The organism is Chryseobacterium sp. 22458 (assembly GCF_052044975.1).
GTDB lineage: Bacteria > Bacteroidota > Bacteroidia > Flavobacteriales > Weeksellaceae > Chryseobacterium.
Genome location: NZ_JBQEOA010000002.1, coordinates 288,358 through 346,028, shown reverse-complemented (window position 1 = coordinate 346,028; position 57,671 = coordinate 288,358). Strand labels below are relative to the sequence as shown.

The following is a 57,671-nucleotide window of genomic DNA, read 5'->3' as shown; positions in this document are numbered from 1 at the left end:
TCCTTCTTCTGCGGTGCTTATTACAGTATGCAGCGGTTACTGAAAACAAGAATGTATAGTGATACGCTTTCATGGATTCACTTCTGGTCATGGCAGTTGATGATCATCACCGTGGTGATTACCTTCCTGATGGGAATCAATACTTCTAAAGAATACGCCGAACATGAGTGGCCTATTGATATTTTAATTACGTTCTCATGGGTCATCTTCGGAATCAATATGTTCGGAACAATTGCCAAAAGAAGAGTAAGACATTTATACGTAGCCATCTGGTTCTATATGGCCACATGGATTGCTGTAGCAATGCTTCACATCTTCAACAATCTGGAAGTTCCGTTATCTTTCACAAGCTGGAAATCTTATTCTGTATATTCAGGTGTAAAAGATGCATTGGTACAATGGTGGTATGGGCATAATGCGGTAGCATTCGTACTAACCACTCCTGTATTAGGTCTGATGTATTACTTTATGCCAAAAGCAGCTCAGCGACCGGTATTCTCATACAAATTATCCATTATTCACTTCTGGTCGCTGATCTTTGTATACCTGTGGGCCGGGCCTCACCACCTGCAATATACAGCATTACCGGCATGGGCTCAGGCTGTGGGAACAGGATTCTCTATTATGCTGATCGCTCCGTCATGGGGAGGAATGCTGAACGGTCTTCTTACCTTGAGAGGAGCATGGGATAAAGTAAGAGAAAATCCTATCCTTAAATTCTTTGTAGTGGCTGTTACCTGCTATGGTATGGCAACTTTTGAAGGGCCTTTATTAGCAACAAAATCATTAAATAAAATCGGGCATTATACCGACTGGGTGATCGGTCACGTACACCTGGGGGCTCTTGGATGGAATGGCTTTATGGCATTCGGAGTGGTATATTATCTGGTTCCGATTATGTGGAGAACGCCGCTCTGGTCTAAAAAAATGGCCAACTGGCACTTTTGGCTGGGAACATTAGGAATCATTTTCTATGCAGTTCCGATGTATATCTCAGGATTCACACAGGGATTGATGTGGAAACAATTTAACCCGGACGGAACTTTATTATGGAAAAACTGGTTAGATACTGTAACGGCAATTATTCCCTACTTTAAAATGAGGTTCTTAGGTGGAGTACTTTACCTGTCCGGAGCCATCTTAATGGTGATCAATGTCATCAGAACAGTTAAAGCAGGTTCCTTCCAGAAAGAAGTTCCTGCGGAAGCTCCTGCATTAGCCAATATCGGAACCGGAAGAAAGGAAGGAGAAGGAGTGCACTTATGGCTGGAAAGAACGCCTACCCTACTTGCTGTCTTAGCTTTTATTACTGTAGCGATCGGTGGACTTGTGGAAATCATTCCAACCTTATCACTGAAGCAAAGTGTTCCTTCCATTACCGCAGTAAAACCATACACACCTCTGGAACTTGAAGGAAGAGATCTTTACATCCGTGAAGGCTGCAACTCATGTCACTCACAGATGATCAGGCCGTTCCGTGATGAGGTATTAAGATTTGAAGGTAAAAACGGACAATATTCGAAAGCCGGAGAATTTGTATATGACAGACCATTCCTTTGGGGATCTAAAAGAACCGGTCCGGATCTTCACAGAGAAGGAGGCAGAAACCCGGATTCATGGCACTTCAAACATATGTACAACCCAAGGATTACTTCCGCAGGTTCTATCATGCCACGTTTTCCATGGCTGATTACCAACAAACTGGACCGTACGCAAATGGTGGATAAAATGAAGCTGATGAAAAACTCTTTTGATGTACCGTATACAAAAGCTCAGATCGATTCAGCGAATCAATGGGCAGACAATCAGTCGAAAGCAATTGTACAGAGAATTTATGCAGAAGCTACTGATGTAAAAGATCAGATGACGAAAGAAAAAACAGCAAAAGGAACAGCTTATATCCCATTGGAACAAAGAGAAATTGTAGCAATGATCGCCTACCTTCAGAGATTAGGTACGGACATCAAAACTACACAGATTCAAACTGCAAGCGTAGAGTAATTATTAAAATTGTATTGTCATGAAAACGAGAACCCCAATTTCAATATATATCGCAACAACGATAGGCTTAACGATCATGGCCTTTGAAATGTTCGCCAGCGATTCAGGTTACTTTTCATCACCATTTTTCTGGGCGCTGATCCTGATTGCCATCATCCTTCTTCTTATCATGAACTCTATAGGAGATCTGATTGAAAATGAAAGCTTCAGCCGTCTCCCTGAAGATGAAAAACAAAAATACCTGATAGAAAAAAGCGTTCCTTACTATCAGAAACTATGGAACTCTGCCTTCAAAAAGCAGTCTGTGACCGAAGAAAAAGATATTCTTATTGACCATGGTTTCGATGGTATTACAGAGCTTGATAATTCTCTTCCGAAATGGTGGATTGGCCTGTTCTGGTTCGGATGTATATTCTGCGTGGTGTACCTGACTGCTTTTGCCTTTACGGACTATGCCCACCCGGATGCTGAGTACACCAAAGAAGCAAAGACTATGTTAGCTTCCATCGAAGAATATGAAAAAAATGCACCTCAGATCGATCTGGAAACCGCAAAATACAGCGCAGATCATATTGCAGAAGGCCAGGAACTTTTCAAAACCAACTGTGTAACCTGCCATGGAGACGGCGGAAAAGGAGGTATCGGTCCTAACCTTACTGACACCCACTGGATCAATATCAAAGAGAAAAGTCTGTTTAAAAATGTATTCTGGATGCTTGAAAACGGCTCTCCCAACAACCCTACGATGAGACCTTTCATCAAAGAAGGAACCATTACGGGAAGGGATGCTGAAAAAATTGCAGCCTATATCTACCATATCAATCAGGAAACAGCTCCTATCACTCCGGCTCAAGGTGGTGCCACACCACAGGGAGAAGAAGTAAAATGGGAAAACGGAAACGAATAAAAATTTTTATCTCAATATACAAACCATGCCATGCCCCCTTTACAACAACACTAACATTTGAATTTTCATTTTTGCTAACTAACCTTTTCAACATTAAAAAATGATATAAAGGGGGCATTTTAAAGCATAAAAATCCGCACCTTGGCTCGTCTTACTCAACTATTCACTTGACAACTACAAACTAAAAATTCCATAATAAGGCAGCCAAGGCAGGATTTTTGCATTCGCTAAGGGTACCACAACAAAGAATGAATAAATTAGTATTATTATCTTTGTTACAAACCCATTCCATTTGAAACTAAGAATCAACAAAAGAAAACTTTTAAGGCGTATTGCAATAACCTTTATTTCAATATTGGTTCTTCTTACCCTGTTGATATTAAGCTTACGGCTTCCCGTCGTTCAGAACTTCATCAAAGACCGGCTTATTGTCTATCTTGAAAAAAAGATCAAGACTCCGGTAAGCCTTGAAAGGGTTTACATTGGCTTTCCCAACAGCCTTGTGATGGAAAATCTTTACCTCAAAGGACAGGATGTAGATACTCTTTTAGCGGTTAAAAAGCTGGACGTAGGTTTACATATGCTGAAACTGATCAACTCCACGGCAGATATTACATCTGTAGATCTGGAAGGTGCAAGAGCCAATGTAGTTCGAAAACCGGATGGCAAGTTTAATTTTGACTATATCATCGATGCTTTTGCTACCAGCGATAAAGAAGAAAGCCCTTCCAAGCCTTTCATTATTTCCCTTGATAAAATTAATTTAAAAGATATAGAAGTCACGTTCAACGACCAGCAATCGAAGAATGATATTAAGCTCTATTTCAAATCTTTTGATACAAGAGTAAAAAAATTCGATCTCAACAAAAATACTTATGCCGTCAATGATATTAATCTGGATGGATTGCAATTAAAGTTAAAGCAGGGTATCGTAGAGGAAGTTTCTAAGAAGGTTGAGAAAAAAGTAGATTCTCTCAATGAAAAGAAACCAATGAATATCGGGTTAAGAGGTATCAAGCTTACTAACTTTGATATTGATTATGGGGATGACAATACCAAAACTTTTGCCAAGGTTTTATTTAAGGAATTAAGTACAAAGGTCAATAAACTTGATCTTGAAAACAATGCTTACCATATTGCCAATGTCTTCCTTTCCGGGGCAGATATCAATGCCAATCTTTATCTTCCTGCCCAGAATGCGAATCCGAAAAAGACCAATGAACCTGAAGTTTCAAAAGCTTCAGACCAGGACAAAGCGATGAAACTGCTTTTAGGAAAACTCGTTCTGAATGATGTAAAGGCAACTTACAACAATACCGCTATTGCTCCTACCCAACAAGGCATGGACTTCAACCACCTGAATTTCTCAAAAATGAATGTGGAAGTGAGAAGTTTCAAAATGGAAAACAACACTTTTGCAGGAACGGTGAATTCTGCAGAGATCCGGGAAGCAAGAGGTCTGGATATTCAGAAGTTCAATACAGATTTTGTCTATGCAGAAAAAGAGGCTTACCTCAAAGACCTTTATCTTCAGACTCCAAAAACTTTACTGCGTAACGAAGTTATTTTAAATTACAACTCCATTGATCAGCTGAGCTCAAATCTCGGAGCAGTAAAGATTTCAGCCAATATTAAAGATTCCAAAATCGGTTTTTCTGATATTCTGAATCTGGTACCTACTTTAAGAAATACAGTTCCGTTCAACAAATATCCGAATGCCATTCTCAATGTTAATGCCAATGTAAAAGGCAGTGTAAATGATCTGCTCATTCAGGATCTGAAAGTATCAGGCCTGGATCAGCTGAGAGTTCTTGCTTCAGGAAAGGTTAAAAATGCGATGAATCCAGATCAGCTGTATTATGATTTGAGAATCGGGGAATTTTCTTCTGAGGCTAAGACCATCTTTAACCTTGTTCCGAAAAATACAATCCCATCCAATATTTCACTTCCTTCCCACTTCAGCATTAAAGGAAATGTCAGGGGAACTACCAAAGTAGTGAATGCTGACCTCAACCTCTACTCCACTCTGGGTAATGCAGCCGTTATTGCCAACGTTGATATGCGCAGAAAAAATCATGAATTATATGATGTGAAAGCCAATCTTCAGGGGGTACAGGTAGGAAAAATCATTCAGAATAAAGATATTGGTCCGGTTACGGCACAGATTGCGGCAAAAGGAGAAAGTTTTGACTTTAAAAATGCCAACGCAGACTTAAAAGGACATGTTGCTTCTGCCGTGTATAAAGGTTACCGCTATCAGAATATGAATTTAACAGGTAAGATCAACAAGGGTGCTTACCATGTGGTTTTGGATTCAAAAGATCCGAATGCCAGCTTACTGCTTACCGCATCAGGGGTGTATAATGAAAAGAATCCGACGGTAAAGGTGAACGGTGAGGTAATAAAACTGGATGTCAACAAGCTTGGCTTCTATGAAAAACCGATGATCATTGCCGGAAAAATAGATGGTGATTTTACAAGCCTTGATCCGAATAACCTGAACGGATATTTAAACCTGGAGAATTTTGCATTTTCTGATACCAAAGAGGTTTATCCGGTACAGGAAGTTAATTTGAAAGCTTCATCCACAGCAGATTCTACCCAGATTATTTTGAATTCTCAGGTTGCAGATCTGGAATTGAAAGGAAAATATAAACTTACCCAGATTTTTGGAGCTTTAACGCAGACTATCAACCAGTATTATCAGTTCCAGAAACCGGATAAGAGCCAGAAAATTGATCCGGGACAGCATTTTGCCTTTACGGCGAAGATTAAAAATGATGATATTATCCGAAAATTTGTTCCTGATCTGAAAAGCTTTGAAACCATTAATTTGACAGGAAACTATGATGCGGATTCGCAGAAAATTGAAATCGACGGTCAGATTCCGCAGCTGCTCTATGGTGAAAATACGATTGAAAAAGGAGTTTTAAAAGTAACCAATGAAAACCAGGCATTGCAGTACAGCCTGAATGTAGCTTCTTTAAAAAGTTCAAGCTTTTCAATCAGCAAGATCGATATCAACGGAGATGTGTCAGATAATACGATCAACTACAATGTCACGACCAGGGATGAAAAAGATGCTACCCGCTTCCTTATTGCAGGAAGTGCAAAATCATTGAATGATATTACGGAAGTTTCTTTAAATCCAAATGGATTAAAACTTAATTACAATGACTGGAAGGTTGCGGAAAACAATAAGATCCAGATCAGCAGCAAAGGAATTTTCGCCGATAATTTTATTCTGTCCAATGCAGGAAGTGAGATTTCCATTCAATCTGAGAATGAAAGCCCAAGTAGCCCTTTGAACGTTTCGCTGAAAGATTTTAAAATTGAAACCATTACTGAACTCATTAAAAAGGATACTGTACTTGCAAGAGGTACCATCAACGGAACAGCTCAGCTAAGGGATTTGATGAAGGATATGACCTTTACTTCGGACCTGAACATTTCGGATCTGATTGTATACGGAAGCCCGGTGGGAAATCTTGCTGTGAAGGTCAACAATTCTTCACCTAAAATTTTAAATGCTGACATTGCCCTTTCCGGAAATAATAATGATGTGAAAATCCTTGGAGATTACAATACTTCTTCAAATACATTCGACCTGAATATGGCCATCAATCAGCTGCAGATGAAGAGCATTCAAGGGTTTTCAATGAATGCGATTACCAATACGGAAGGTTATCTCTCCGGGAATCTGAAGATTACGGGAACTTCTGATAAACCGAATATTTTAGGAAAAGTAAAATTCAATGATGCCGGACTGGAAATTGCCAAAACAGGAAGTGATTTCAGAAAGCTTAATGATGAAATTGATTTTACCAGCCGTGGTATTGAATTTAATAAGTTTAAAATTAACGATAAAGACGGCAATGCCCTTGTTGTAGACGGGGAGGTTCTTACCCAGACCTACAGAGACTTTGCGTTTAATCTGAATGTAAATGCCAAAGACTTCAAAGTTGTCAATTCGGAGAAATCCAATGATGCCATGATGTATGGTATTCTGGCTATTGATGCCGGTCTTCGTATCCGTGGAAATCTGGATTTACCAAAAGTAGACGGAAGACTGAGTGTTGCCGACAATACGGATTTCACATTTGTACTTCCACAGTCTACGCCATCGTTACAGGAAAGAGACGGCATTGTGGAATTCATCGATCAGGATCAGGTTGTTTTAAATAAAACCGTAAAAGCAGACTCTCTTAATGCACAAAGCCGCATCAAAGGGATGGATGTAAGTGTCAATATTGAAGTAAGCAAAGAAGCTAAGCTGTCACTGATCATCGATAAAGCCAATGGAGATTTTGTACAGCTTCAGGGAGAAGCGGAACTGACGGGAGGAATAGACCCTTCAGGAAAAACAACTCTGGTAGGAGTTTATGAAGTAGAAAAAGGAAGTTATGATCTTACAGTAAGCTTCCTGAAACGTAAATTTGATATCCAGAAAGGAAGTACAATCACCTGGACCGGAGAACCTACCATGGCCATAATGGATATTACCGCCGTGTATAAAACCGAAGCTCCTCCTATTGATCTTGTAGAACAGCAGGTCGGCGGGCAGAGTGCATCCGAAATGAATCAGTATAAGCAGAGAATACCTTTTAATACTTTATTGAAAATGAAAGGTGAACTTTTAAAACCTCAGCTTAGTTTTGATATCACCACAGAGGAAAAGAATAATTCTATTTCTACGAATGTAAAGGATGTTATTGATCAGAAGCTTGCTCAGCTCAGAACTCAAGAATCTGAAATGAATAAGCAGGTATTTGCTTTACTTCTTCTGAACCGTTTTATCGGAGAGAATCCTTTTGAAAGCGGTGCCGGAATGTCTGCAGAAACAATGGCAAGACAGAGTGTAAGTAAGATCCTTTCCCAACAGCTGAACAATCTTGCTTCAGGACTGATCAAAGGGGTTGACCTTAATTTCGGTCTTGATTCTTCGGAAGATTATTCTACCGGACAGAAAAATACCCGAACAGACCTGAATGTGGATATTAGTAAAAAACTATTGAATGATCGTCTGAAAGTAACGGTAGGAAGTAATTTCGGACTGGAAGGCCAGGCCCGCCAGAATGAAAATATGACAAATATTGCCGGTAATGTCTCTGTAGATTACAGTCTTTCCAACGACGGAAGATATATGCTGCGTGCTTACCGTAAAGATGAATATCAGGTAGCTCTTCAGGGGCAGATCATCGAAACCGGAGTTGGGTTTATCATCACGCTGGATTATGACAAGTTCCGGGAGATTTTCCAGAAGTCTAAAGAGAAAAAGCCTAAAAAGAATCAAAATAACCAAGTGGTAGAATTTAAATAATGAGTAATACATTTCATACCTATTGTAAATATCTGTTGGTTTCCGGATTGGCTTCGGCAGTAGTTTCCTGCAGCAATACCAGGTTTTTGAAAGAAGGCCAGATGCTGTATACAGGTGCTGAGGTAAAAATCGAAAACGACACTATTTCAAAAAAAGAAAAAAAGGATCTTCAGACCGCACTGGAAGACAACCTTACTCCCAAACCCAATTCTACATTTTTGGGGATGCGTCCCAAGCTGTATTTTTATAATATAGCCAAAGAGCCTAAAAAAGATAAAGGCTTTAATTACTGGCTTAAATATAAAATGGGTGAGAAACCTGTATTGCTGGGAGATGTAGACCGTGAGTTCAATAGAGAAATCATTGAAAATTATTCTGAAAACAAGGGATACTTCAACGCACGGGCTACCTACGATACGGTTTCAAAAAATAAAAAAGCCCAGGTTATCTATACGGTAAGACCTGGTGCAAGATATCTGATTGACGGGGTAAAATTCCAGAAAGATTCTACGCTTGTGAATCAGGAGATTCAGAATTTAACGAATAAAACTCTTCTAAAAGACGGAAAACCATTTGATCTGGATGTGATCAAAGCAGAGAGAGAAAGAATAGATAATGGTTTAAAGGAAAGAGGTTTTTACTATTTTCACCCGGATAATATTATTGTACAGGCAGATAGCACAGTAAGCAAAAACCATAAGGTAGAGCTTAATGTAAAACTTAAAGACAACACCCCTGATCTGGCGACTCAGCAATTCAGTATTGATAAGGTGATTGTTTTTCCCAATTATAATATCCAGGATGTAAAAGACGGAAAGTACAGTATTCCGATGGACAAGGATTCTCTTTCCAAATATGCTTTTGATGACATCTATGTAATTGATCCTCAGCATAAGTTTAAACCGAAAATCTTCGACAGGGCTTTATATTTCAAAAAAGGGGATCTTTATAACCGTTCCAACCACAATCTTACCCTGAACCGATTAATCAATCTTGGCGTTTTCAAGTTTGTGAAAAATGAATTTATTACTTCTGATTCTTTAAGCCATAAGTTTGATGCTTATTATTTACTAACACCCAGACAGATCCAGTCTTTACGTCTTGAAGCTTTGGGAAGAACAAACTCCGCCAACTATGCAGGTAGTGAACTTAATCTGAACTGGACCCACCGGAATTTCTTCAGAGGGGCAGAACAATTCAAAGCAGCCATCTTCGGAGCTTTTGATTTCCAGATGGGAGGAGCACAGGATGCCAACAACATTTTCCGTGCGGGAGCGAATGCGCAGCTTTCCATTCCGAGAATTGTAGCGCCTTTCCGTTTTCATTCTTCCAGTGAATTTGTGCCAAGAACAAATATCACCTTGGGATATGAGTTCCAGAACAGGACGAAATATTACACCCTTAATAATTTTACCGCTTCTTTCGGATATTTATGGAAAGAAAATGCGAGAAAGGAGCATGATCTGAAAGTGATTGATATTACATTGGTCTCTCCGGCAAATGTTACAGAAGAATACCAAATTAAGTCTGCTAACAATCCCGCTATGCGACGAATTGTTGATAAACAGCTAATTTTCGGACCTACCTATTCTTATACCTATACCAATACAATGCTTCCTAAAAGAAATACTATTTATTATAAAGGAACGCTTGATCTGGCAGGAAATATCACAGGTCTGGTTACCGGAGCAGATGTAAAAAAAGATAAAGAAAAGAAAATATTCGGCATTCCTTTCAGTCAATATGTAAAGATTGAAAATGATTTCAGGTTCTATCATAAGTTCACTGAAAAATCTTCACTGGCTACGAGATTCATTGGTGGAATTGCTTATCCTTATGGAAACTCAGAATTCATTCCTTTCTCCAAGCAGTTTTTCTCAGGAGGAAGTAACAGTATCAGAGCATTCCGTGCAAGAACACTGGGACCGGGAAGTTTTGATCCGAGAACTCTAGAGCCGGGTACTTACTTTGACCAATCCGGAGATATCAAACTTGAATTAAATGCTGAGTACAGAGCCAATCTTTATAAATTTTTGAATGCTGCCGTTTTTGTAGATGCCGGAAATATCTGGCTGCTTCACGATGATGATAAAAGACCTGGCGCTAAGTTTTCAAAGGATTTTTTAAACGAAATTGCTGTAGGTGCAGGAGTTGGTCTGAGACTTGATTTTTCTATCCTGATCTTAAGACTGGATCTGGCTATGCCATTAAGAGTTCCTTATTACGAAAAAGGAAACCGATGGGCATTTGATAAAATTAACTTTGGAGATTCTAACTGGAGAAAAGACAATCTGGTTCTTAATATTGCCATCGGATATCCATTTTAATATAATTTGATATGATTCATAATGTTAAATTTTTCTGGGAGGTTCTGAAAGATACATTTACAGAATGGAACAGCTCTTCCGCATCAAAAGATTCAGCGAGCCTGGCCTATTATGCTATTTTTTCCATTCCGGGATTATTGATCATTATCATCTGGGTGCTTGGAAACTTCTTTGGTGAAGAAGCGATCCGGGGACAGATCAGTACCCAGATCAGCGGTATCATGGGGCCTGATGTAGCCAAAAGTATTGAAGGAATGCTGGCAGGCGCACTGATTGACAAAAAAAATATTTTTATGAAGGCTATAGGAGTAGGTGCCCTTGTTTTCGGTTCCACTACTCTTTTCTTTCAACTGCAGCATTCTTTGAATGCACTCTGGGATGTAGAAGCTGCTCCGAAGAAAGCTTTGGTCAAGTTTTTATTAGACAGGGCCAATTCCCTTGGGATGATTCTCATTTTGGGTTTCTTACTGATGATCACGATGGTTTTATCTTCGCTTATCAGTCTTTTCAATAAGATTATTACCCAGTATTTTGGATTTGAAACCTATATGCTTGTTGAATTGGTCAACTTCTCCATCGGATTCGGGCTTGTCATGCTTTTATTTGCACTGATGTTTAAAGTATTGCCTGATATACAAATTACCTGGAAGTCTGTTTGGCGGGGTGCTTTTTTAACAACGGTACTATTTACACTGGGAAAATTTTTATTGAGTCTTTATTTCAATCAGGTAAAACCTACTTCAGCTTTCGGGGCAGCCGGAACTGTGATTCTGATTATGATGTGGATCAATTATTCCTGTATGCTGATCTTTTTCGGAGCCAAATTTACAAAAGTGTATACCTACAAAAAAGGCTATGAAGTTATTCTCTCTAAACACGCAAGATGGACTCCCGCTAAGCTGTATGCCGATAGTCTGAAACAGATGGCTGGCAAAAAAGAAAATGAAACTCCCGAAGTGCGGGATTCAAAACCAATGTAAAACATCCGGTTTATTGAATAAAAAAGCCTTTTGAAAATTTTCAAAAGGCTTTATTTTTTACATTCTGTTTACAGTTCCTATTCCCAGCAGTTCCAACGATTTTTTGATCGTTTTCGCTGTAAGATCTGAAATATTTAAACGGAATTGTTTTACATTTTCATCTTCCTGATTCAGAATCGGGTTATTCTGATAGAATGAGTTGTATGATTTCACAAGGTCATATACATAATTGGCCACTAAAGCAGGGCTTAAAGTTTCTGCAGATTTTGCGACTACCGTTTTAAAGTTAGCCAGTTGCATGATCAGTTCTTTCTCGGATTGGTTTAATTCAATATCAGCTGTTTCTGTCTGCAAAGTACCCGCTTTGGATAATAATGACTGGATACGTGCATAAGTATATTGAATAAACGGACCTGTATTACCGTTGAAATCGATACTTTCCGCCGGATTGAAAAGCATTTTTTTCTTAGGATCCACTTTCAGCATGAAATATTTCAATGCTCCCAATCCTACCGTTTCATAAGATGCCTCTTTATCTTCTTCCGAAAGCGTTTCAAGTTTTCCAAGTTCCTGAGCTTTAGATTTTGCAGTTTCGTACATTTCCTGCATCAGATCGTCAGCATCTACCACAGTTCCTTCACGGGATTTCATTTTACCTTCAGGAAGTTCTACCATTCCGTAAGAAAGGTGATACAACTGATCTGCCCATTGGTATCCTAATTTTTTCAATATCTTGAATAAAACCTGGAAGTGATAATCCTGCTCATTTCCTACTGTATAGATCAGCTTCTGAATATTATTCTGCTTAAAACGCTCAACCGCTGTTCCCAAATCCTGGGTCATATAAACAGAAGTACCGTCTGAACGTAACAGTAATTTTTGATCAAGACCTTCGTCCGTCAGATCACACCAAACAGAACCGTCTTCTTTCTGGTACAATACTCCTTTATCCAGCCCTTCCTGAATAAGGTCTTTTCCTAAAATATAGGTATTGCTTTCATACTGAACCTGATCAAAGTCAACACCCAGTCTCTTATATGTTTCATTGAATCCTTTGTATACCCAGGCATTCATTTCACTCCAAAGATTTCTTACGGTTTCGTCACCATTTTCCCAGTCAACAAGCATTTTCTGGGCTTCTTTCATTATTTCAGTAGAAGGTTTGCAGATTTCTTTCAGGTTAGATATTTCAGCTTCAAGCTTACCTTCAACCTCTAAAACATCTTTGAAAATGGCCAGAAAGCTAACGGTCTGTTTCTTGATCAGTTCAACCTCATTTTCCTCTACAGCCTTTAATACTAAACCAGGTATTTTGGATAAAAACAGGTCATTATCCAAAGCATCCTTCAATTGAGTTTCAAACTGAGGATGAAGATTCGAAATTTCGCTATAATCCAGACCATCAAGTAATTCTCTTTTTTGTATTTCAAGAGGATTAATTTTATTATTTAAGTTGAAGACTTCATCCTTCTTATTAGTATCAAAGGTTTCAAAACTATTCTTTCTAAAATCTTCGTAAATAATATTTACCTGTCGTTTTAATTCCTTATCAAACTCTACATAGTAGTTTCCGACAAATTTATCTCCTTTTGTCTGGGTAGTTTCAGGGGTTTCTCCGTTTCCGAATTTTTCCCACGCCAGCATCGACTTACAGATATGAATCCCTCTATCGTTGATGATCTGTGTTTTGATCACATCATAACCAGCTTCTTTCAGGATCTGTGCTACAGAAAATCCTAATAGGTTATTTCTGATGTGTCCCAGGTGAAGAGGTTTATTCGTATTGGGTGAAGAATACTCTACCATTACCGTAGCATTCTTCTTTTCTATTGTTGAAAATTCTTTGCTTACTGATCTGAAGTTATCTGTAAACAATTGGTTTTTAACTTTAACGTTAAGGAAACCTTTTACTACATTAAAGCTTTCGAAAAGTTCGGTTTGCTCCGTTAAAGCTTCTCCCAATTCAACCCCGATACTTTCAGGATTTTTCTTCAATTGCTTCACCAATGGGAAAGTGACAATCGTAAAGTCACCTTCAAATTCCGTTTTATTTTCCTGAACTTCCAGTTTGATGTCTTTTAGCTGATATACATTTAAAATAACCTCTGAAAGTTTCTGTTCTATAATATCTTTAATATTCATGCTTCTAAGTTCTCTTTTAATATTCATCACCGAAACATTCCTATGATCTGTTTCTGTTCAAAATCTGAGTTACAAATATACGGAAATAAAAAAACCACCCGAAGGCGGTTTTTATGTTTAAGAATTGTCTTTTTTCAAATTCTTTAAAACTCTGTTAAGGACATCCGTTTGAATAACATGTTTTTTTAACAGGGTCCCAGCATCCTCCTGAGCCAACACACCATTCCGGTGCAGAACCACCCTGAATCTTTTTCAGATCTTGTGTTGACATTTTTTTCAGATTTTTCATATTAATTTTTTTGTTGTGATTTTAAATATAATAAGACCTGCCAAAGGCAATTTTTTATTCTTTAATGTACACTAAAACAGCATCGTCATTACCGGCTATTCCGTCTACATTTTTAGTAGCATCAGCAATTTTAAGTTCAGTAGAAGAAAAATCATCCACACTTTTTTGTAAGGTTTTGCTGGCGCCTGCTTCAGTATATGTAAGGGTTAATTTACCGTACATTCTATCATAAACCCATTTTCCTGAATAGCCTTCAGGCTTTACACAGTTTCCTGTGGCAGCATCAGTATCATATCTATCATAAACCCCGGAAAAATCAGCATTAATATGTATCTGCCCTTTCTTTTCACAAGTGGATACCGGATAGCTTTTCCCTTTAAACTCATATCGGGAAGGTTTCCATGTACCATTAATACTCACCTCATCTACTTTAGTATTACTTCTATCATCATCGCTACTGCAAGAAACAATCCCCATTATAACAATAAGCCCTATCAAAAATTTCATATTATATTTTTTATATTTTTAAAATAAAGATATTCCTGTATTGCTACAGGAATACCATTCATTATTATTTTTTCTAAGATACGTCAAATTAATTTACGTCCCAGAAAACTCTTGTTGATACTTTATCACCACCGATTTTAACAGCAGCTTTTTCAACATAAGTTTTGTTAAGTAAGTATTCCTGATCAGAATATTTCATTCTTACCGGAACAGATTCTACCGCAGAATCCTCAGGGTTATCAAATACCGGGTAATTTAGTCTTCTTGCAAAGTTCCATGCCTGGAATCCTTTATTAAACATTGCTACCCAAGCCTGGAAACCGATAGATTTTCTCCAGTTTGCAGCATCATAAGGGTTTGCTGCGATAAATGCAACCGCTGCTGCAGGAGCAATACCATATTCTGTCATAGAAGCAGTGATAGCTTCTCCATACAGACCTGCTGCTGATCCTCCAACGCTAAAGCCACGTGCCGCCGCTTCAGCTCTTAAGAATGAGATTTCTGAATGATCTAACAAAAATCCCTGAGCATTCTCTGAGAAAAGCATATAATCGCTATCTTCTCCCATATCAGGAACTCCGTTAATATCAATTTTTGGAGAAGTCATGTGCGAATAGTTCACAAATGAGTTTCCTTTTCCATAAACACCTCCTTTATAAAATCCTGTGTTAGGTTTATATTTTCCAGTAGTTTTGTCGAATTCTCTTTCTGCTTTTACAAACCATCTCGCTCTTCTAGGATCTGAAGTAGAGTTCATATAGTTGATTAACATCTCTGAAGGAACAAGGTCATTTCTACCAGACTGTACATCTTCCTGATATACAGGGTTAGCAAATAATCCTGATGGGAAAGACGCCAAACCAAAGTTATCTTCTTTACCTTCGAATAAACCTGCAGCATAAGCAGCTTCAGCAGTAGTTTTAGCCAGTGCCGGATCAGCATCTGCCATGGTTACTGCCAATTTGAATTTCAAAGAGTTCCCCATTTTTCTCCACTTAGACATGTTTCCTTTATAAAACAAATCATCAGCATAACCGGATTCTGTAGTATTGATCATTGCAACAGCAGCATCAATTCTTTTGATCAGATCCAGATAGATTGTTTTGGCATCATCATAAGGAATTTCAGAAGCTCCAGGATTTCCCGGTACTGCTTTTAAAGTTCCAAAATAAGGAACATCCCCATAGGTATCTACAAGGTTTGCCCATGTGTATACGCTGATCAGTTCAATGATAGCAATGTTGTTATTTTTCTTAGCTGCACTTACTCCTTCACCCTCCAGGAATTGTTTAGCATCTCTAAGTGCTGATAAAACCCCTGCAGAATGTACCGTAGCAGATCTGGAAGCCATCATTACATTATAATGGTTTCTTGGGATAGGTCTTGTTACCATATCATAGTTTGATTCATCTACATAAGTAGTTTGTGCCCATTGCTGAGTAAAGAATCTTGAGATGTTATTATTAACGTTTGGTGTTAGCATCTGTGATATTAACGCCTGCTCCGCACTTGCTACCAGTAATCCTGAAGGAACTACTGACGGGTGTTTCGGATCCTCATTCAAAGACGTGATGTCACTTTCACAAGAATTGGTGACTACCGTTAAAGAAATTAGACTTAATATTAAAAATATCTTTTTCATGTTTGTTTTAGAATTTTAGTGTTACATTGATACCGATGTCACGTGTTGTTGGCAATACCCCGATAGAGTTTCCTTTTGAAGCCAATCCGTTTCCAGTTCCTGCTTCAGGATCTGCGTAAGGTAAATTTTTGTGGATAATCCAAAGGTTTCTTCCAACTAAAGAAATTTTTGCTTCCTGTATAGAAGTATTGGCAAGAATTGATTTTGGAAGGCTGTATCCGATACTTGCCTCTCTTAGTTTCACATAAGAAGCATCATACACGAATCTGCTGTTTGGCATTCTTCTGTATCCGTCTACGTTACCAAAAAATTCCGGTGAACTTGTAGGAGTGGTATTAACCTGTCCGTTTGGATTTACTCCCGGATGGATTACCCCTGCAGTTCTGTCATTACCTATAGCGGTTTCTTCATATAAACCGGTAGCAAGACCATAGTACATATCTGTTGAGAATACATCTCCTCCATGTTTAATATCAATCAGGAAGCTTAAAGAAATTCCTTTATAGTTAAAGCTGTTTCTGATCCCTCCGATCCAGTCCGGAGTAATATTACCGATCACCTGATTTGGGTTTCTTAAGTATCTACCGTTAGCAGGGTCTATTACACGTTCTCCGTTGGCATTATATACGTAGTCTGATCCTACTAAAGCACCAAATGCTTCACCTACTCTTGCATTCAAAGAAACACCTCCCTGGTATTGTGCCAATAGATAGTTCTGAGAATCACCGTATAGGGAGATTACTTCGTTTTCGTTTTTAGACCAGTTTACATCAATATCCCAGCTAAAGTTAGAAGTTTTAAATGGTGTACCGTTTAACTGAATTTCAATACCTTTATTGTTAATCTGTCCTGCATTTACAAGGAATGTTCTATATCCTGTAGCAGAAGTTACCGGAAGGTTAATGATCTGGTCAAGTGTACGTGTTTTATAAACAGCAATATCAAAACCTAATCTGTTTTTAAGGAATTGAGCTTCCATACCAAATTCCAGTTCTTTCGATCTCTGTGGTTTAAGATCCGGATTTGCTAAGAAATAAGACTGGTTTACCAATCCTGTACTTCCGAACCCTCCTCTTACTCTGTATGTGTTATTTAACTGATAGTTAACTGTTGATGAACCTACTTCCGCATAGTTTGCTCTTACTTTCCAGAAGCTTAACCAGTTTTGTTTCCATAATTCAGAAAGAATCAAGGATCCTGTTGCTGAATAGTAATCGTAGGTATTATTAGCTTTCGGAAGGTTTGAACTTCTGTCTACTCTGTAAGTACCGTCTACGAATAATAAGTTTTTATATCCAAAAGATGCTGTAGCATATAAACTCGATGTAAGCCATTTTGCATAATTTTCATCCGGTGGAATGATCGGGCTGGCAGAGTTTGAAATAGCGAATAATCCTGGAGTTGCAAGACCTCCTTCAGTACTTGCATATACTGCATCACTTAAGTTTCTTCTGATGTTCCCCCCTACGATACCGCTAACGTTCAAATCTTCAACGATATCAAACTTGTAATTAGCAAATAAATCGAAGTTGGTCTCGGAAGTTCTTACATCCTGACGGGAATATCCTGAAGTTACATTATTTCCGGAAGCTCCAAATGCCTGAGGCAATGAACCGTTGGCCAATCTTTCTTCAATCAGCATTTGCATGTTGTCGTAAGATAATTTCCCTGTAATTCCGAAGTTTTTAGAAACATCATATTTCAACTGTGCATAGCTGAATGTTCTTGTTCTGGAATCGGACTGATAATTCTGGTATCTTTGGAAATAAGGGTTATTCCAGTAAGCGGGTGTTCCATTTTCCCCGGAAGTTCTGTTCCATGTATTATTCCCATTGTTAGATCTGGCATAAGCATCTCTAAGATCATAAAGATCTACGTTGGTCTGCCACCATTGTCTGAAACCGGTTACAATATTATCCGAATATCCTGTTTCATTTCTACCTTTTGTATCCTGGATAGTTAAGGTTGAAAATACAGTAGCGTGAAGTTTTTCAGTAAAGTCGTAGCTAAATTTAGCTGTCAAATTATTCTTTCTCAAATCTGAGTTTGGTAACAAACCATTAGAAAGCATATTTGAGTAAGATAAGGAAATGTTTGATGATTTATTTCCTTTTTCAAGGGAGATTGAGTTAACGTACGTTACAGGAGTATCAAAAAATTTGATAGGTCCGTTCTTAGCAGCTACCCAAGGTGTCGCCATCCCGTAATAAGGAGAAGTTGGGTCATAAGAATACCATTGACGAACTAACAGGTTAGGGTTAAATTCAGCTCCGTAAGATGCATCTTCAGTAAGAGGAACCTGGAATTCTCCGGTATTCGGGTCATGGTTGAAATATTCATCCGGATTACCGTCTCCGTCAGTATCATTTCCATACTGCGGTCCATAACCGGCACCATATCTTGACTGGTATTTAGGGAAAGTGGATTTGTCAATAAAACCTACGTTAATATTTGAGTTCAGTGTTACTCCCCAGCTTCCATCCTGTTTTCCGCGGCCGTTCTTGGTAACGATCAAAATTACCCCGTCACTACCACGTTCTCCATATAAAGCTGAAGCCGCTGCTCCTTTCAGAACGTTTATGCTTTCGATATCATTTTGGTTGATATCCGATAAAAAGTTTCCGTAATCAAATACAGTTCCTTTAACACTTCCGTTATTTACCGGTGAACCGTCAATTACAATTAGCGGAGATCCTCCTGACAGGGATTTATACCCTCTGATCAATAGGTTTGATGATCCGCCAAAGTTATTATTGGTATTAACCTGCAAACCTGCTACTTTACCTGAAAGTAATCCTGCTACGTTCCCGGTATTTGTAGTTCCGCCTGTCAGCGCTTCTGCTTTTACCTCTTCAGAAGCATACCCCAAAGATTTTTTCTCTCTTTTGATTCCGAGTGCAGTTACTACCACGCCCTCGATTTCTTTTGTTTTAATAGTATCATTCTTTTCCTGAGCATGTGCAACAGCTATAGAAGAAGACAACACTAAAACAAGAAGACCTGTTGTTAGTTTCTTCATATCAAATTTAATTTTTGTACCCTACAAATTTGTAAAACTTTATTAATACCACAAAGCAAAAATTAAAAAAAATATCATTTGTTCAATATTTACAAACAAATGGCATAAAAAAAATATTAAAATAAGTTAAAAACAAAATATTTAACAAAATCAACACATTTAAACTTTATTTTTTTTTAAGAAATAATAACAATCATTCACATTGATAATATCTATACGTATCCATACTCTCAAACTATATAATGTACTGAATCTCAATAAAGTGAACTATTATATTTAAATAAAACCTGATAAAACCTGAAAAAATACAATGTTTGGCATATTATTTTTTTTTAAAAAAAAGCTCCTTAAAAATTTACAGACACAAAAAAAACCGCCCGAAGGCGGTAATAAAATATATTAAAAATTTGTTTTGGGTTTATTTCATCCAGAATGGGGAGAAATTATTCACCGAATACATATCATCAATACTCGGATTAGGTACATTTGCTGTATTAGAAATATATTCGGATTGTGCATACATTAATCTCTTAGGCCTAGATGGATAATAAGAATTTAATGGCATTGGAAGTTGAGGAAACCCAGTTTTATTATAACTGATAAATGTTTCAGTTGGGTTAATATTTGTTAACGCAATCCATTTCTGATACTGAATAGCTTCAATTTTATTAGCGGTAGCAGCCCATCCCATTCCAGGTTTTGCAGCAATAGCCGCAATATACGTCGCAGGATTAGCAGTGGATCCCAACGTCTTAAATGACTCAGTAATTCCACTATTAAACATTGCAGCACCATCAAATGCCATTGTAGTAGGATATACAACAGAAGCTTCGGCTTGCAAAAATCTAACTTCTGACAATGTTAACACAAGTCCTGGAAGAGAAGCAAAAGCGTTAGCCTGAGCACTTGATTGAGCATAAGACATAAACAGCCCTAACGTTGCAAAACTTCCTTCAGTCATTCCTTGTATTTTACTTCCACCTTGAACTTGCCCAATCATATTAGCAGGATTTGTAGATGCTGCGCCAATACCTTTACCAACAAATAATCTAGAAATTCTGCTATCCACAACTCCGCTGGTTGCCGGCAACTCCCCTTTTAATGTTTTAATGATATGCTCAGATGCAAAAGTAGATCTGAAACCTGTACTAAGCTCTCCTGAGTTAATATCTATTCTTCCAAATGTATTGTAGAATGGATTTCTTTGATCAGCAGTAGAACCATTGTATCCTGGTTGAATTTTAACATCTGCACTGATAAAATTTAATAAAGGATTTGGTTGTTCTGTAGTTGGGTTTAAAAGCGGGGCCATAGCCTGTAATTCTGCATTTCTCCATGCTAACACTTCTGCATCAGTACATTTTGAAAGCCTTACGAGCATTTTAAGCTTCACAGTATTAGCCATCTGAGTCCAGAAAGTTTTCCAGTCGTTATTATTTTGTGGTGAATTAGACCCCAAGAAAATAGGATCTTCATTCGTATTAAGTTGAAAAGTTACCCCCTCCGGCTCTTGTTGAATTAATACAAGTGATTGATTAAGCTCTGCCATAAGTCCCTTGTAAATATCTTTTGCTTTATCATATTTAGGGTTTTTATTAGCCTGACCTTTAAAAGCTTCTGAATATGGAGCATCATTATAAAGATCAACGATCATTTGCATATAATAAGCTTTCATAATTTTAGCTACTGCCATATGATGTGGGTATTTTTCTGAATTAGGAGCATCAATAACGCTCTGAAGGTTTGACAGTCCTAAATAAAGATTATCCCAAATAGTATCATAAAATTGAGAGTCAGCTCTCATTCTGAATTCATCACCATAAGGAGATGCATAATAATAGATATTCCCCGCCCAAGCATTCATCATCAGGTTACCAAATCTATTCATCGTATTTGCCTGTGTTCTGAAAATAACAGTCTCTGCTGCTCCAAGCCTATCTTTAGGCGTCACCTGGTTGGTATATGCTTCGTTTACGTTTTTATTGACATCTAAGAAATCATTGCTACATGAATTGAAAAACAGCAGCGTCGTCATTCCTAAAATTGGTATTAGTATCTTTTTCATTGTTATCTATTTAAAAATTAATCGTAGTAGTAAAACCTACTGTTCTTGTTGATGGATATTGATTTGCATTGGAAATACCTGAAATATTTCCTGTTGTAAATGATGCTTCAGGATCTGCATACCCTCTGTTTTCTTTTGCAAATTTGAAGAATGGATTTCTCGCATAAACACTAAAGCTTAATCCCGTCAAACCTATAGACCTTGCAGAATCTGAACTTAATGCATAAGAAACACCTAGTTCTCTAACTCTAAATGCAGTACCACTCATAATAAAGTTTTCACCAATTCTGGAATATACACTTCCATAATAATCTGGTAATCCTTGATAAGTATTCCCTCCAGATTTTATTGAAGTATTTTCAACATATTGACCTGCAGAATTCATGTAAACAGAGTTTGGAATAATATATCCTCCCTGAGTTCTATCGAATTCAGCTGACTGCTCCAGATTTCCACTGAAAGCTAATCCCTGCATAGCTCCTGAATAAATCTTCCCTCCGTTTCTATATTCCAACACAGCATATAAACCGAAATTTTTATACTTAAAATTCGTATTAAAAGCTAATGTATAATTTGGTGTAACACGTCCAAAATTCTTATAATTATTGGTAATGTATGGATTTCCATTATCTGGATTGATAATGATTCTACCTTGCTCATCTCTCATGTAAGCAGTAGCTTTTAACATAGGAAACTCTTCTCCTTTTACCGCAAAAATCCCAGCATTACCTCCAGTAGAAAGATTGACTTCATCTTGTCCATTAGCTAATTCAATTACCTTCGTTCTATTGATAACCCAAGCTAAATTCAGATCCCATGTGAAGTCACTTGTTTTAACTGGTGTTGCACCCAAGGTAACTTCCATCCCTTTATTTCGAATATCACCAACATTAACTGGAGTATATCTTAATCCTGATGCTGATGAAGTCGTCTGATTGGTAATCAGATCTTTTGTAGTCTGGATATAAAAACTGGCATCTAAAGTAATTCTGTTCTTAAGGAATCCTAAACCAATACTCACATCATTACTGGTTACTTTTTCTGGTCTGATATTAGTATCCGTAGGAGTCTGATTATTAACAAAACTTAGTGGAGATGATGAACTGAAAGGATAACCGGTTCCTAAAACCACAGTATCTTCAATACCAAAGATAGTTACCGGGTCATTCCCTACTCTTGTATGAGATGCTTTTACAACCAATCTGCTGATAATATCACTCTCTACATTAAACGCTTTCAAAGGCATAAATGACACCCCTCCTGAATAATAGAAGTAATCAGCATCACTTTTCGCATTTTTATCAGCATGAAGAAGTTTAGATGAATTTTCATATCGAGCAGTACCATTCACAAATAAATAATCTTTATAAGAAAGATCCATATTGGCAAAGAATGCAAATCTGTTATCTATAAACCTTTTATTGTTTAAGTTATATGGAATTGTCAAATTCGAAAGATTCCAATACTGATAGATTCCTGGAATTTTAATTCCTGTACCACCTACAGAGGTCGTCTTAGAATCTGTCTGCTGTACATTATATCCTAATGTCAATTTAAAATTAATGTCTTTTGTAAAGTCATAATTAAAATTAGCCATCAAGTCATTATAGTAATACCTTGTGACTGCATTAGACTGAGATAGAGTTGAAGTAATTCCGCCCAATGCTCCTTCTTCATCTATAGTTGCAACTAAAGGTCTCGCATTACTCGCAGAATATCCGTTATTATAATTTAAAATATCAGTAGATGTTACCTGTGCTGTCCCTGTATTGACTAATGAAATGTGGTCATTGATCTTATATCCCAATGAAATTGTTCCATTTAGGATATCTATTTTAGAATTATTCCTTACGTTATTGATTGTCCAATAAGGATTCTGATAAAACATAGTCCATCCATAAGGATGTGGGCTATCTTTGAAAGATGTAATTGGAACTTCAGCAGCAGATTGAAGAAGATTACTGTAAAGATCCGGGGTTGTTGTAGAAACAGATCGGTTAATATAAGTAACCGTTCCATCTAAACTCAAATTACCTAACTTAAATCCTCCATTGAACATTACCGAGGTTTTCTTTAATTTATCATCCGCCACAATAAACTCTCTATCCTGACGGTTAATTGACAATCCTGCATATGCACCCTCACTTCCAGCTGTAATCGTTAAAGTATTATTAAGATTAAGACCTGTATTAAAAAATTCTTTGGCATTATTCTTTTTTCTAGCTGCAAATGGTGCAAAAACAGATGCAGCAGCATCTTCCGAAGGAACATCACCATCTGCATTAACGAAAATGAAACCATCACCATTCACATCATAAAAAGGTACTCCAATAGCTACATTCTGACCCGCATAGTTAGGGTCCGAATACGCAGGGCCCCAAGATCCATTTTCTACGTGAATTCTATCCCCATACCATCCTTGTCCATACTTTTGCTGTCTGGCAGGTATAAAAGATACATTATCAAATTCAACATTACTATTAAAATTAACCCTAGCCTTTCTACTTCCACTACCTTTTTTAGTCGTAATAATGATAGCTCCGTTTACCCCCTGAGATCCGTAAAGAGCTGCTCCTTGAAGACCTAATAAAGTTGTAGTGGACTCAATCATATCAGCTGGTAACGCCTGGAAAATAGTCATAGAAGAGATTACACCGTCAATAACGATCAATGGCGCTGTACTTCCTGTCAATGTTCTGGATCCTCTAATTTTAATATCATAAGTACCGTCAACACTACTGCTTGTTTTGTTGATTGTTAATCCCGGAACTTTACTTGCTAACGCAGCTACTGCATTGGGTGCTCCAGCCTGAGTAAGTTTATCTTTACCAATAACGGCAGCGGTTGAAGTTTGAGCATCTAGCTTCATTTTTCTGTTCATGGCACCGGTCATGATCACCTCACCAATCTCTGTTGTCTTAATGGTATCTTTTTTCTGACCGCTTGCTATCGCAAAAGTAGAAGTAAGCACTACCACCAAAACACTAGTTGTTAATTTCTTCATGTTTAAAATGATTATTTTTTTATTGCCTACAAATATGTGAAACTTTCTTAAAATCAGCAAGTAAAAATGTTAATTTCTCATAATTCACATAATACACATCAATAAAAAAGCACTATAAAAGCCGATAAAACAACAAAAAAGTAAAAACTTTAAAGATAAAAAAACAACATCAAATTACTAACAAACCTGTATAAATAAAGCAAAAATAAGATACTCATACCATAATCAATAAAGCATTAAAAATCCCGTAAAACCATTTCTTTTTAAATTTTATACTTTTGCAATTATTAGAAAAACTTCATGGAGTTAATAAAAAACTGGTCAAATCTTTATATTGAAGCCGGATGTGATGAGGTGGGAAGAGGCTGTTTAAGTGGCCCCGTGGTAGCTGCTGCAGTTATTTTAGACGATGATTTCAAACAGAATCTGGTGAATGATTCCAAAAAGTTAACATTTAAAACCCGAATGGATTTAGATAGCTATATCAAGGATAATGTTAAGAATTATGCCATTGCAGAATTACCACCTGCATTCATTGATGAACACAATATCCTTAACGCAAGTATCCATGCCATGCACCGAGCATTGGATCAGTTAACAATAACACCAGAGCTTATTTTAGTGGATGGCAACAAATTTCATCCGTACAATTATATTCCGCATCAATGTATCATTAAAGGAGATTCCAAAGTGTTATCCATTGCAGCAGCTTCTATCCTTGCGAAAAATTACCGGGATAAACTGATGATCGAACTACACGAGGAACATCCCCAATATGGCTGGGACACCAATTTCGGCTATGCCACCAAAAAGCACCAGGAAGCCCTCATAAAACATGGCCCCACTAAATATCACAGACAGTCTTTCAGACTGAAATATGATTAAAATACAGTATTTAAAATCAGGAAAATCAAAATATTTGAATGTCATGATTCAATAAAAAAGAGAAGCAATCAATGATTACTTCTCTTTTTTATTATAATGAAATTATTTTCTATTTCTTTTTTCTCTGCTGCTCCTGGGCTTGTTGCTGTTCCTGAGCTTTCTCCATCATTTCTCTCATTCTCTTCTGGAATTTACCTTCTGTTTTCGGTTTTTCCTTATTGGACTGAATCTGAGCATGAATTTTTTTCTCATCCAGAATCCAGTATTTAATCACAAGAATGATCAGAATGTTAATCGCATTGGATACGAAATAGTACCATGAAAGACCTGATGCGGAAGTATTCAGGAAGAACAGGAATGTAATCGGGAAAATATACATCAATACTTTCATATTAGGCATTCCTTCCTGTTGTGGCTGCTGCATATTTCCTGAAGTCATTACGGTATAGATCAAAATGACCACTGTACAAGCCAATGCAAAAATACTTAAGTGATCTCCCAGGAAAGGAATTTTAAATGGCAGCTTGATCAGATCATCATATGCTGTCAGATCTTTTGCAAACCAGAATCCCTGCCCCCTAAGATCAATAAAGTTCGGGAAGAAACGGAATAATGCATAGAAAATAGGAATCTGAACCAATGCAGGTAAACATCCCGCCATCTGGTTAACTCCGGCTTTTCTGTAAACTTCCATCGTTGCCTGCTGTTTCTTCATTGGATCTGCATCCTTGAATTTTGCATTAACCTCATCAATTTCCGGACGGATTACCTTCATCATTGCACTCAGCTTGTGCTGTTTGTACATAATTGGTGATAAAATCAGCTTAACAATGATCGTCATTACAAAGATCACCCAACCTGCAGATAATCCCCAGCCTGCAATGATTGCATACAACCACATAAAGAAATAACGGTTCATTGCCCCGATGAATGACCAACCTAACGGAAGAATCTCATCAAAGTTCTTATCATATGATTTAAGCAATGGTAAATCCAATGGCATGAAATACCATGTAAAATCCTGGTTAAGCTCACTGCCAGTCATCTGAACAAAACCTTCATAGTTTAATTTCTTCAGATATTCACCTTCTTCAACGTTCTCCTGATTTCCTTTACTTTGGGTAAATCCGTTTTTAGCTTCAATAACGGAAGCAAAAAACTGTTGTTTTACACCAATCCAGTTAAGGGTTTCCTTTTCTTCCTCCATTGTTGTTCTTCCGTCATAATCATAATCTTTATAATTATTGAAAGCATATGAAAACTCTGAATGAGACTGTTCCTGGGCTCTACCTTTTTCAAGGTTTCTTACATTGTAATCCCAGATAAAATCTGCTTTGTTATCAGCTGTAACATTAGCAAGTCCCTGTGTTCTTACTTTAAAATCTAAAGTGTATTTATCTAATAAAGTATAAATAAACTGGATAACAGCACCATTATAATTGGCAGTCATGGTTACTGCGTTTCCATTAACAGCAGGTGAGAAAACTAAATCTTTAGTATTGATCACCTTTCCTGTTTTATCTTTAAACTGGAATCCGTATTTAGAATTATTTTTGTTGATCAGATAAAGTGGCTGATCAGCATTATCTGTTTTCTGGTTGTAGGCTTTATATTTCAAAAGCTCTACTTTAGAAACCTGTCCTCCTAAGCTTGAAAACTCAAGTTTCAGTTCGTTATTTCCAAGACTTGCAGTCTGGATCGCATTAGGAGTTACATTTGGATTGATATTGGTTACCTGAGCTTGTTTTACAGCATTTTTTACCTGTTCTGTCTTTTGCTGCTGAGCTTTCAGCTCCTCTTCTTTCATCTGCTTGTTCTGGAAATAGAACATAAAACCGAAGAGAACCAGGCATAAAACCGCAAAACTGATCATTTGCTTCTTATCGATTCCGTTGTTTTGTTGCATTTTATTTTATATTAAAATTTTAAACTTAAAATGTACGTACGGATGTACGTAATTTGAGCTGACAAAAATACTGTTTTTTTATCAAAACTCTATGCTTTACGTTGTTAGTATATAATAAACTCAGGCTGAGAAAAATCAACCTGAGTTTATATCTAGACGTTTATGATAAAAATTTACCTTATTTCTTTTCGCAAGCCTTGATGAAAGCTCTGAATAAAGGATGCGGCGTTGCTACCGTACTCTTATATTCCGGGTGGTACTGAACACCCACATAGAACGGGTGATCAGGAAGTTCAAGGGCTTCTACCAATCCTGTTTCAGGGTTAGTACCTGTAGCCAGGAATCCGTTTTTCTCAAATTCCTGAAGATAATCACTGTTGAATTCATAACGGTGACGGTGTCTTTCAGAAATATTTTTACTTCCATAGATATCATTCAGCTTAGAGCCGTTTTTCAAGGCACATTTCCAAGCCCCAAGACGCATCGTACCTCCTTTATCTACAACATTTTTCTGCTCTTCCATCAATGAGATCACAGGATCCGGAGTAGCAGTATCAAATTCCATAGAGTTTGCTTTTGTATGTCCTAAAACATTTCTGGCAAATTCAATGGTCATAATCTGCATTCCTAAGCAGATTCCCAACATCGGAATTTTATTTTCTCTGGCATATTTTGCGGTAAGAACTTTTCCTTCAATTCCTCTGTCTCCAAAACCTGGAGCCACAAGAATACCATTCACACCTTTCAGTGTATCTTTAATATTTTCTTCTGTAATATCTCCACTGTATACCCATCTTACTTTTACTTCAGTCTCAAGGTCTGCTCCTGCATGTTTGAATGCTTCAGCAATAGAAATATAGGAATCCTGAAGAGATACATATTTTCCAACCAATGCAATTTCAACAGTTTTCTTAGGATTCTGGAATTTCTTCACAAATGTTTTCCAGTCTTTAAGATCGGCATCTTTATCACTTTTCAGATCAAGTTCTTTTAAAACTACATCATCAAAGTTCTGCTTCTGAAGATACATCGGAACTTCATAGATCGTTTCCATATCCTTACATTCGATAACGTTTTCTAATGGAACGTTACAGAACTGAGCTAGTTTGGCTCTCTGATCTTTTGGAATTTTATGTTCCGTTCTGCAAACCAATACATCAGCCATAATTCCGCTTTCCATCAGCTGACGAACAGAATGCTGAGATGGTTTTGTTTTTAATTCTCCACTTGAAGCCAAATAAGGCAATAAAGTAAGGTGAATTACCATAGAATTATTCTCTCCCAATTCCCATTTCAGCTGACGAACAGTTTCAATGTATGGTAAAGATTCAATATCCCCAACAGTTCCTCCGATCTCGGTAATAATGATATCGTAGTTCTGTTTAGAAAGGATTTTAATTCTACGCTTGATTTCGTTAGTAATATGAGGAATTACCTGAACTGTTTTTCCAAGGAAGTCTCCTTTTCTTTCTTTTTCAATGACAGTCTGATAGATTTTTCCTGTAGTAACGTTATTGTTTTGGGATGTAGGAGCATCAAGGTAACGCTCATAGTGACCTAAATCCAGATCCGTCTCCGCACCATCTTCAGTCACATAACACTCTCCGTGTTCATAAGGATTCAAAGTTCCCGGGTCGATATTGATATAAGGATCAAGTTTTTGGATCGTTACGTTAAAACCGCGTGATTTTAGCAATAGTCCCAGAGAAGCAGAAACGATTCCTTTTCCCAAAGATGAAGTAACACCTCCTGTCACAAAGATGTATTTTGTATTCTTTTTACTCATTAGATTAGGTTTGTGCAAAGTTAGGGGAAAAAGAGATACAAAGCAATTTTGTAATGATTTTTTGTATTTTAGATTTCTAAATTAATGTAATGTATAATAAAGAAAAGCTAGTAGAAGCAATAAAAAACTATCCTGAAAACAATCTTACAAAAAATATTATTATACCATTACTTGAAACACTAGGATATAATAAAGTGGAATTTTTCGGGGGAACATCCGAAGAAGGAAAAGATATTGTTTTTTGGGAGAATGACCCAATGGGCGATACCTTTTTAAATGTTGCACAAGTAAAACATTTCAAATTCACTAATTCATCTAATAGTTCAAACAGTTTTCAAACAGTTGCTAATCAGTTAGCAGTATGCTTCAATAAAAAGGTTCCTCATTCAGACGGTTTCACACAAAAACCGTCTAAAGTCTGGCTTATTACCACTCATGAAATTGATTCTAAAACACTTCTCACTTTTTATGATGATTCTCCAACAATACAACAAGATAAAATAAGAATAATAGATGGCGCCAAACTTGCAGATTTAATTACGAGAAAAGCTCCAGAATTAATCAAAGACTTACTAGGAATTGATTTTGAAATAAAAAATAAACTTACACCCAAATTCAGCAATGATATTCTTCTAAGAGCACTTGGTAAAGATAGAGTTAAAGATATCAAAATGATCTATACAGATGTTGACTTTTCAATAGGAAAACAAACAACTGAATTATTTTTCAATACTAGTTTCGATCCTAAAACCAAAACTATTACTTTAAACTTTGATGAATGGAAAAAGTTTCAAAATCTCTGTTTAGAAATTAAAAATGACTTTAATTTATCTTTTCTTGAACAAGACGTTCATATTATAAAAGAAAAATACTTAAAAAAGGAGCAAGCATATAATGACAATTCAACAGAAATACAATTGCTTCAAGAACAAATAAATTACTTAAATAATGAGAATAATTTAAGTACAGAAAATATTAATCAAGAGATCACAAAAATCAATGCTATAAAAAAAAGCTCAAAGCCAACTATTAGTACAGAAGAACGACTTAAAATTGACAACATTGATTCCATTATAAAATATCATAGGAGTAAAATAGCAATAAATCAGAATTCCATTCAAACTCAATCAAAAAAACAAAAATTACTAAAATTAAAAAATGACAACTTTAAAGTTAGAATAAAGATTATTGGGAAAGATTTATGTGAACAAATACTAGCCAAAAGAAAATACATTGAAAATGGTATAGAACTAATTAATAATAAAAAATATAATCAGAAAGAATTAAAAGACTTTATTGGAAAATGTGATAACATTATTAATCAGTGTTCAAAATTTTTTGAATTTCAAAATCGTGATTTTAAAGAAACCTTAGGAACAAAATCAAATTACACTTATGGAGAACATCTTAATAATATAAGATTTAGACTTCCAATAAATGAAGTTTTTGAAACTGGTTTAAATATTTCAGTTTTAGGAGAAGCTGGTGCAGGAAAATCTACTAGTCTTGAAATGTTTGCACATAAAAAGAAAGAATCAGAAAAGAAGGTATTCTTCTTACCGTTAGGTTACATTATAAAAGATTTCAAATTTAGTTTTTCTAATGATAAAATTAATAGTTCAGAATACATTGAAGAATTAATTATATTCTACTTAAAGAAAATTGAAGTTTTCATAAACCTACATGAATTAAAAAAACATCTCTCAGATAGAAAGACCATAATTATATTTGATGGACTTGATGAAGCAATAAAACTTCAACCCGATTTGCCAGACTTAATTAAATCATTTTCAAAAATTTATACTAAAATCCAATTTATTATATCCTCTAGATACTATGGAGAATATATTAATAAAATTCCTTTTTTTTCAGTAACACTTCTCCCTTTTACTGATAATCAAAGAATAGAATTTATAAAGAAATGGTTTACTGATGGAGATATTTCAATACAAAAAAAGGTTTTAAATCATCTCAACCAAAATGAAGAAATGGATAAAATTATCAGAAACCCTTTACTAACAACAACATTGTGTGTTTTAGCAGAAAATGGATTAAGCTTACCAACAACAGAAATAAGATTATATGAAGAAAGACTAAAGTTATTCTGTGGGTATTATGACAATGTAAAACATATTTCAACAAGAATAACCTCTCTTCCCTCTTTACTTGAGAATATTTCACAAAAAATAGCATTCCATTTACATTCTTGCAACGCAAGAGAAATGGATTTAAAAAATATTACTAAAAATATTTTAAAAACGTTAAAGTACAAATACACTAAAATTGAAATAGAAAAAGGAATTGAAGAACTAATTTCACCATGTGAAATTCTTGTCCCCATGACTGGGAATAAAAATTATGGTTTTGGCCATTTAAGATTTCAAGAACATTTAGTAGCTAAAGAAATTGCATCCAATAGGCAAATAGATTATTTTAAATATATCAAAACAGAGTGGTGGTATGGGCCAATCCTATTATATCTTTATATTAGTAATGATTTCGAATTTTTTATTAAGGCATTAGGAGATAAAGGTCTAATAAATTCTCCTATCGTAAATTTCATTTTTAACTCTATTAAAGGTCCTATTGAATATTTAACTTCTGATCTTATTGAAAAATATCAAGTTATAGAAACTGGAGGAGTAAAAAATGATAACTATGACAATATAGAGGATATCAGATTCTAGAAAATTATTCTTGATCATTTCAAAATTGAGAGAATAAACTAAAATTCCAACAATATTTCGTTTTTATTTTATTTTTTATAAAAGAAAGACCTCAACCAGTGAAATTTCATATTATAAATTTTAGAAAATAACAAGATTTATAAGTAAAGCTAGATAAGAAAACAATTTTACCGTTAACCTATACTATATTTTAATTTTTTAATTCATTAATTCTCGGGAAAAAAATGCTTTTTTTATAACTTCGCAGTATGGCAAAACTGAAAACGGCATATTTCTGTCAAAACTGCGGAACTCAATATCCCCAATGGCTGGGACAATGTAAAAACTGCGGACAATGGAATACACTCGTGGAAGAAGTAGTGGAAAAACCATCCCATAAAACTCCTCCATTTTCAAAAAGCAAGCAACATGTCATCAACATTGTTGAAGTGGAAACCAGTGAGGAACCGAGAATCAAAACTCCTTCTGAGGAACTTAACCGTGTTCTCGGAGGCGGCATTGTTTTAGGCTCTGTCACCCTGATCGGTGGTGAGCCCGGAATTGGGAAATCTACCCTGCTGCTCCAGCTGGCCTTGAAAATGAAGAAGAAAATCTTTTATGTTTCCGGGGAAGAAAGTGCATCCCAGATCAAGATGAGAGCCGACAGACTGACAGATATCCAAAACCCAAACTGTTTTCTCTTTACCGAAACTTCACTGGAAAAAATCCTTCACGAAGCCAAAAAGCTGGAACCGGATTTCATGATCATCGACTCCATCCAGACCCTTCAGTCCCAGCTGATCGAAAGTTCCCCCGGAACCGTTTCCCAGATCAGAGAATGTTCCAATGAAATTATCAAGTATGCCAAAGAAAACAATACTCCGGTATTCCTGGTAGGCCATATTACCAAAGACGGACAGATTGCCGGCCCGAAAGTCCTGGAGCATATGGTGGATGTGGTTTTAAATTTTGATGGTGACCGGAATCACCTTTTCAGGTTATTGAGAGCAAATAAAAACCGTTTTGGCTCCACTGCCGAAATCGGAATTTATGAAATGGTGTCTCAGGGCTTAAAAGAAATTAAAAATCCTTCTGAAATTCTCATTACCAAAAAATTTGAAGAGCTGTCCGGAAATTCAGTAGCCGTAACCTTAGAAGGAAACCGGCCTATGCTTCTGGAAATTCAGGCATTGGTAAGTACAGCAGTTTATGGTACTCCTCAGAGAAGCTCTACCGGTTTTGATTCCAAGAGATTAAACATGCTTCTGGCTGTGCTTGAAAAAAGAGCAGGCTTCCAACTGGGTGCTAAAGATGTCTTTCTCAACATCACCGGAGGAATAAAAACGGATGATCCCGCACTGGATCTGGCTGTCATTGCTTCGGTACTTTCATCCAATGAAGATATTGCCATTTCCGAACACTATTGCTTTGCCGGAGAGATCGGACTGAGTGGAGAGATCCGCCCGGTTGCCCAGATCGAACAGAGAATCACCGAGGCTGAAAAGCTTGGATATGAAAAAATATTTGTTTCCAATCTCAATAAAATTCCGAAGAGAAAATTTGGAATCAAGATTGAAGAAGTAAGTAAAATTGAAGATTTCCATGAAAGACTTTTCTAGAAAAAAATTTTGTAAAAGTCATTAAAATTAAAGATCTTAACAGAAGATTTTTTAATGATGAAAACAAATATCCGTGATTACTACAGCAATCTTGCAGAATCCTATGATGAAAACCGTTTCGGCAATACCTACGGACAATATATCGACCAACAGGAAAGGGCTTTTTTAACTGACTTTTTTAAGGGTAAAACATATTCAAAAATACTGGATCTGGGTTGTGGAACAGGCCGGCTGCTGAATTTTGCCACACACGGAACTGATTTCAGCGAAAAAATGCTGGATGTGGCCCGGCAAAAACATCCCGAAAAAATACTGGCTGCAGGAGAGATTTCAGCGATTCCTTTTCATGAGGAGTTTGACTGTATTTTCTGTTTTCATGTGATCATGCACCAGGACAAGGAGGAAACCAAAGCTTTTTTGAATGAATGCCATCAGAAGCTGGGCAAAAATGGAATTTTAATTTTTGATTATCCTGTAAAAACCAGGAAAAAATCAGTTTCTCCACAGGAAAACTGGCACGCCGGAAACAGCTTTTCACCCTCAGATATTCTACACCTTTCAAAAGACAGCTGGAAGATGAAAAATACAACGGGAATTCTTCTTTTTCCTATTCACAGATTGCCCAAAGCAGTAAGAAGATTCTTTCTGCCACTGGATATTATCCTGTGCCGGACTTTCCTGAAGAACTGGGCTTCTTACCATATTACCGTTTTAGAAAAGCTATGAGACAGAGATTAAAAAATTGGATCCCCGGCTCATGGAAACTCCACCTGAAGCTTCTGCAGCGGTATATTCATGAACAGAAGAATAGTTATACCTATCCTCGAAATTATATTTCTGAACCTATCGGAGTTCATGCAATTACACTTCAGCAGGTCATTAAAACGGGAGCTTTTCACCAGAATAAAATTCATAATTTAAAAGTGGTTGGAAATAAGATCAACAATCTGGTCATTCATCCCGGTGAGGTATTTTCTTTCTGGAAAATGATCGGAAAGCCTAGTGAAAAGAATAATTTCAGGGAAGGAAGAAATTTGATTAAAAATAATATTTCCAGTGATTTTGGTGGCGGAATCTGCCAGTTTTCTTCCATATTGTATTATCTGGCACTGCAGTCAGGCTTGAGAATTCTGGAAAGATTTCCTCATTCAATGGATATTTATAAAGAAGAGGAACGCTTTACGCCATTGGGATCAGACTGTACGGTAGTGTATGGTTATAAAGATCTGCAGATTCAGAACTCATTTTCTTTTCCGGTTCAGCTGAAATGCCTGGTGAACGATCATGAACTTCACCTCAGCCTTATTTCTCCGGATAAGGTGGCCTTACATGATATTGAATTTAAATACCTTGAAACAGAAAAGGGGATCTGGGTAGAAACGGTAAGCAACAACACAACTTTGTTTAAAAATTTTTATATTCGTTTATGAATTATCTGGCTCATTCTTACCTCACGTTTACTGACGGACAAATTGTCGGCCAGTTTTTGGAAGATTTTATCCGCAATAAAGACCGCTTTTCTTTTCCTAAAGATATTCAGGATGGAATTACACTGCACAGGGCCATAGACACATTCACAGACTCCCACCCTGCTATTCACGAAGCTAAAAAAGCATTTGCCCCTTTGGTAAGGCTTTATGCCGGAGCCTTTGTAGATGTTGCAATGGATTATTTTGTGGCTAATGATCTTTCCTTATATTCTCTTGCAGAATGGAAAGCACATTCTCTCAGAGTTTACAGCGTTTTGAATGCCAACGGGAAATGGCTGCCTGAGAACTTCAAAAAGATGCTGGTAAAAATGGAACAGGATGACTGGCTTTACAATTACCGTGAAGACTGGGGCATTAAATTCAGCATTCAGAATGTGCTTAATAAAGCCAAATACCTTGATAAGGATATTCCGGTTTTTGAAGCTTTCCTGAACAACAAAGATCTTCTACAGCAATGTTACAATGATTTTTTTCCTGATCTGACCGTCCATGTACAGGACATCAATGCGTTACTTCAGCTGGAAAACTAAAACTGCTTGTAAAGATAACGGTTCGGGTACACCATCTTTTCGCTTTTTCTTTCTCCGTTCACAATGATATGGACAATATTGATCTGATCATCAAAAAGATTATACAGAAAACTTACTGCTGCTTCTAATTTTTTAGGCTTTGCTACAGGTTCTGATTCAAGAAAAACATTGACAGATTCGTGATCTTCTTCATAGCCTATATAATTTATTTTTAAAAACTTATTATCTGCCTTTATTTTAAGATATTCCTGACAATATTTTTGTAAAGCATCATTCAGTTTCGTTTTATATTGGGGATCATTAAAATGGAATGCAGCACCATATTTTTTGCCTAAACCATTTTCCAGATCATCTAAGAAAAATCTCCCCGTCACCTCAACAGTGCTGGATTTTGCATTATAATTGATTTCTACGGAACCTACATGATAAGGATGAACAGCCTCAGTACCTACAAAACTCTGAAATATTACCATCACGGATAAAAGAAATCCAAAAAAAAGTCTGCCGGACATTAATTCTATTTTTGTGACAAATATAAAAAAAGCAACAGTTATAAAAACTGCTGCCTTTTATGATCTTATTTTATAAAGATTTACTGTTTGATAATTTTCTTGGTAATCTTTTGGTTATCATTCAGGGTAATGGTAAACATATAGGTTCCTTTTACCAGTTCTGAAACATCAATTTTACCTGAATTGGTGTTAACATTTACCGTTTTTACCAATTTTCCTGAGGCATCATAAATCGTTACAGAAGCTTTAGTGTATTTGCCTAATGTTATATTCACAAAATCTTTAGCTGGGTTTGGAGTGATATTTACTTCTGAATTCAGTTTAATATCAGCAGTCGCCAATGTTGAGCTTGTTTTCACAAAATACCCTCCAAAACCTGAAGTCTGGAAGCTTACTTCCCAATATTTGTAGGTATCATTCCATACAATATCGTTGATATCAGGAGTAATGACAGTGGCTGGAGTTCCAAAAGAAGCTACTGTTCCGGTATTGCTTGTTCCTTCATATTTTTCAATGACAAGATTAGCTTTAGCAGCAATATCATTAGGTGAAGAAGGCAGTTTTATACTGTTTGCAAGGTTATAATCATCGAAATCACTCTGTTTAAAGTATAAAGTTACTTTTCCGGTTGCCGTAGTTGCATTGGCCGTAGGATTGATCTCAAATCTTCTGACAACATACCCAGGCTGTGCATTATCTATCCATACCTTGGATGTCACGTTTCCGGATACCGTACTTGCCGTTTCTTTTTCCACTCTTGAAATCAGCTGGCAGGCATTGGTAAAATAATTATATCCGGCAGCTACTGCATTGGCTTTAGTCTGATTGGAAGTAGCCAGATTTTTCACTTCGGCAATATTTTCATAAATGGTAGCTCTCATTTTAAGGTCGAATGTTCTGGAGGTCCAGTTCGTACCGTCTGTAGAGGTTTTACTGCGTCCGCTTGCTGAAATAGATTCATACTTTACAGCAATTCTTCCACTCAGCCCATTAATTACAATATAAAAATCTTTTCCTGTAGTCATCTGGATGTTTAAGCTAGACAGATCTACATAATTCCAGGTAAATCTTTGGACATTATTCACCCATGATGAAACTGTTTTTGTTGCAATAATATCACCTGGATCACCATTTGCATTTACCTTTCTTATCTGAATGTCAACGGCAAGATCACTAGGAATAGCACCGGATCCTGTTATAAATGAAAAGCCACCCAGTTTTCCTGTTAATGTAGGTGTATATTGAACAGCTAAAGCGGTATTGTCAAAATTACTGCTTGCACTGTTACTTTCTGTATTGGCAATAATATAAGGTTCATCGTAGGTTACAATTTCAAAATCAGATTTCACACATCCTAATTCATCAGTAACGGCTTTATAGATATCCAGTTTACCATAGCCCCATCTCATATTGGGCACAGTTCCGGTTGCTCCATCTTTTCTTGCATTGGAAGTAAGACGTGATTTAACCTGTGCAGCCGTCAATGTAGGATTGGCCTGAAGCAATAACCCTACTGCCCCAGCTACTCCCGGTGAAGACATACTGGTTCCCTGATTTTTAACATAATAATTGGTTCCTCCAATAATATCTGTTGCATCCGAAGTAGAATTACCGGATCTCGAAGAGATTACATTCTGACCGGAGCCTGCAATATCAGGCTTTTGAAAGCCATCTACTCTTGGCCCCTGAGCACTAAATGTAGATATGGACTCCTGTGGAGTAAGTGTATAATAACCACCTGTAGAATACCAGCTCGCTCTTCCCATATAAGAAGCCACAGTAATAGCATTAGATGCATTTCCCGGTGAGCCTACAACATATTCATTATCTCCATTTTGTAAAGTGGTAGTAACCCCTCTGCTATATAACCAGCCATGGGCTGCTATTGCCTGTGTTCCATTATTGGTAATTTCCAATGTATAGTTTCCCTGACAATTGACTGTAGATCCTGAATTTCTGCTTATTACCAACTGAACATATCTTTTATTATTATCTGTACTCCAATAATTATACATGGTAGCTGTAAAACCACCTCCCAGTATGCTATGGGCAGTATTAGTACTTATATTCTGGGTATATTGTTGCCCATCAGGCGTAGTCAGTTTTGCAGTAACCGGAGAATTATCATTGGCATACATCAGAAAGGAAAATACTGTTGCTGCGGAAGTATTGCTTGCCACTGTAAAATTATAAGTCTGAGAACCGCTAGGTTCTATATCAACTTTTCTGTGGAGGTTCGCCCCATAATCATTTCCTGCAGAAATTACCACTACTCTTCCCGGTCCGGATGTTGTAAAATTATTTACGGCAACTTCATGAGATGCTGTCCCGTCATGGGCTGTACCTTGCCCTCCAATACTCATGTTGACAACGATTGGTTTATTCAAAGCTGTAGCTACATTTTTGAAATACGTTAAAGCATTGATGGTATTGGTCGTTGGAAAAGATCCGTTTCCTCCTTTTACAAAAACAATATCTGCATCAGAAGAGAATCCTTTATGTCTTTTATCTGCAAAAGCGGCACCGTTACCGGCAGCAGTTCCGGATACGTGGGTTCCGTGTCCGTTTGTGTCATTTTCTCTTACAAAACCTGTAGGGGTTCCATCCAGTTCATCTTCTATCTGAGCTCTGGTATACTCTACCCCTGTTGAAAATCCCGTAGGAGTTGTTTCTGTCCCTTGAGCTGTTAAGGTCTGGTCCCAGATGGAAACAATTCTGCTTTTTGTCTGATCATCAGCTTTTCTGAAATCCGGATGTTTCCAGTCTATCCCGGAGTCATAAATTCCTACCAATACTCCTGTTCCGTTATAAGCGGTATTGTTGAAAACCCCGTCCTGTAAAAGACTTGCTCCCGATTGCGCTCTGCTCACATCATTATGAAGCTCATCAAATGCCGGCCCCATGACAGAAGTTACATAAGGAAGCTGCATCAGCTTTTCAATATCTTCAATAGTAACCAAAGCGGTAGAAAAAGTTGGCAACTGGCTCTGAACCAGGAACCCTTCTGATTTCAGTTTTTCGGGTTCTTTGGTATAGATAATACATGAGTACATTGTTTGTGCTCCTTTTGAAGTTACCACAAGATGCTGATCCAGCTTCATATCAGCACGTTCCAGGTCTTTTACCACCCTTCCTCTGGCTATATTTTCCTTATTTTTCAATAACAGATCGAAACGGGAATCCAGCTTCTGTACCTGCGCATTAAAACCATAGGAATATAACCCCAAAAAAGCAGCGGCTGCATTTCTCAGAAGCTTCGCTCCTCCATGTGAAATGTTTACTTTTGTAAAAAATAATTTTTTAATATCCATTTTCATTTTTTTAACAATACAATTATACAATTTTTATCCGATAAAAAAATAATGCAAAATATCGATAAACATTAATAATAAAAATTAGAATAAACATAATAACTCATATATTTTAACAAAAAATTCAAAACCTAATAATCTATTATCACAATGCAGGACTTTCTATTTTATTTAAACCTTGGATGGGAACATATTATCTCACTGGACGCTTTAGATCATCAGCTGTTTGTTCTGGCTTTAATTGCCGTTTATTCTTACAGCGACTGGAAAAAAATTCTGATTCTGGTAACTGCATTTACCATCGGACATTCTATCACACTGGCTTTGAGCATTCTGGACGTTTTCCGGGTTCCTTCCGACTGGGTTGAATTTTTAATTCCGCTTACGATTGTTCTGACCTCTCTGGATAATATTATCATGAAAAATCAAAAACAAACCCTGATGCGGGCCAATTATTATCTGGCTCTGATCTTTGGGCTTGTTCATGGGATGGGCTTTGCCAATACAGCAAGGGTAATGATTGCCAAGAGCCAAAGTATAGCTCTTCCTCTTCTTGGGTTCAATATTGGGCTGGAACTGGGACAGATCGTGATTGTGTTTGCCATTTTAATCATCCTCTTTGTTTTGCTGAATCTTTTTAAAGTGAATAAAAAAGACTGGATACTCTTTGTTTCTTCAGGAGTATTTGCCTTATCCTTAAAAATGACTTTAGAAAGAATTCCTTTCTAAGCTTGAAATATTTTGATTTTTTCAGCTGTTTATTACTATCTTTGATAATTATTAAATCATTTCGGTTATGAAACTAAAAGTTGTTATACTTTCACTTTCTGTATTTGCTTATACAGGTTTCACCGCACAAAATATTCAGAATAACCCCGGCAGCAATCATGGAAACAAGTTTGAGCAACTGGGTTCTATTCTTCCAACACCCAACATTTACAGGACGGCTTCAGGAGCTCCGGGACACGGATACTGGCAAAACAGGGCCGACTACAACATTACAGCTTACCTTGATGAGGACAAAAGAAATCTGAAAGGCTCGGAAACAGTTACCTACTACAACAATTCTCCGGACGAACTGGATTATATCTGGCTTCAGCTTGATGAAAACGAACATTCCAGCATCAGAAATGCAGGTTATGATACTTCATCTGTACTCCGCCCTTCCACCACCGACCAGCAGCTGAAGGTGACTGAGCTTCCTGTAAAAGACAACGGCTATGGCGTAAATCTTGAAAATGTAACGGATGCTTCAGGAAATGCACTGAAATATACTGTGAACAAAACCATGATGCGTATTGACCTGCCCAAAGCATTGAAAAAGGGTGAAAAATTCGTGTTCAAAGTAGATTGGAACTACAATATTTCCAACAGGATGAAAATGGGAGGCCGTGGCGGTTATGAAAACTTCCCTGAAGATGGCAATGACCTTTATACCATGGCACAATGGTACCCGAGAATGTGTGTTTACAGTGATTTCCAGGGATGGCAGAATCACCAGTTTACAGGAAGAGGAGAATTTGCGCTTGTTTTCGGAGACTTTAAAGTTTCAATGAACGTACCTGCCGATCATATTGTAGGCGGAACGGGAGAATGTAAAAATTACGATCAGGTACTGACTTCTGATCAGCTATCCAGATACAGAAAAGCAGAAAATGCTTCCGAACCTATAGAAATTGTCACTTTGGATGAGGCCAAAAAAGCGGAGAAAAACCATTCGAAACAGAGAAAAACATGGGTTTTTGAAGCCAAAGATGTCAGAGATTTTGCCTGGACTTCTTCCAGAAAATTTGTCTGGGACGGAATGCGTGTAATGATTCCTGAAAATAACAATAAGGTTATGGCGATGAGTTTTTATCCCAAAGAATCTTATGGTCTTTACAGAAAGTTTTCCACAAAAGCGGTGGCCCATACCATAAAAACCTATTCGGAATTTACGATTCCTTATCCGTATCCTGTTGCCCAGTCTGTAGAAGCTGCCAGCGGAATGGAATATCCGATGATCTGTTTCAATTTCGGAAGAACGGAAAAAGACGGAACGTATTCTGAAGGAACAAAAAACGGAATGATCGGTGTTATCATCCATGAGGTAGGACACAACTTCTTCCCTATGATCATCAATTCGGATGAAAGACAATGGGCCTGGATGGATGAAGGTCTGAATACATTCACAGAATACCTGACGGAAGAAAAATGGGACAATAAGTTTCCATCAAAAAGAGGTCCGGCATGGACGATCGTAGATTATATGAAACTTCCGAAAGATCAGCTGGAACCTATCATGAGCAATTCTGAAAATATTGTTCAGTATGGCCCGAATGCCTATTCAAAGCCTGCTACAGGTCTTAATATTCTTCGTGAAACCATTATGGGAAGAGAACTTTTTGATAAAGCATTCAAAACCTATGCGAAAAGATGGGCTTTCAAGCATCCTGAACCTGCAGACCTTTTCCGTACCATGGAAGATGCCAGCGGTGAAGACCTTGACTGGTTCTGGAGAGGCTGGTTCTACGGAACAGATCCTGTGGATATTGCCATTGATAAAGTAACGGTAGCAACGCCTGATCTGAACACGAATCCAAAAGCGGCTGAAGAAATAAAATATCAGGTTGACAAGCCTTTGGTGAACAGTTTTGAAGATCTTTCAAAAATCAGAAACAGAGAAGACAAAAACATCACCTTCTATGTTGATAAGGATAAGGATGCTCAGGACTTTTACTACCGATATGACAGAGGTCAGGAGAAAGTAAGTACCAAAGAATACACTGCAAAGAAAGAAGCTACCCTGCCTTTGGATGCCAAGGATAAGGATAAATTCAAAAATATGACCGCCTATCAGATTGATTTTGTAAACAAAGGCGGGCTGGTAATGCCCATCATTCTTGAGTTTACATTTGAAGACGGCTCAAAATTATACGATAAATCTGCAGCGCAAATCTGGAGACTGAACGAACAAAAGGTTTCAAAAACTTATTACTTTGACAAGAAGCTGAAGTCTATTCAACTGGACCCAATGCGAGAAACTGCAGACATTGATACTACCAATAATTTCTGGAGCAGCGCCGGAGCCGGTACAGAAACTTCAAAATTCCAGCTTTTCAAACAAAAACAGGAAGGCGGCCCTGTAAGAGGAGGTGCCAACGGAAAGGTAAATCCAATGCAGGCAGCAGGAAAAAGCTAATAATTTTTTTAACGATAACCATGAAAAAACTTACTGCATTATTGCTGTTCTTTGCAACAGCCTCTACTTTGTTTGCCCAATCCCTGCAATTTTATACGGGCAAAAGAGATTTCCTCCCTATTGAAATCCTTATGGAGGATGGAAGTACTAAAAAAGGATTTGCCCAGGATTTTATGCTCCCTGATGTGGCTACTTTCCAGTTTATTGGAGGCAACAGTGAGAAAAGTGCTCACCTGGACAGAAAAGAAGTGAAATTTAAATCTGCAAAAGAGGATACAAACATACAATTGATTCCGGTTTCTGATATTAAAAGCCTTATTTATACTAATGAGGACACTCATGAGATTTTTCAACTGGATAAACGGATTGTAAAGGAAATCAATAATGATCTGGAAATGGAATCGCAAGGAAGAGTACTGATGCTTCCATTGATGGAAAAAGGTCCTATTAACCTTTACGGCTATAGAAACATGATGTGCAAAGCCAGCTATGGAAGTAGTTTTGCCGCCGGGTTTGACGGAAATGAAGACAGCTGCCAGTTGACCTATGTCATGATTTACCTTAGCAAGCCGGACCAGACCGTTGCAGTTGCTCCGGTAGATTACAGCTCACTGAGTCCTTTGGCTTTATTTAATATGAAAGCGCTCTATAAAAAGTTTTATAAAGCTTATGAAATTGTAGGAGCTGATTGTCCCGAATTTCTCAAAAAGGTAGATGAAGCGAGAAAAAACGATTATTTCTCCAATAAAACCTTTAAAGAAAATAAAAAAGCGTCTGAAACCGAAAGAAAAGAGCTGATTAAAGGAAAAAAAGGCGCTGAAGCTGCAAAAATCAATATGCATTATAAAACTGAGCTGTACACCAAAATGTACAGAAAGCTCATTGATGATTACAAACAAAGCTGTCAGTAAGATCAGACTTAAAAGTTTACCAATATGGTAAACTTTTTTTCATAGAAAAGGGCTGACCAATACCTAAAAACCAGGAGAAAAGTGTTAAAAATCAAAAGGTTGTAACTTTTCAACTGGAGTGTACTACTTATTAATAAAAAAAGATCATGAGAACAATTCTTTTCCTTTTACTGCTAAGTAGTGTTCATATTTTTTCTCAAAAACTACTTACTCCGGAAAACTCCGGTATTGACCCCGGATTAATAAAAGATGAAACTTCCGAAGCGATCTGGTATTCTGAAAATGCAGGCTCCAAGATAGAGATGGGAAGTATTATCACCGAGCTCAAAAAATTAAACAAAACAGATCTGCTCATCAAAACTACTGTAAAATTAAAACAGGCACCGGATTCCCAATGGACAGATTCTACCCTGGTAAAAACCGCTAACTTCCTACCTGCTTATCATTCTTCTTACAATATGATGCGGGATATGGTCCTGAGATCCGGCAAAGACAAGGTAACCGGGTATTATCTGGATAAAAAATCCGGTAAGAAAGATAAGGTAGATCTTCCGGCCAGTCATTATTTTGACAGCAGCAGCTATAATACGCTGATAAGATTCCTCCCTTTAAAAGAAAACTATACGGCAGAGATCTCTATTTTTGATTATAATCCCAATGCGGCCAAAAAGGGAATGATGAAAGCATACATTCTGGAAACAACGAAATCCGAATTTAAAGGAAAACCGGTATGGGCAGTAAAAACAACTGATGATATCTCAGATCAATCTTCGTATACAACTTACTACATCGATCTACACACAAGGAAAATTGTGAAACAGGATATGGATATGAAAGGAAGAAGAATGTCTCTGGAACCCATTCTCTAAAAAACACCCTTGCTACAGTACAAACATCACGCTGCCGTCTATAATCAACATAACAAACTGGTTTAAAAAGCATTACATTTGAAATAATAAAATAGCACTGTTATCTGAACTTGTCTGATGATAACTATTTAAAATTCACAAACCTAAAAATATCATTTATGAAAAATGCTAAACCATTAAGCAGAAACGCTCAGAATTCCATTAATGGAGGATCTGCTGCAAGGCTTGTTTGTTGTGATTATGATGACAATATGAAATGTATCCGGTGGATCGGTCCGGGGCAATTCTGTCCATAACATTAAACATTACTACCTATGAAAAATGCTAAGTTACTCAACAGAAATGCTCAGAAATCAATCACAGGAGGGAGCATTGCAGCAAGAATTAAATGTTGTGAAAAAGATAGGTACGGAAACTGTACTTTGTGGATAGGACCCGGACAGTATTGTCCATAACCAGCCACTAACCTATTTAAGAATCAAAGCCGGAAGTTTCCGGCTTTATCATTTTCAGATGTAAGCTTTTTTTAATTGATAAAAAACGATGTTCAAATTTGTGACTGATCTTTCCATTAACCACTGATAACCAAATGATTATTTTCAAAAAAAAAGAAATTAAAATATATCACATATAAAGGAAAAATGTTTATCTTTGATATTCTATTAAACACCAAATGTCAAAAAACCTGATTGACTTTAAACATTCAGGAGTTGTACAAATTCAATCTTATTAACTATGAAAAATGCTAAATTATTAAGCAGAGATGCTCAGAAATCAATCAACGGCGGAGCAGCAGGTCGTTATTGCTGTGAATACAATTACAAAGGACAATGTATTCTTTGGATCGGACCGGGGCAACATTGTCCATAAAAACAGGACCCATAAAAATTAAACACCTTAAATAAAAGCCGGAAAATTTCCGGCTTTCTGTTTTTCATTTTTCTGCCAAATTTTCACATTCGGAAATAAAATTCTGCCATTTCATCCATCAATGTCTCATGGCATACATTTAGAGAATTACAAGACAGAAATAATTAAAAAATAAATATATTATGTCAGTAAACTTTAAACCATTGGCAGACAGAGTTCTGGTAGAGCCAATCGCAGCAGAAACTAAAACAGCTTCAGGAATCATTATCCCGGATACTGCAAAGGAAAAGCCGCAAGAAGGTACTGTAGTGGCAGTAGGTCCCGGTAAGAAAGATGAGCCTACAACAGTTCAGGTAGGTGACAAAGTTCTTTATGGAAAATATTCAGGAGCTGAATTGAAGCTTGAAGGAAAAGATTATTTAATCGTAAGAGAAGCTGATCTATTAGGAATTATTGGGTAAGATTTCAGATTACAGACATCAGATTTCAGATTTAATTTTAAAAAAAAACAAATTAAAAAAACTTCGTTAGTTGTCTATTATCTGACATCTAACATCTAATATCTAATCAAAAATGGCAAAAGAAATAAAATTCGATATTGAATCAAGAGACGCTCTAAAGAGAGGAGTAGATGCATTGGCTAATGCAGTAAAAGTAACTTTAGGTCCTAAAGGAAGAAATGTGGTAATTGAAAAATCTTTCGGTGCTCCACACGTAACTAAGGACGGTGTTTCTGTAGCAAAAGAAATCGAACTTGAAGATAAGGTAGAAAACATGGGAGCGCAAATGGTAAAAGAAGTGGCTTCCAAAACCAATGATATCGCAGGAGACGGTACTACTACCGCTACTGTATTGGCACAGGCTATCGTAAGAGAAGGTCTTAAGAACGTAGCTGCAGGTGCTAACCCAATGGATCTTAAAAGAGGGATCGACAAAGCTGTAACTCAGGTTGTGGCTAACCTAAAATCTCAATCTCAGGAGGTTGGAGATTCTTCAGAAAAAATCAAGCAGGTTGCTTCTATCTCAGCTAACAACGACGATACTATCGGTTCTCTAATCGCTGAAGCTTTCGGAAAAGTAGGTAAAGAAGGAGTAATCACTGTAGAAGAAGCTAAAGGTACTGATACAACAGTAGATGTTGTGGAAGGTATGCAGTTCGACAGAGGTTACCAGTCACCTTACTTCGTGACTAACCCTGAGAAAATGTTAGCTGAACTAGAAAACCCATATATCCTTTTAGTAGAGAAGAAAATCTCTTCAATGAAAGAATTACTACCGGTTCTTGAGCCAATTGCACAAGGTGGTAAGTCTCTATTGATTATCTCTGAAGAAGTTGAAGGTGAAGCTTTAGCTACTTTGGTAGTCAACAAACTAAGAGGTTCTCTTAAAATTGCTGCTGTAAAAGCTCCTGGATTCGGAGACAGAAGAAAAGCAATGTTAGAAGATATCGCTATCCTTACAGGTGGACAGGTGATCTCTGAAGAGCAAGGTTTCACAATGGAAAACATCTCTTTAGATATGCTTGGAACTGCTGAGAAAGTAACGATTGACAAAGACAACACAACTGTTGTAAACGGTGGTGGTGATGAAGCGAAAATCAAAGGAAGAGTCGCTCAGATCAAAGCTCAGATGGAAACTACAACTTCTGACTATGACAGAGAAAAACTTCAGGAAAGATTAGCTAAGTTAGCTGGCGGTGTTGCTGTACTTTACGTAGGAGCTGCTTCTGAAGTAGAAATGAAAGAGAAAAAAGACAGAGTAGATGATGCGCTACACGCTACAAGAGCTGCTGTAGAAGAAGGTATTGTTGCAGGTGGTGGTGTTGCTTTAGTAAGAGCAATCTCTTCACTAAACGAACTTTCTGGCGCTAACGCTGACGAAAACACAGGTATCAAAATCGTTAAGAGAGCAATCGAAGAGCCATTAAGACAAATCGTTGCTAACGCAGGTGGTGAAGGTTCTGTAATCGTTGCTAAAGTAGCAGAAGGTTCTGGAGACTTCGGATACAATGCGAAAACTGACGAGTATGTTCACATGCTTGAAGCAGGAATCATCGACCCAACTAAAGTAACAAGAGTTGCCCTTGAAAACGCAGCTTCTGTATCTGGAATGCTTCTTACAACTGAATGTGTTATCACTGAAGTAAAGAGCGCTGAACCAGCTATGCCAATGGGTGGTGGAATGCCGGGAATGATGTAACGGTCAGCGACCGAGGCAAATTAATATACTAACCGCTCTGCTTTTGTAGGGCGGTTTTATATTTATAAATTGTTGGAAAATAGAAAATTAAGGTACTTTATACTCGAAGAGTATACTATTTAAAGTATTATTAAGAACGTTTTCTATTAGTTTTTAATATTTGTTCTCTATATCGTGTTAAATATTTTGGCATTTCATCTGGAAGTTGTTTCTCTATCTCAATTTTTTCAATAATTTTCTCAGGAGCATCAATTTTATGGTTGAAAACCTTTACTCCAGTAATAGTTTGGTTACCAGAGTATTTAGTTTTTCTCATACTTAGCCTAAAACCACAACTTTTTACAATCTCTAAAATATCAGAAATAACATGTTGAAAATCTTGTTGAGAAGAAAAAGTTAAATCATCAACGAATCTTGTATAGGTAATATCATGTTGTTCGCAAAATGATATTAATTGATTGTCAATTTTAAGAAACACAATATTTGCAATATGTGTACTAGTCGGTGTCCCTTGTGGTAACTCTCCTTTCCAAGTAACAAATCTTGTAATATAAAATGCAAATTGTTTATTAAATCCTAAATCTATAAATGTTTGATATACCATAGGAGGTTTAACAGAAGGGAAAAATTCTTGTAAATCCGTTGTAAGAACATATTTCTTTCCTTGATGCTTTTTAGCATTAGTGATATTATTCCTTTTTTTTACTCCACCATGAACATTACTTGGAAGTGGAATTTTCTCAAGAATATTATTTTTTATACTAATTTGTAAAGCTTTTAATTTAAAAAAAGATGGCCTAATATATCTTTTTTTAACAGTTCCGTCTTTATAAGTTTTTGGAAGTCCAGTAGCTTTATCATTTTTAATGATTTCCCATTCGGCATAATAGTTATCCAAAAAAACTATTAATTCTTTAAGCTCTCTTTCCGGGATCCTTACTATAGAAGGAAAGTGTAAATAAATTTTAGACTTTGAAGAATTCATTTACCAGAGATTTAACTGATGGATTGATTAGATTAAAAGCATCACGTTTTTCTGGTTTAACATCTTCATTGCTTAATGAAAGAAAAAATAAAATAGGTAAAGGTATATCTAAACAGCTACTAATTTCTTTTAGTTTTGATAGATTGGGTTCCTTAGAATTTGATTCGATTTGAGATAAATAAGTTTGTGTAATACCACAAGAAGTAGCAAACTCCTTTTGAGTCTGCCCTCTTTGTTTTCTGATATTCCGTATTGTAGTACCTAAATCCATAATCAATATATTAAAAAAGTTTAAAGAAGTGTCGAAGATTAATAAATATTTGTATTGAATTCATAATATTAAATTATTTTGTTAAAAAATTATAGATTAACTCTAAAATATCAGATATTTCAATCTGATAATGCTTATCAGTTAAACCTTTTTTGCCTCTTAACATTGTTAACTTGGCAATAGCCTCGTTTAACAAATTCAATTCAACCTCCGAAAGAGAACACTGGCTCTGTGAAATGATAGTTTGTAAATTTTCGATCAAACCATCAATGCTTTTAAGTCTTTTTAATCTAGACATAATATTCATTTTTAAAATTATTGGGGCACTATTGCTCCCTGCTAATTTTTAACAATATATAGCCAATAACTGAATACGTAAGCAATGTTCTCTATGCACTCTTTAACTTCCCTGCTCCCATAAAATAGATGAAAGCATAAATCAAACTAAAATCATTTCTACCTAATTCTCATTAAATCTTATCCGATTATCAAATGGGTTAACCTAGGGGTTAATAATCAAATAATTGATAAGCCTATTCCCTGATTATTGTTACAGAGGGTTGAGAGGGTGAAAAGGTTTGGTCTGAAAAGCCTCAATTGTGAGGTATTTAATTTGCATTAAATAAAAATAAACTCTATTCAGTTACTAACTTTAAAAACATTTTCAAAGAACTTCTGCTACAAATATATAAAAAAATTACTCACAGTTAATATAATTTAAACATATATTTTTAAAAAAACACAAAAAACTGATAATCAATACTTAAAATTTACAAAATCAGTATCCAATGCTGCTCATACCGTTCTGTATATCATCCAGCTTTAAACTATTAAAATTCCAATAAAAATATACTTTGAACCATTAGATTTAGGAGAGCGGAATATTTTCTTAGAAATAATAAATCCCAGCTTTCGCTAGGATTTACTCATCAATTTTATATTTCCCCGCTAGTGCGAGCATCATGCTCGTACCATAAACAAAAGGCTTCGTATCAAACAACAATATAACTCTTTTATCACAAGATAAAATACCCCCACTCCCCCATTTCCTATCCCCCAACTTTTACTTATATTTGTTTCTATAACGTACACAAATATGCAAAACAAAAAAATACATCAGGGGAGAAATATCAAGCGTTTTCGGGAGATGTTGGGCATTAAGCAGGAGGCTTTGGCTTTTGATCTTGGTGAAGACTGGAACCAGAAGAAGATTTCGCTTTTGGAACAGAAAGAGGCTGTAGACGAGGATATTTTAGAAAGGATTTCCCAGATTCTGAAAGTTCCTGTGGAAGCTATTGAGAATATGGATGATGAACAGGCTATCAATATTATTGCGAATACATTTGATAATGGTGCTATACTTAATGGGATCAATTATAATCCTTCATTCCATCCTATAGATAAAGTTTTGCAACTACACGAAGAAAAGATTGCGCTGTACGAAAGAATGCTGAAAGAAAAAGATGAGATGATGGCCAGACTGGAGCAGCTGATTCAGAAATAAAACTGTCATTTTTTTACAAACCATATTGCGGGAGACAAAACAGGATGCTGTTTTGTCTCCCGCAACTTGTTTAAGACTTCCCGAGAACTCCGGAGCTTACAAACAAGGCTGTTTTTAACTTCCGGAGTACCCGTTTTATAACAAACATATGCGCTTATGACTTCCGGAGGACTCATTTTGATGAAAAACAAAGTTGTATTCATTCCTGGTTCAAAATCATCTGTGTATATTTACCATGAACAATTTCACGATGCTTACAGAAGGCAATTAAAACTCAACACCCATGAAAACAAAATTATTTCTCCTTTCATTTTTCTGCTCATTGCTGGCTCATGCACAGACGCTCCATTTTCAAAAGCTCGCCAAGATGACTGCCGGCAGAGGTGCAGCAGCAAGTGTAATAGTGAATGACAACATTTATATAAGCAATGGCTATACGGAAAAGGGAGATGACCGTTCTGTTGAAAAATATAATATTACCCATAACCAGTGGAGTGTTTTCAATACTACCCTTAGTTCCAAAAGATTTGCCAGCTCGGAAGCTTACAACAATAAGATCTATATTTTTAACGGCTTAGGAAACTGTCATCTTGAAATTGTAGACCTTGCTACCAATACCATAACAAATGGAGCTTTTAATCCTAATTATGCAGGAAGTTCCGGATCTGCCATACACAATGGTAAAATATATGTGTTTGGCGGCAGCGGATTAAACGGAGCTCCTATATATTCTGATCAGTTTCAATATTATGATATTGCTTCGGATACCTGGAACCCATTACCGGATATGCCCACTCCCAAAGAAACAAAAGGCAAAATTGTAAATAATAAGCTTTATGTGATCGGCGGTTTCAATGGTACCTCTTCCAACCTGATAGATGTCTTCGACCTTAGCACAAACCGCTGGACCCATCAGTATAAAATGCCTGTTGGGGTATCCGGCCATTCATTAGCCGTAGCCGATAATAAGATTTTTATTGTAGGTGATTATGACAATCAGTCTTTTCTGGCTTATTTTGATACGGTAACCAACCAATTCCGTCAGATATCGTCCAATATGCTTCCCCGGAGGCACGCAGCAGCGGAAGTATATGACAATAAACTCTACATCATGGGCGGGAACACAACCTCCCTTCCCTCCTCTTCTATCGGAAGTACACAAGTTGCAGATCTTAATGAATTATCAATAAATCTGAATATACCGTTATCTCCATAGATGTAAAGTCATTACCGAACATCTTGATTACTTTAATAACAAATGAGGAAATATAACCAGCCAGATGTTTTTAAGACAGAACGAAAACTTCCTGAATAAAACCCCGGAACCATTATAAAAACAGATTATGAACTTTATAAGAAAATACCTGTTAGACAAAAAGAACATACATATAATTTTGACTTTACAGGTCCCTAAAGCGGATATAAACATTTCTGAATTTAAAGGTTTTAAAATTGTCAATTGTTCTGACATCCTTGAAAAATATAATTATCGTTCATCAGTAGATTCTGACCAGAAAAAACTTGAATACCTGTCTGAAAAAATCATTCATTCGGAAGACCATATTTTAATTTGCAATACCGGATTAAGTATTCCTGAATTTGATACCCTCTCTGAAATGCTGAAGCCGCATCAATTAACCATCAACAAAATTTTGATACCGAACGAATCCAAAAGGAAAAAAAAATTGGCTGAAGGGCAGAAAGCATATAGAGATCATAGTCGCTGGCTTCATTTTTATCCCGGAGAAATTGAGGACATATATAAGGCGTTCGAAGCGGAAATTCAAACCTTAAAAACAAGGTATGAAAATACCGGAACCAAAATATTGGAAGTATAAATATTTCTGCAAGCAGTGCAGTTTGTCTGTGACAGGAAAGCCACCATCTTTACAAATATAATTTTCCGTAACGAATATTATTTTAAATTCGTTGAATCAAAAAAACACAGGAAACCTATGACCCATCAACAAATTCTTGACAAGCTTTCTTCAAAATATCTGGTTAAATCAATAGATGAAGATGTAGCACGGCTTACTTATTACGCAATGTGTTTTGAAAAAGATCATAACAGCCAGTTTGAATATATCTTCCCTAAACTCATGCTCCGTTGGAACTGCGTTTTAAATGCTGATAAAAATACCGTTACTGACCATTACAGGCTGATCACAATACTTGCCCTGTGCATTCATCTGCATAAATACGGTTTTGCTGACAAAGATCTGACTGCAGAAGCATTAAAAGCTATTGACAAATTAAACGAAGCTGTTGTATTGAGTGACGACTTCTTTAGAAAATCGGAAGAGATAAAAAAGATCATCAGTTCTCTGCCTGTCCCGCTCAAACGCAAGCCTTCAATTCCTGAAAACATTACATTTTACAGAGAAAAAGATGTAGTTTCCATTCAGTTAGGCAACAGGTTTTATGCTGCATACATTCATAGATTGACGGGCGTAAATGAAAGTCCGGTTATTGAGTTTTATAATGGGGTATTTGACAAAGTACCAACAATACAAGAACTTGAAAAGCTCAATGCAAAAGGACGGGTTTATAATGACGGAACAGAACGCATATCGCATTTTTCAGTCAGTGGAATGAAATTTCTGCCGGATCTTGCCAACCAGATAAAGCTGATCAGTGCCTGTGTAGAACAAAAACCACCTCATCAACACCTTGAGAAATCCGTTGGCTTATATATCGTTATGGATATATTCAAGTTGCAGGACGAAATTAAAAGTATATTTAAAACATAATAATCAGACGTATCAATAACCTGTCTAAGAAAAAACATTTCAGCAGCAAAAACAATATATCGTTTATAGAACTGCATTACGTACATTTGGACATTGTGGGAGATCACAATTCGCTATTAAACATTATCATCAAATGAAACAAAACTTTAAACTTTTTTCAATCTTACTTTTTTTACTGGTTTCAATCCTTTCTTTTGCACAAAAGAAAACGCCTTTCCAGATCAATGGCGAATTATTTGAAATTCCCGGAAAATGGGAATACAGAAACCAGCTTAAAGAATCAGGACAGTTTCACTTAACCAATAAAAGTGAAAAGATAAGCATGCGGATTTCAGTAAGAAAGCCGGAAAATTTTGAATTTTATAAAGAAGGTTTAACAGACCAGGAATTACTGAATAAATTTTACGCCTGGGAAGCTGATTACTGGGCTTCTTCAAAGGGAGTAAAAGCTGAAGTTGCTGAAATAAAACGAAACGAAGAAAAAAAATACATTATCTGGAAAATAGTTATTAAAAACAGTCCTCAATATAATAATAAAGACTTCACTTCCTACTTATTATATGCTGTCAGAAATAACAATCTGATTTCACTCAACTTAACCAATAATTCAGATAAAACGCCACCATTGACTGAAGCGGAATCTGTTGAACTTCTTGAACAGACTTATTTGAAAAATTAAATTTGGATATCCTTACCATTTTTTAACTGCCCATCCATCAAACAATCTAAACACAACTCAAAAAACTGACAGAATAAAAGATGCTTTTCAACTCAATAGGCTTTGCCATATTTTTACCCATAGTATTTCTGCTGTATTGGTTGGTCACAAACAAAAACCTCAGACTTCAGAATATATTATTACTTCTTGCAAGCTATTATTTCTACGCCTGCTGGGACTGGCGTTTTTTATTTCTGCTGATGTTTTCTACCCTTTTAGATTATTTTACTGGTCTTAAAATGCAGAATGCAGAAAATCAGAAAGGAAAACGGTTCTGGTTTTGGCTAAGCATCACAATAAACCTTGGATTTCTCGGGGTATTCAAATATTATAACTTCTTTGCACAATCTTTTGCTGAAGCGATCTCTCACGTAGGTCTGCAGGTAAACCCATGGACTTTACAGGTAATTCTTCCGGTGGGTATTTCATTTTATACGTTCCACGGGCTTTCGTATGTGATAGATATTTACAAAGGGCGAATCAAAGCAGAAAGTAACTTTGTTGACTATGCTGTTTTTGTGAGCTTCTTTCCCTTACTTGTTGCCGGCCCCATTGAAAGAGCAACCCATTTGTTACCTCAGATCAAAAAAAGACGGACTTTCAATTACACACAAGCTGTTGACGGCTTACGGCAAATACTTTGGGGACTTTTCAAGAAAATAGTGATTGCTGATAATTGTGCTGAATTTGCCAATCAGATTTTCAATAATTCTGCCGATCAGTCCGGAAGTACTCTGGCATTAGGCGCTGTATTTTTTGCCTTTCAGATTTATGGAGATTTTTCCGGATATTCTGATATTGCTATAGGAACGGCAAGACTTTTTGGAATAGATTTGTTAAGAAATTTTGCATTTCCTTATTTTTCAAGGGATATCGCAGAGTTTTGGAGACGCTGGCATATTTCGCTCTCCTCATGGTTCAAAGATTATTTATACATTCCATTAGGCGGCAGCAAAGGCGGAAACTGGATGCGTATCCGTAATACCTTTATTATTTTTATTGTAAGTGGTTTCTGGCACGGTGCCAACTGGACTTTTATTGTTTGGGGAGCTTTGAATGCGCTCTTCATTATGCCATCCATTATCATGAAAACCAACCGTAATAACCTGGAAACAGTGGCACAGGGAAATATACTGCCTACCGTAAAAGAATTCTTTCAAATGATATTGACGTTTACCCTGGCTGTATTGGCGTGGATATTTTTCAGAGCCGAAAATATAACACACGCATTTTCCTATATTTCGGGGATATTTTCCAGATCTCTTTTTTCCATTCCAACCATTACACCACGCCTTCTTATGCTTCTTATAGTGATCTTTATGGTTATTGAATGGTTAGGAAGAGAACAGCAGTACGCTATTGCAAAACTGGGATTGAAATGGAAAAGCCCATTAAGGTATGCCATGTATTATGCCATTATCATTGCCATATTCTGGTTTGCAGGCAAAGATCAACAGTTTATTTATTTTCAGTTTTAATCTATGAAAAGGTTTATTATAAAAACGGCATTCTTTGTTGCACCGTTCTTTACTTTATATATCATTACGGCTGTGTTTTTCTCTACCGACGCAGACCTGCTGCGGATAGGATTTCTTCCGGATCTGCATAAGAATTACCACGAAAAGCTAGCTTCATCAGAACCTATAATAAAGTTTACTGAGCTGTCTGAATCAAAAGAGAAAACATATGAAATCCTGACTATCGGAGATTCATTTTCAGAGCAAGGTAAATCCGGTTATCAGAATAGCTTAGCCAACGATTTCAGTGTTTTGCATATTAATCGTTTTATTTCAAACAACCAGATCCAGACTTTGATTGAATTATGCAATGGTAATTTTTTTGACACCTATAAAGTTCAATATGTGATTTTACAGGGTGTGGAACGGAATTTAATTCGTGACGTACAAAATATAGACAATACAGCCCAAATCGGTATTCATCAGATTGATTCAATAATTGTCAATCATAACCGCCAGCCCCTTCAGGAAGAATACAATTTCTTTTCACGTACAACTTTAAGATTTCCTTATTCTACGTTAAAATATTTCACAGATAAAAACTATATAGCCAATGGACAGGTTTACAATGTTGAGTTAAATACGGGAGCATTATTTAGCAATCATTCCAATAAACTGCTTTTTTATCATGATGATCTGAATAATACTATCCCAAATAATTTACCCGAAAATACCATTAAACTCAACAGAATTTTAAACGGACTCGCTGAGAAACTTAAAGAAAAAAATATAACCCTTCTATTTTTACCTTCACCAGACAAATATGATTTGTATTACGATTATATTGCTGATAAGCACAATTTTACCAAACCTGTTTTTTTTGATAATTTTGGAAAGCTGGATAAAAAATTCATCTACGTCAACTCCAAAGAAATATTAACAAAAGAATTACACCGTAAAAAGGATGTTTACTATTTTGATGACACCCATTGGTCACCAATAGCAGCCAGGCTGATGGCACAAAAAATAAAAGAGGTAATATTATCACACAAATAAAGTACAAAAGCAGATTGCCTTTAAACTGATGGATTGATACCCAAAAGAAGTAATCCGTTTTTTATCCCCAAACTTTCACTTATATTTGCTCTTATAAGGCCATGATTAACATTGGCTATATAAAAACCTAAGCGAAAATTATGGCAACAAAAGAAGAATTCTGGGACAGAAAAAGGCAATTGAATGATGACTTTTTTGTGATGGGCTCCGTAGCACATCCGGCCACCGAAAAACAAATCACAGAATATGAAGAAAAAACAGGTTTTACGTTCAGCGAAGATATTAAAGACTTTCTTACCACATTCGGCTCATTAGTTTTTGAAGTCAAAGAAGAAATATGGAAACGTCCTGAAGAATTTGATGTTCTTCCGAGCTGGAAATTCGGATATGGTTTTTTTGTATATGGGCTTTCACAGGATGAGGAAATGCCTTCCTGGATGGGGTTTGAAGAAAAACACCAGGAAGCTCTTGAGTATAAAGAAAAACCATTGGGGCAACTGTTTTTCAAACGCAGCGGAAATCTATACAGGGCCTATACCGACAACGGGGTCATAAAAATTGAATATGACAAATATGATGAGGAAGATTATGAAGTTTTTGATGGAAATCTGTACGACTTTTTAATTGAAGAGATCAACAATTTGGAACAGGATTACCTGGAATATATCAACGAAGCAAAATCCTGATCTGTAGTACACCACAAAATCAACATTCTCATATGAAAAAAGCATTTGAATTCCTCACTCATTTAAGAGAAAACAATAACCGGGAATGGTTTTCAAGCCACAAATCCGAATACGACTCCATTGTTAAAGAAAATAAAGTATTTTTTAATCAGATCTATTCTGAGCTTCAGGAATATGACAATCTTAAAGGAATCCATATTTTCAGGATTTACAGGGATGTACGTTTTTCTAAGGATCAGACGCCGTATAAAACCAATTTCGGAGCTGGATATTCCCGTTCAAAACCTATGCTGAGAGGCGGATATTATATTCAGCTCGAACCCGGCAACAGTTTTGTAGGAGGTGGATTCTGGGGGCCGGATGCAAAGGATTTACTTCGTATCCGTAAAGAATTCGAAATCAGTACTACGGAAATTGAAAAAATTACCTCTGATGAAACCTTCATCAGATATTTTGAAGCCCTTCAAGGTGATTCTGTAAAAACAGCTCCCCGAGGGTTTGATAAAAACCACCCTGCTATAGATTTAATCAGAAAAAAACAATACATCGTCATGCGGAAATTCACAGACCAAGAAGTTCTGTCTGACAATTTTCAAAAGGAAGCCGTTCAAACCTTACTGGCCATGCGTCCATTTTTTGATTATATGAGTGAAGTTCTGACAACGGACCTCAATGGTGAACCTTTATTTTAAAATCATAACAGTACAAAACCCGGAACTGATAAACAAAACGAATAACCAAGAAAAAATTAACCATGCCCTATCATAAAAAGTTATTTTTATTTTCCGCCATTTTTTTACTTCTGACCAACTGTACATGGGCTCAGAAAAAAAAGATCCTTCAGATTGATTCTCTGATGAAACGGTCAGCCCAAACCGGAGCCTTTAATGGGAATGTTCTGGTTGCAAAAAATAATAAAATAATCTACGACACATCTTTTGGCTTTACAGATGCTTCAAAAACGAAAAAACTCACTCCTGATCACAGGTTTCATATTGGTTCCATTACCAAAGAATTTACAGCGGTTGCCCTGATGCAATTACAGGAACAAGGCAGATTGAAAATTGAAGATCATGTTTCCCGGTATATGCCGGAATTTCCCCAATGGGCCAATAAAGTCACCATAAAAAACCTATTGCAGTATACGAGCGGAATTCCCAATGTAAACTGGAAAAAGATAAAAAATGACAAAGACCTTTTTGAAGGATTACAGCTTGTAGATTCACTGGATTTCAAACCGGGTACCCAATACGATTATAACATCAGTAATCTGTTTTTGCGCCAGTTTATTGTTGAAAGATTGACA

At 36.6% G+C, this 57,671-nt stretch carries 42 protein-coding genes (2 of these 42 only partly in view); 28 read left to right on the top strand and 14 right to left on the bottom strand.

Features of this window, described 5'->3' with window-relative positions; genetic code table 11:
* The 5 genes from ccoN to ACTJJF_RS08850 form a co-directional block, all read left to right on the top strand.
* Positions 1-2,001 carry the 3' portion of a cytochrome-c oxidase, cbb3-type subunit I gene (ccoN, locus tag ACTJJF_RS08870; protein WP_440699416.1) on the top strand. 279 nt of this gene lie to the left of the window's left edge, so 2,001 of the gene's 2,280 nt are visible here — the last part of the coding sequence; its start codon lies off the left edge, out of view; its stop codon occupies positions 1,999-2,001.
* Between the two features lie 19 nt (positions 2,002-2,020).
* Positions 2,021-2,908, top strand: coding sequence for a cbb3-type cytochrome c oxidase N-terminal domain-containing protein (locus tag ACTJJF_RS08865; protein ID WP_440699415.1), 888 nt, complete (start codon positions 2,021-2,023; stop codon positions 2,906-2,908).
* Positions 2,909-3,200: 292 nt separating this feature from the next.
* Entirely contained in the window at positions 3,201-8,228 is a 5,028-nt protein-coding gene (locus ACTJJF_RS08860) for a translocation/assembly module TamB domain-containing protein (RefSeq protein WP_440699414.1), read from the top strand.
* A complete protein-coding gene (gene tamL / locus ACTJJF_RS08855; protein ID WP_440699413.1) occupies positions 8,228-10,555 on the top strand; it encodes a translocation and assembly module lipoprotein TamL in 2,328 nt (775 codons plus the stop codon). The genes ACTJJF_RS08860 and tamL overlap by 1 nt, the downstream gene beginning before the upstream one ends.
* Positions 10,556-10,566: 11 nt before the next feature.
* Positions 10,567-11,535 carry a YihY/virulence factor BrkB family protein gene (locus ACTJJF_RS08850; RefSeq protein ID WP_440699412.1) on the top strand — a complete coding sequence of 323 codons (969 nt, stop codon included), beginning with the start codon at positions 10,567-10,569 and terminating at the stop codon, positions 11,533-11,535.
* Between the two features lie 57 nt (positions 11,536-11,592).
* On the opposite strand, the gene argS is transcribed toward ACTJJF_RS08850, so the two are convergent.
* The 7 genes from argS to ACTJJF_RS08815 all read right to left on the bottom strand — a co-directional run bounded on the left by argS (position 11,593) and on the right by ACTJJF_RS08815 (position 24,203).
* A complete protein-coding gene (gene argS / locus ACTJJF_RS08845) occupies positions 11,593-13,677 on the bottom strand; it encodes an arginine--tRNA ligase (protein WP_440699679.1) in 2,085 nt (694 codons plus the stop codon).
* A 154-nt stretch (positions 13,678-13,831) separates the two neighbouring features.
* Positions 13,832-13,966: a bacteriocin-like protein gene (locus ACTJJF_RS08840; RefSeq protein ID WP_409514636.1), complete on the bottom strand. Its 135-nt coding sequence runs from the start codon at positions 13,964-13,966 to the stop codon at positions 13,832-13,834.
* Positions 13,967-14,020: 54 nt separating this feature from the next.
* Complete coding sequence (locus ACTJJF_RS08835; RefSeq protein WP_440699411.1) at positions 14,021-14,473, bottom strand: lipocalin family protein; 453 nt, start codon at positions 14,471-14,473, stop codon at positions 14,021-14,023.
* An 88-nt stretch (positions 14,474-14,561) separates the two neighbouring features.
* A complete protein-coding gene (locus tag ACTJJF_RS08830) occupies positions 14,562-16,115 on the bottom strand; it encodes a SusD/RagB family nutrient-binding outer membrane lipoprotein (RefSeq protein WP_312298531.1) in 1,554 nt (517 codons plus the stop codon).
* 7 nt (positions 16,116-16,122) lie between these two features.
* A complete protein-coding gene (locus tag ACTJJF_RS08825) occupies positions 16,123-19,134 on the bottom strand; it encodes a SusC/RagA family TonB-linked outer membrane protein (RefSeq protein ID WP_312298533.1) in 3,012 nt (1,003 codons plus the stop codon).
* 418 nt (positions 19,135-19,552) lie between these two features.
* Positions 19,553-21,199, bottom strand: coding sequence for a SusD/RagB family nutrient-binding outer membrane lipoprotein (locus tag ACTJJF_RS08820; protein ID WP_312298534.1), 1,647 nt, complete (start codon positions 21,197-21,199; stop codon positions 19,553-19,555).
* A gap of 10 nt (positions 21,200-21,209) precedes the next feature.
* Positions 21,210-24,203, bottom strand: a complete 2,994-nt coding sequence (locus tag ACTJJF_RS08815) for a SusC/RagA family TonB-linked outer membrane protein (protein ID WP_440699410.1) — start codon at positions 24,201-24,203, stop codon at positions 21,210-21,212.
* Positions 24,204-24,503: 300 nt separating this feature from the next.
* Between ACTJJF_RS08815 and ACTJJF_RS08810 the strand changes: the two genes are divergently transcribed.
* Complete coding sequence (locus ACTJJF_RS08810) at positions 24,504-25,088, top strand: ribonuclease HII (RefSeq protein WP_312298540.1); 585 nt, start codon at positions 24,504-24,506, stop codon at positions 25,086-25,088.
* A 109-nt stretch (positions 25,089-25,197) separates the two neighbouring features.
* On the opposite strand, the gene yidC is transcribed toward ACTJJF_RS08810, so the two are convergent.
* Positions 25,198-26,994 (bottom strand): membrane protein insertase YidC, encoded by a 1,797-nt coding sequence (gene yidC, locus ACTJJF_RS08805; RefSeq protein WP_440699409.1) that lies wholly within the window; start codon positions 26,992-26,994, stop codon positions 25,198-25,200.
* A 178-nt stretch (positions 26,995-27,172) separates the two neighbouring features.
* A complete protein-coding gene (locus ACTJJF_RS08800) occupies positions 27,173-28,780 on the bottom strand; it encodes a CTP synthase (protein WP_312298543.1) in 1,608 nt (535 codons plus the stop codon).
* 89 nt (positions 28,781-28,869) lie between these two features.
* On the opposite strand from ACTJJF_RS08800, the gene ACTJJF_RS08795 reads away from it, so the two are divergent.
* The 5 genes from ACTJJF_RS08795 to ACTJJF_RS08775 all read left to right on the top strand — a co-directional run bounded on the left by ACTJJF_RS08795 (position 28,870) and on the right by ACTJJF_RS08775 (position 35,085).
* Positions 28,870-31,467 carry an NACHT domain-containing protein gene (locus tag ACTJJF_RS08795; protein ID WP_440699408.1) on the top strand — a complete coding sequence of 866 codons (2,598 nt, stop codon included), beginning with the start codon at positions 28,870-28,872 and terminating at the stop codon, positions 31,465-31,467.
* A 248-nt stretch (positions 31,468-31,715) separates the two neighbouring features.
* The gene (radA, locus tag ACTJJF_RS08790; RefSeq protein WP_440699407.1) at positions 31,716-33,065 is read left to right on the top strand and encodes a DNA repair protein RadA; all 1,350 of its coding nucleotides are present in this window, start codon (positions 31,716-31,718) and stop codon (positions 33,063-33,065) included.
* A 54-nt stretch (positions 33,066-33,119) separates the two neighbouring features.
* On the top strand, positions 33,120-33,791 hold the full coding sequence (locus ACTJJF_RS08785; RefSeq protein ID WP_440699406.1) for a class I SAM-dependent DNA methyltransferase: 672 nt from the start codon (positions 33,120-33,122) through the stop codon (positions 33,789-33,791).
* Positions 33,788-34,495, top strand: coding sequence for a VanW family protein (locus ACTJJF_RS08780; RefSeq protein WP_440699405.1), 708 nt, complete (start codon positions 33,788-33,790; stop codon positions 34,493-34,495). Before ACTJJF_RS08785 ends, ACTJJF_RS08780 begins: the two co-directional genes overlap by 4 nt.
* A complete protein-coding gene (locus ACTJJF_RS08775; RefSeq protein ID WP_440699404.1) occupies positions 34,492-35,085 on the top strand; it encodes an ACP phosphodiesterase in 594 nt (197 codons plus the stop codon). Before ACTJJF_RS08780 ends, ACTJJF_RS08775 begins: the two co-directional genes overlap by 4 nt.
* Here ACTJJF_RS08775 and ACTJJF_RS08770 read toward each other — a convergent pair.
* Both ACTJJF_RS08770 and ACTJJF_RS08765 read right to left on the bottom strand, forming a co-directional pair.
* The gene (locus ACTJJF_RS08770; protein ID WP_440699403.1) at positions 35,082-35,597 is read right to left on the bottom strand and encodes a DUF6702 family protein; all 516 of its coding nucleotides are present in this window, start codon (positions 35,595-35,597) and stop codon (positions 35,082-35,084) included. The two genes, ACTJJF_RS08775 and ACTJJF_RS08770, sit on opposite strands and share 4 nt — an antisense overlap.
* 80 nt (positions 35,598-35,677) lie before the next feature.
* Entirely contained in the window at positions 35,678-38,908 is a 3,231-nt protein-coding gene (locus ACTJJF_RS08765; RefSeq protein ID WP_440699402.1) for a S8/S53 family peptidase, read from the bottom strand.
* A gap of 150 nt (positions 38,909-39,058) precedes the next feature.
* On the opposite strand from ACTJJF_RS08765, the gene ACTJJF_RS08760 reads away from it, so the two are divergent.
* From ACTJJF_RS08760 to groL, 7 genes are all read left to right on the top strand, one after another.
* Positions 39,059-39,637, top strand: a complete 579-nt coding sequence (locus ACTJJF_RS08760; protein WP_312298570.1) for a HupE/UreJ family protein — start codon at positions 39,059-39,061, stop codon at positions 39,635-39,637.
* Between the two features lie 67 nt (positions 39,638-39,704).
* Complete coding sequence (locus tag ACTJJF_RS08755) at positions 39,705-42,089, top strand: M1 family metallopeptidase (RefSeq protein ID WP_440699401.1); 2,385 nt, start codon at positions 39,705-39,707, stop codon at positions 42,087-42,089.
* Positions 42,090-42,109: 20 nt separating this feature from the next.
* Positions 42,110-43,000 carry a hypothetical protein gene (locus ACTJJF_RS08750; protein WP_440699400.1) on the top strand — a complete coding sequence of 297 codons (891 nt, stop codon included), beginning with the start codon at positions 42,110-42,112 and terminating at the stop codon, positions 42,998-43,000.
* Between the two features lie 146 nt (positions 43,001-43,146).
* Positions 43,147-43,869, top strand: a complete 723-nt coding sequence (locus tag ACTJJF_RS08745; protein ID WP_440699399.1) for a DUF3108 domain-containing protein — start codon at positions 43,147-43,149, stop codon at positions 43,867-43,869.
* 158 nt (positions 43,870-44,027) lie between these two features.
* Entirely contained in the window at positions 44,028-44,165 is a 138-nt protein-coding gene (locus tag ACTJJF_RS08740; RefSeq protein ID WP_440699398.1) for a hypothetical protein, read from the top strand.
* A gap of 756 nt (positions 44,166-44,921) precedes the next feature.
* Entirely contained in the window at positions 44,922-45,200 is a 279-nt protein-coding gene (locus tag ACTJJF_RS08735) for a co-chaperone GroES (RefSeq protein WP_034696138.1), read from the top strand.
* 112 nt (positions 45,201-45,312) lie between these two features.
* Positions 45,313-46,938 carry a chaperonin GroEL gene (gene groL / locus ACTJJF_RS08730; protein WP_440699397.1) on the top strand — a complete coding sequence of 542 codons (1,626 nt, stop codon included), beginning with the start codon at positions 45,313-45,315 and terminating at the stop codon, positions 46,936-46,938.
* Positions 46,939-47,068: 130 nt separating this feature from the next.
* On the opposite strand, the gene ACTJJF_RS08725 is transcribed toward groL, so the two are convergent.
* The 3 genes from ACTJJF_RS08725 to ACTJJF_RS08715 form a co-directional block, all read right to left on the bottom strand.
* Positions 47,069-47,923, bottom strand: coding sequence for a reverse transcriptase family protein (locus ACTJJF_RS08725; RefSeq protein ID WP_440699396.1), 855 nt, complete (start codon positions 47,921-47,923; stop codon positions 47,069-47,071).
* Positions 47,904-48,194, bottom strand: a complete 291-nt coding sequence (locus ACTJJF_RS08720; protein WP_209787048.1) for a helix-turn-helix domain-containing protein — start codon at positions 48,192-48,194, stop codon at positions 47,904-47,906. The genes ACTJJF_RS08725 and ACTJJF_RS08720 overlap by 20 nt, the downstream gene beginning before the upstream one ends.
* A gap of 73 nt (positions 48,195-48,267) precedes the next feature.
* Complete coding sequence (locus ACTJJF_RS08715; RefSeq protein ID WP_440699395.1) at positions 48,268-48,492, bottom strand: hypothetical protein; 225 nt, start codon at positions 48,490-48,492, stop codon at positions 48,268-48,270.
* A gap of 798 nt (positions 48,493-49,290) precedes the next feature.
* Between ACTJJF_RS08715 and ACTJJF_RS08710 the strand changes: the two genes are divergently transcribed.
* From ACTJJF_RS08710 to ACTJJF_RS08665, 10 genes are all read left to right on the top strand, one after another.
* On the top strand, positions 49,291-49,698 hold the full coding sequence (locus ACTJJF_RS08710) for an XRE family transcriptional regulator (protein WP_440699394.1): 408 nt from the start codon (positions 49,291-49,293) through the stop codon (positions 49,696-49,698).
* Between the two features lie 283 nt (positions 49,699-49,981).
* A complete protein-coding gene (locus ACTJJF_RS08705; protein ID WP_312298595.1) occupies positions 49,982-50,914 on the top strand; it encodes a Kelch repeat-containing protein in 933 nt (310 codons plus the stop codon).
* Positions 50,915-51,041: 127 nt separating this feature from the next.
* The gene (locus ACTJJF_RS08700; protein WP_440699393.1) at positions 51,042-51,536 is read left to right on the top strand and encodes a hypothetical protein; all 495 of its coding nucleotides are present in this window, start codon (positions 51,042-51,044) and stop codon (positions 51,534-51,536) included.
* A 117-nt stretch (positions 51,537-51,653) separates the two neighbouring features.
* Entirely contained in the window at positions 51,654-52,448 is a 795-nt protein-coding gene (locus ACTJJF_RS08695; RefSeq protein ID WP_440699392.1) for a hypothetical protein, read from the top strand.
* A 133-nt stretch (positions 52,449-52,581) separates the two neighbouring features.
* Entirely contained in the window at positions 52,582-53,127 is a 546-nt protein-coding gene (locus tag ACTJJF_RS08690) for a hypothetical protein (RefSeq protein ID WP_440699391.1), read from the top strand.
* 80 nt (positions 53,128-53,207) lie between these two features.
* Complete coding sequence (locus tag ACTJJF_RS08685) at positions 53,208-54,644, top strand: MBOAT family O-acyltransferase (RefSeq protein WP_440699390.1); 1,437 nt, start codon at positions 53,208-53,210, stop codon at positions 54,642-54,644.
* Positions 54,645-54,647: 3 nt separating this feature from the next.
* Complete coding sequence (locus ACTJJF_RS08680; protein WP_440699389.1) at positions 54,648-55,679, top strand: alginate O-acetyltransferase AlgX-related protein; 1,032 nt, start codon at positions 54,648-54,650, stop codon at positions 55,677-55,679.
* A 140-nt stretch (positions 55,680-55,819) separates the two neighbouring features.
* Positions 55,820-56,365, top strand: a complete 546-nt coding sequence (locus tag ACTJJF_RS08675) for a hypothetical protein (RefSeq protein WP_440699388.1) — start codon at positions 55,820-55,822, stop codon at positions 56,363-56,365.
* Between the two features lie 32 nt (positions 56,366-56,397).
* Entirely contained in the window at positions 56,398-57,057 is a 660-nt protein-coding gene (locus ACTJJF_RS08670; RefSeq protein ID WP_440699387.1) for a DUF2461 domain-containing protein, read from the top strand.
* A 62-nt stretch (positions 57,058-57,119) separates the two neighbouring features.
* Positions 57,120-57,671, top strand: partial view of a serine hydrolase domain-containing protein gene (locus tag ACTJJF_RS08665; RefSeq protein ID WP_440699386.1) — the 5' portion only. The gene runs 486 nt beyond the window's last position; only the first 552 of its 1,038 coding nucleotides appear in the window; the start codon lies at positions 57,120-57,122; the stop codon falls past the right edge of the window.

Bases quoted from the DNA above. Each gene is read 5' to 3' on its own strand.
- ACTJJF_RS08715 (WP_440699395.1), bottom strand. From the start codon at position 48,492: ATGTCTAGATTAAAAAGACTTAAAAGCATTGATGGTTTGATCGAAAAT.
- ACTJJF_RS08810 (WP_312298540.1), top strand. From the start codon at position 24,504: ATGGAGTTAATAAAAAACTGGTCAAATCTTTATATTGAAGCCGGATGT.
- ACTJJF_RS08765 (WP_440699402.1), bottom strand. From the start codon at position 38,908: ATGGATATTAAAAAATTATTTTTTACAAAAGTAAACATTTCACATGGA.
- ACTJJF_RS08815 (WP_440699410.1), bottom strand. From the start codon at position 24,203: ATGAAGAAATTAACAACTAGTGTTTTGGTGGTAGTGCTTACTTCTACT.
- ACTJJF_RS08780 (WP_440699405.1), top strand. From the start codon at position 33,788: ATGAGACAGAGATTAAAAAATTGGATCCCCGGCTCATGGAAACTCCAC.
- ACTJJF_RS08740 (WP_440699398.1), top strand. From the start codon at position 44,028: ATGAAAAATGCTAAACCATTAAGCAGAAACGCTCAGAATTCCATTAAT.
- ACTJJF_RS08680 (WP_440699389.1), top strand. From the start codon at position 54,648: ATGAAAAGGTTTATTATAAAAACGGCATTCTTTGTTGCACCGTTCTTT.
- ACTJJF_RS08700 (WP_440699393.1), top strand. From the start codon at position 51,042: ATGAACTTTATAAGAAAATACCTGTTAGACAAAAAGAACATACATATA.
- ACTJJF_RS08720 (WP_209787048.1), bottom strand. From the start codon at position 48,194: ATGGATTTAGGTACTACAATACGGAATATCAGAAAACAAAGAGGGCAG.
- groL (WP_440699397.1), top strand. From the start codon at position 45,313: ATGGCAAAAGAAATAAAATTCGATATTGAATCAAGAGACGCTCTAAAG.
- ACTJJF_RS08725 (WP_440699396.1), bottom strand. From the start codon at position 47,923: ATGAATTCTTCAAAGTCTAAAATTTATTTACACTTTCCTTCTATAGTA.
- ACTJJF_RS08795 (WP_440699408.1), top strand. From the start codon at position 28,870: ATGTATAATAAAGAAAAGCTAGTAGAAGCAATAAAAAACTATCCTGAA.
- ACTJJF_RS08745 (WP_440699399.1), top strand. From the start codon at position 43,147: ATGAGAACAATTCTTTTCCTTTTACTGCTAAGTAGTGTTCATATTTTT.
- ACTJJF_RS08755 (WP_440699401.1), top strand. From the start codon at position 39,705: ATGAAACTAAAAGTTGTTATACTTTCACTTTCTGTATTTGCTTATACA.
- ACTJJF_RS08800 (WP_312298543.1), bottom strand. From the start codon at position 28,780: ATGAGTAAAAAGAATACAAAATACATCTTTGTGACAGGAGGTGTTACT.
- ACTJJF_RS08775 (WP_440699404.1), top strand. From the start codon at position 34,492: ATGAATTATCTGGCTCATTCTTACCTCACGTTTACTGACGGACAAATT.
- ACTJJF_RS08675 (WP_440699388.1), top strand. From the start codon at position 55,820: ATGGCAACAAAAGAAGAATTCTGGGACAGAAAAAGGCAATTGAATGAT.
- radA (WP_440699407.1), top strand. From the start codon at position 31,716: ATGGCAAAACTGAAAACGGCATATTTCTGTCAAAACTGCGGAACTCAA.
- ACTJJF_RS08820 (WP_312298534.1), bottom strand. From the start codon at position 21,199: ATGAAAAAGATACTAATACCAATTTTAGGAATGACGACGCTGCTGTTT.
- ACTJJF_RS08825 (WP_312298533.1), bottom strand. From the start codon at position 19,134: ATGAAGAAACTAACAACAGGTCTTCTTGTTTTAGTGTTGTCTTCTTCT.
- argS (WP_440699679.1), bottom strand. From the start codon at position 13,677: ATGAATATTAAAGATATTATAGAACAGAAACTTTCAGAGGTTATTTTA.
- ACTJJF_RS08670 (WP_440699387.1), top strand. From the start codon at position 56,398: ATGAAAAAAGCATTTGAATTCCTCACTCATTTAAGAGAAAACAATAAC.
- yidC (WP_440699409.1), bottom strand. From the start codon at position 26,994: ATGCAACAAAACAACGGAATCGATAAGAAGCAAATGATCAGTTTTGCG.
- ACTJJF_RS08685 (WP_440699390.1), top strand. From the start codon at position 53,208: ATGCTTTTCAACTCAATAGGCTTTGCCATATTTTTACCCATAGTATTT.
- ACTJJF_RS08830 (WP_312298531.1), bottom strand. From the start codon at position 16,115: ATGAAAAAGATATTTTTAATATTAAGTCTAATTTCTTTAACGGTAGTC.
- ACTJJF_RS08735 (WP_034696138.1), top strand. From the start codon at position 44,922: ATGTCAGTAAACTTTAAACCATTGGCAGACAGAGTTCTGGTAGAGCCA.
- ACTJJF_RS08705 (WP_312298595.1), top strand. From the start codon at position 49,982: ATGAAAACAAAATTATTTCTCCTTTCATTTTTCTGCTCATTGCTGGCT.
- ACTJJF_RS08710 (WP_440699394.1), top strand. From the start codon at position 49,291: ATGCAAAACAAAAAAATACATCAGGGGAGAAATATCAAGCGTTTTCGG.
- ACTJJF_RS08785 (WP_440699406.1), top strand. From the start codon at position 33,120: ATGATGAAAACAAATATCCGTGATTACTACAGCAATCTTGCAGAATCC.
- ACTJJF_RS08695 (WP_440699392.1), top strand. From the start codon at position 51,654: ATGACCCATCAACAAATTCTTGACAAGCTTTCTTCAAAATATCTGGTT.
- ACTJJF_RS08690 (WP_440699391.1), top strand. From the start codon at position 52,582: ATGAAACAAAACTTTAAACTTTTTTCAATCTTACTTTTTTTACTGGTT.
- ACTJJF_RS08750 (WP_440699400.1), top strand. From the start codon at position 42,110: ATGAAAAAACTTACTGCATTATTGCTGTTCTTTGCAACAGCCTCTACT.
- ACTJJF_RS08840 (WP_409514636.1), bottom strand. From the start codon at position 13,966: ATGAAAAATCTGAAAAAAATGTCAACACAAGATCTGAAAAAGATTCAG.
- tamL (WP_440699413.1), top strand. From the start codon at position 8,228: ATGAGTAATACATTTCATACCTATTGTAAATATCTGTTGGTTTCCGGA.
- ACTJJF_RS08865 (WP_440699415.1), top strand. From the start codon at position 2,021: ATGAAAACGAGAACCCCAATTTCAATATATATCGCAACAACGATAGGC.
- ACTJJF_RS08835 (WP_440699411.1), bottom strand. From the start codon at position 14,473: ATGAAATTTTTGATAGGGCTTATTGTTATAATGGGGATTGTTTCTTGC.
- ACTJJF_RS08760 (WP_312298570.1), top strand. From the start codon at position 39,059: ATGCAGGACTTTCTATTTTATTTAAACCTTGGATGGGAACATATTATC.
- ACTJJF_RS08850 (WP_440699412.1), top strand. From the start codon at position 10,567: ATGATTCATAATGTTAAATTTTTCTGGGAGGTTCTGAAAGATACATTT.
- ACTJJF_RS08770 (WP_440699403.1), bottom strand. From the start codon at position 35,597: ATGTCCGGCAGACTTTTTTTTGGATTTCTTTTATCCGTGATGGTAATA.